This window comes from Janthinobacterium sp. JF4, assembly GCF_059617925.1.
Genome location: NZ_JCAQAV010000016.1, coordinates 1 through 57,671 on the forward strand (window position 1 = coordinate 1; position 57,671 = coordinate 57,671).

Annotated in this window: 47 protein-coding genes and 1 pseudogene (1 of these 48 running past the window's edge); 33 read left to right on the top strand and 15 right to left on the bottom strand. The window is 64.3% G+C overall.

Annotated elements, in window-relative coordinates; translation table 11 throughout:
* Window positions 1–354: 354 nt before the first annotated feature.
* From AC54AF_RS14035 to AC54AF_RS14050, 4 genes are all read left to right on the top strand, one after another.
* Complete coding sequence (locus AC54AF_RS14035) at window positions 355–1,608, top strand: ABC transporter substrate-binding protein (RefSeq protein WP_496637017.1); 1,254 nt, start codon at window positions 355–357, stop codon at window positions 1,606–1,608.
* 112 nt (window positions 1,609–1,720) lie between these two features.
* Window positions 1,721–2,605 (top strand): carbohydrate ABC transporter permease, encoded by an 885-nt coding sequence (locus AC54AF_RS14040; protein ID WP_496637018.1) that lies wholly within the window; start codon window positions 1,721–1,723, stop codon window positions 2,603–2,605.
* On the top strand, window positions 2,602–3,477 hold the full coding sequence (locus AC54AF_RS14045; RefSeq protein WP_034757607.1) for a carbohydrate ABC transporter permease: 876 nt from the start codon (window positions 2,602–2,604) through the stop codon (window positions 3,475–3,477). Before AC54AF_RS14040 ends, AC54AF_RS14045 begins: the two co-directional genes overlap by 4 nt.
* Before the next feature lie 9 nt (window positions 3,478–3,486).
* Window positions 3,487–4,596, top strand: coding sequence for an ABC transporter ATP-binding protein (locus AC54AF_RS14050; RefSeq protein ID WP_436473103.1), 1,110 nt, complete (start codon window positions 3,487–3,489; stop codon window positions 4,594–4,596).
* Between the two features lie 71 nt (window positions 4,597–4,667).
* Here the strand turns inward: AC54AF_RS14050 and AC54AF_RS14055 are convergent, their stop codons facing one another.
* Window positions 4,668–5,699, bottom strand: a complete 1,032-nt coding sequence (locus AC54AF_RS14055) for a ParB/Srx family N-terminal domain-containing protein (RefSeq protein ID WP_496637019.1) — start codon at window positions 5,697–5,699, stop codon at window positions 4,668–4,670.
* 25 nt (window positions 5,700–5,724) lie between these two features.
* The gene (locus AC54AF_RS14060) at window positions 5,725–6,942 is read right to left on the bottom strand and encodes a hypothetical protein (protein ID WP_496637020.1); all 1,218 of its coding nucleotides are present in this window, start codon (window positions 6,940–6,942) and stop codon (window positions 5,725–5,727) included.
* Window positions 6,943–7,181: 239 nt separating this feature from the next.
* Here AC54AF_RS14060 and AC54AF_RS14065 point away from each other — a divergent pair.
* Together AC54AF_RS14065 and AC54AF_RS14070 are read left to right on the top strand one after the other, a co-directional pair.
* Window positions 7,182–7,475 (top strand): annotated as a pseudogene (locus tag AC54AF_RS14065) (type II toxin-antitoxin system RelE/ParE family toxin); the annotation flags it as partial.
* A gap of 90 nt (window positions 7,476–7,565) precedes the next feature.
* Window positions 7,566–7,862, top strand: coding sequence for a helix-turn-helix domain-containing transcriptional regulator (locus tag AC54AF_RS14070; protein ID WP_496637086.1), 297 nt, complete (start codon window positions 7,566–7,568; stop codon window positions 7,860–7,862).
* A 15-nt stretch (window positions 7,863–7,877) separates the two neighbouring features.
* Here the strand turns inward: AC54AF_RS14070 and AC54AF_RS14075 are convergent, their stop codons facing one another.
* From AC54AF_RS14075 to AC54AF_RS14085, 3 genes are read right to left on the bottom strand one after another with little or no spacing between them, the layout of a single operon-like run.
* On the bottom strand, window positions 7,878–8,900 hold the full coding sequence (locus AC54AF_RS14075; protein WP_496637021.1) for a Gfo/Idh/MocA family oxidoreductase: 1,023 nt from the start codon (window positions 8,898–8,900) through the stop codon (window positions 7,878–7,880).
* Between the two features lie 37 nt (window positions 8,901–8,937).
* Window positions 8,938–9,930 (bottom strand): inositol 2-dehydrogenase, encoded by a 993-nt coding sequence (gene iolG / locus AC54AF_RS14080; protein ID WP_496637087.1) that lies wholly within the window; start codon window positions 9,928–9,930, stop codon window positions 8,938–8,940.
* The gene (locus tag AC54AF_RS14085) at window positions 9,923–10,789 is read right to left on the bottom strand and encodes a MurR/RpiR family transcriptional regulator (protein WP_034757651.1); all 867 of its coding nucleotides are present in this window, start codon (window positions 10,787–10,789) and stop codon (window positions 9,923–9,925) included. The genes iolG and AC54AF_RS14085 overlap by 8 nt, the downstream gene beginning before the upstream one ends.
* Window positions 10,790–11,007: 218 nt before the next feature.
* Here AC54AF_RS14085 and AC54AF_RS14090 point away from each other — a divergent pair, with 218 nt between their 5' ends.
* The 11 genes from AC54AF_RS14090 to cobA all read left to right on the top strand — a co-directional run bounded on the left by AC54AF_RS14090 (window position 11,008) and on the right by cobA (window position 23,970).
* Complete coding sequence (locus tag AC54AF_RS14090) at window positions 11,008–12,054, top strand: sugar ABC transporter substrate-binding protein (RefSeq protein ID WP_496637022.1); 1,047 nt, start codon at window positions 11,008–11,010, stop codon at window positions 12,052–12,054.
* Window positions 12,055–12,188: 134 nt separating this feature from the next.
* Window positions 12,189–13,346, top strand: a complete 1,158-nt coding sequence (locus AC54AF_RS14095) for an ABC transporter permease (protein ID WP_496637023.1) — start codon at window positions 12,189–12,191, stop codon at window positions 13,344–13,346.
* Between the two features lie 3 nt (window positions 13,347–13,349).
* Window positions 13,350–14,135 (top strand): ATP-binding cassette domain-containing protein, encoded by a 786-nt coding sequence (locus tag AC54AF_RS14100; protein ID WP_496637024.1) that lies wholly within the window; start codon window positions 13,350–13,352, stop codon window positions 14,133–14,135.
* A gap of 8 nt (window positions 14,136–14,143) precedes the next feature.
* Complete coding sequence (locus AC54AF_RS14105; RefSeq protein ID WP_496637025.1) at window positions 14,144–16,090, top strand: bifunctional 5-dehydro-2-deoxygluconokinase/5-dehydro-2-deoxyphosphogluconate aldolase; 1,947 nt, start codon at window positions 14,144–14,146, stop codon at window positions 16,088–16,090.
* Window positions 16,087–17,916 carry a 3D-(3,5/4)-trihydroxycyclohexane-1,2-dione acylhydrolase (decyclizing) gene (gene iolD / locus AC54AF_RS14110; RefSeq protein ID WP_496637026.1) on the top strand — a complete coding sequence of 610 codons (1,830 nt, stop codon included), beginning with the start codon at window positions 16,087–16,089 and terminating at the stop codon, window positions 17,914–17,916. Before AC54AF_RS14105 ends, iolD begins: the two co-directional genes overlap by 4 nt.
* Window positions 17,913–18,833 carry a myo-inosose-2 dehydratase gene (gene iolE / locus AC54AF_RS14115; RefSeq protein ID WP_496637027.1) on the top strand — a complete coding sequence of 307 codons (921 nt, stop codon included), beginning with the start codon at window positions 17,913–17,915 and terminating at the stop codon, window positions 18,831–18,833. Before iolD ends, iolE begins: the two co-directional genes overlap by 4 nt.
* Window positions 18,830–19,630: a 5-deoxy-glucuronate isomerase gene (gene iolB, locus AC54AF_RS14120; RefSeq protein ID WP_496637028.1), complete on the top strand. Its 801-nt coding sequence runs from the start codon at window positions 18,830–18,832 to the stop codon at window positions 19,628–19,630. Before iolE ends, iolB begins: the two co-directional genes overlap by 4 nt.
* 13 nt (window positions 19,631–19,643) lie before the next feature.
* Window positions 19,644–21,143, top strand: coding sequence for a CoA-acylating methylmalonate-semialdehyde dehydrogenase (locus AC54AF_RS14125; protein WP_496637029.1), 1,500 nt, complete (start codon window positions 19,644–19,646; stop codon window positions 21,141–21,143).
* Between the two features lie 61 nt (window positions 21,144–21,204).
* Window positions 21,205–21,843, top strand: a complete 639-nt coding sequence (locus tag AC54AF_RS14130; protein ID WP_131685887.1) for an ANTAR domain-containing protein — start codon at window positions 21,205–21,207, stop codon at window positions 21,841–21,843.
* 157 nt (window positions 21,844–22,000) lie between these two features.
* Entirely contained in the window at window positions 22,001–23,191 is a 1,191-nt protein-coding gene (locus AC54AF_RS14135; protein ID WP_496637030.1) for a CmpA/NrtA family ABC transporter substrate-binding protein, read from the top strand.
* 14 nt (window positions 23,192–23,205) lie between these two features.
* A complete protein-coding gene (gene cobA, locus AC54AF_RS14140; protein ID WP_496637031.1) occupies window positions 23,206–23,970 on the top strand; it encodes a uroporphyrinogen-III C-methyltransferase in 765 nt (254 codons plus the stop codon).
* An 11-nt stretch (window positions 23,971–23,981) separates the two neighbouring features.
* On the opposite strand, the gene AC54AF_RS14145 is transcribed toward cobA, so the two are convergent.
* Complete coding sequence (locus tag AC54AF_RS14145; RefSeq protein ID WP_496637032.1) at window positions 23,982–24,974, bottom strand: cyclase family protein; 993 nt, start codon at window positions 24,972–24,974, stop codon at window positions 23,982–23,984.
* Between the two features lie 107 nt (window positions 24,975–25,081).
* Between AC54AF_RS14145 and AC54AF_RS14150 the strand changes: the two genes are divergently transcribed.
* From AC54AF_RS14150 to AC54AF_RS14175, 6 genes are all read left to right on the top strand, one after another.
* Complete coding sequence (locus AC54AF_RS14150; protein WP_496637033.1) at window positions 25,082–25,972, top strand: LysR family transcriptional regulator; 891 nt, start codon at window positions 25,082–25,084, stop codon at window positions 25,970–25,972.
* A 141-nt stretch (window positions 25,973–26,113) separates the two neighbouring features.
* Window positions 26,114–29,152, top strand: coding sequence for a CHASE domain-containing hybrid sensor histidine kinase/response regulator family protein (locus tag AC54AF_RS14155; RefSeq protein WP_496637034.1), 3,039 nt, complete (start codon window positions 26,114–26,116; stop codon window positions 29,150–29,152).
* A 75-nt stretch (window positions 29,153–29,227) separates the two neighbouring features.
* Window positions 29,228–32,647, top strand: a complete 3,420-nt coding sequence (gene recC, locus AC54AF_RS14160; RefSeq protein WP_496637035.1) for an exodeoxyribonuclease V subunit gamma — start codon at window positions 29,228–29,230, stop codon at window positions 32,645–32,647.
* Window positions 32,644–36,315 carry an exodeoxyribonuclease V subunit beta gene (gene recB, locus AC54AF_RS14165; RefSeq protein WP_496637036.1) on the top strand — a complete coding sequence of 1,224 codons (3,672 nt, stop codon included), beginning with the start codon at window positions 32,644–32,646 and terminating at the stop codon, window positions 36,313–36,315. Before recC ends, recB begins: the two co-directional genes overlap by 4 nt.
* Window positions 36,305–38,263, top strand: a complete 1,959-nt coding sequence (recD, locus tag AC54AF_RS14170; protein WP_496637037.1) for an exodeoxyribonuclease V subunit alpha — start codon at window positions 36,305–36,307, stop codon at window positions 38,261–38,263. The genes recB and recD overlap by 11 nt, the downstream gene beginning before the upstream one ends.
* 156 nt (window positions 38,264–38,419) lie before the next feature.
* Entirely contained in the window at window positions 38,420–40,354 is a 1,935-nt protein-coding gene (locus tag AC54AF_RS14175) for a methyl-accepting chemotaxis protein (RefSeq protein ID WP_496637038.1), read from the top strand.
* 6 nt (window positions 40,355–40,360) lie between these two features.
* On the opposite strand, the gene AC54AF_RS14180 is transcribed toward AC54AF_RS14175, so the two are convergent.
* A complete protein-coding gene (locus AC54AF_RS14180; RefSeq protein ID WP_496637039.1) occupies window positions 40,361–41,260 on the bottom strand; it encodes a LysR family transcriptional regulator in 900 nt (299 codons plus the stop codon).
* A 109-nt stretch (window positions 41,261–41,369) separates the two neighbouring features.
* On the opposite strand from AC54AF_RS14180, the gene AC54AF_RS14185 reads away from it, so the two are divergent.
* On the top strand, window positions 41,370–42,302 hold the full coding sequence (locus AC54AF_RS14185) for a DMT family transporter (RefSeq protein ID WP_496637040.1): 933 nt from the start codon (window positions 41,370–41,372) through the stop codon (window positions 42,300–42,302).
* On the opposite strand, the gene AC54AF_RS14190 is transcribed toward AC54AF_RS14185, so the two are convergent.
* Complete coding sequence (locus AC54AF_RS14190; RefSeq protein WP_035826880.1) at window positions 42,303–43,181, bottom strand: serine hydrolase; 879 nt, start codon at window positions 43,179–43,181, stop codon at window positions 42,303–42,305.
* 416 nt (window positions 43,182–43,597) lie between these two features.
* Between AC54AF_RS14190 and AC54AF_RS14195 the strand changes: the two genes are divergently transcribed.
* Genes AC54AF_RS14195 through AC54AF_RS14205 form a run of 3 tightly spaced genes read left to right on the top strand, consistent with a single transcriptional unit; the run spans window position 43,598 to window position 46,066 of the window.
* Window positions 43,598–44,848: a sensor histidine kinase gene (locus AC54AF_RS14195; RefSeq protein WP_496637041.1), complete on the top strand. Its 1,251-nt coding sequence runs from the start codon at window positions 43,598–43,600 to the stop codon at window positions 44,846–44,848.
* Complete coding sequence (locus tag AC54AF_RS14200) at window positions 44,845–45,594, top strand: LytR/AlgR family response regulator transcription factor (protein WP_496637042.1); 750 nt, start codon at window positions 44,845–44,847, stop codon at window positions 45,592–45,594. The genes AC54AF_RS14195 and AC54AF_RS14200 overlap by 4 nt, the downstream gene beginning before the upstream one ends.
* A gap of 43 nt (window positions 45,595–45,637) precedes the next feature.
* A complete protein-coding gene (locus tag AC54AF_RS14205) occupies window positions 45,638–46,066 on the top strand; it encodes a DsrE family protein (RefSeq protein WP_496637043.1) in 429 nt (142 codons plus the stop codon).
* Window positions 46,067–46,131: 65 nt separating this feature from the next.
* Here the strand turns inward: AC54AF_RS14205 and AC54AF_RS14210 are convergent, their stop codons facing one another.
* On the bottom strand, window positions 46,132–46,350 hold the full coding sequence (locus tag AC54AF_RS14210; protein ID WP_496637044.1) for a TOBE domain-containing protein: 219 nt from the start codon (window positions 46,348–46,350) through the stop codon (window positions 46,132–46,134).
* A 162-nt stretch (window positions 46,351–46,512) separates the two neighbouring features.
* Entirely contained in the window at window positions 46,513–47,568 is a 1,056-nt protein-coding gene (locus tag AC54AF_RS14215) for a sulfate ABC transporter substrate-binding protein (protein ID WP_496637045.1), read from the bottom strand.
* A gap of 301 nt (window positions 47,569–47,869) precedes the next feature.
* Here AC54AF_RS14215 and AC54AF_RS14220 point away from each other — a divergent pair, with 301 nt between their 5' ends.
* Window positions 47,870–48,400 (top strand): GNAT family N-acetyltransferase, encoded by a 531-nt coding sequence (locus tag AC54AF_RS14220; RefSeq protein ID WP_496637046.1) that lies wholly within the window; start codon window positions 47,870–47,872, stop codon window positions 48,398–48,400.
* Window positions 48,401–48,466: 66 nt separating this feature from the next.
* Here the strand turns inward: AC54AF_RS14220 and AC54AF_RS14225 are convergent, their stop codons facing one another.
* The gene (locus AC54AF_RS14225) at window positions 48,467–49,279 is read right to left on the bottom strand and encodes a class II glutamine amidotransferase (RefSeq protein ID WP_496637047.1); all 813 of its coding nucleotides are present in this window, start codon (window positions 49,277–49,279) and stop codon (window positions 48,467–48,469) included.
* Window positions 49,280–49,513: 234 nt separating this feature from the next.
* Between AC54AF_RS14225 and AC54AF_RS14230 the strand changes: the two genes are divergently transcribed.
* Both AC54AF_RS14230 and AC54AF_RS14235 read left to right on the top strand, forming a co-directional pair.
* Window positions 49,514–50,353, top strand: coding sequence for an EAL domain-containing protein (locus AC54AF_RS14230; protein WP_496637048.1), 840 nt, complete (start codon window positions 49,514–49,516; stop codon window positions 50,351–50,353).
* An 84-nt stretch (window positions 50,354–50,437) separates the two neighbouring features.
* Entirely contained in the window at window positions 50,438–51,187 is a 750-nt protein-coding gene (locus AC54AF_RS14235) for a YcbK family protein (protein WP_496637049.1), read from the top strand.
* A 16-nt stretch (window positions 51,188–51,203) separates the two neighbouring features.
* Here AC54AF_RS14235 and AC54AF_RS14240 read toward each other — a convergent pair whose 3' ends face one another.
* Window positions 51,204–51,407 (bottom strand): DUF3460 family protein, encoded by a 204-nt coding sequence (locus AC54AF_RS14240; RefSeq protein WP_496637050.1) that lies wholly within the window; start codon window positions 51,405–51,407, stop codon window positions 51,204–51,206.
* Between the two features lie 87 nt (window positions 51,408–51,494).
* Here AC54AF_RS14240 and AC54AF_RS14245 point away from each other — a divergent pair, with 87 nt between their 5' ends.
* Window positions 51,495–52,376, top strand: a complete 882-nt coding sequence (locus AC54AF_RS14245; protein WP_131685907.1) for a LysR substrate-binding domain-containing protein — start codon at window positions 51,495–51,497, stop codon at window positions 52,374–52,376.
* On the opposite strand, the gene AC54AF_RS14250 is transcribed toward AC54AF_RS14245, so the two are convergent.
* Window positions 52,352–52,819 (bottom strand): PACE efflux transporter, encoded by a 468-nt coding sequence (locus AC54AF_RS14250; protein ID WP_496637051.1) that lies wholly within the window; start codon window positions 52,817–52,819, stop codon window positions 52,352–52,354. The two genes, AC54AF_RS14245 and AC54AF_RS14250, sit on opposite strands and share 25 nt — an antisense overlap.
* 182 nt (window positions 52,820–53,001) lie before the next feature.
* Between AC54AF_RS14250 and AC54AF_RS14255 the strand changes: the two genes are divergently transcribed.
* Complete coding sequence (locus AC54AF_RS14255; protein WP_496637052.1) at window positions 53,002–53,460, top strand: hypothetical protein; 459 nt, start codon at window positions 53,002–53,004, stop codon at window positions 53,458–53,460.
* A gap of 117 nt (window positions 53,461–53,577) precedes the next feature.
* Entirely contained in the window at window positions 53,578–55,743 is a 2,166-nt protein-coding gene (locus AC54AF_RS14260) for a putative bifunctional diguanylate cyclase/phosphodiesterase (RefSeq protein ID WP_496637053.1), read from the top strand.
* Here AC54AF_RS14260 and AC54AF_RS14265 read toward each other — a convergent pair.
* Entirely contained in the window at window positions 55,728–56,828 is a 1,101-nt protein-coding gene (locus AC54AF_RS14265) for a glycosyltransferase family 9 protein (RefSeq protein ID WP_496637054.1), read from the bottom strand. The genes AC54AF_RS14260 and AC54AF_RS14265 overlap by 16 nt on opposite strands.
* A 148-nt stretch (window positions 56,829–56,976) precedes the next feature.
* Window positions 56,977–57,671 carry the 3' portion of a hypothetical protein gene (locus AC54AF_RS14270; protein ID WP_496637055.1) on the bottom strand. Its footprint extends 352 nt past the window's final position, so 695 of the gene's 1,047 nt are visible here — the last part of the coding sequence; the start codon falls outside the window, past its right edge; its stop codon occupies window positions 56,977–56,979.

A 57,671-nucleotide genomic window follows, 5' to 3' on the forward strand; every position in this document is an offset into this window, starting at 1 on the left:
GGAACGATGCGGCGACCGCCTCGGTCAATGCGTCGAACAACGGCGGCCCGATCTATAACAACAATACCAGCGGCACGTCTTATGGTTTCCAGGTAGAAACCTGGTTCTAAGTTAGCAGGCGTTGTAAGTCTAAATCAACCTGGCGCATCCTTCGCGGATGCGTTTTTGGCGCCGTCCCGTGATATAAATGCAATGTAGTCGTTTCATGGATCACGGCGCCGTCTTTACACCAAGATGATGCCCGTTTGCAAGCGGGTCTGAGTATAAGAGCGCCGGTACAGGCGCAGATTTCACCTTTTTCGGCCCCCGTATGCCGAAGCCCCCTAAAAGCTTGATCAAAAAAGGAATGTGGAGATGAAACTGAAATTCAAGATTACCCAACTGGCCGCGTTGACCACCCTGGCATTCGCCGGCAGCGCCTTTGCGACCGACGTGGAAGTGTTGCACTACTGGACCTCCGGCGGCGAAGCGAAGTCCGTGGGCCAGTTGCAGCAAATCGTGAAGGAAAGCGGCTTCGGCTGGAAAGACTTCGCCGTGGCCGGTGGCGCTGGCGAAAACGCCGCGACCGCGCTGAAAACGCGCGTCATTTCCGGCAATCCGCCAACGGCCGCCCAGATCAAGGGTCCGTCGATCCAGGAGTGGGGCGCGGAAGGCGTGCTGGCCAATATCGACGATGCCGCCATTCCAGGCAAATGGGATACCGTGCTGCCGAAAGTGGTCGCCGACATCATGAAATACAAGGGTCACTACGTTGCCGCTCCCGTCAACGTCCACCGCGTCAACTGGATGTGGGTCAATCCGGAAGTGCTGAAAAAAGCCGGCGTGGCCACCACCCCGACCACCTGGGATGCGTTCTTCGTCGCGGCCGAGAAAATCAAGAAATCGGGCGGCGTCGCGATCGCCCACGGCGGCCAGCCTTGGCAGGATGCCACCGTGTTTGAATCCGTCGCGCTGGGCGTAGGCGGCACGGAATTCTACAAGAAGGCCATTCTCAAGCTGGATCAGAAGGAATTGACCGGCCCGACCATGCTCAAGGTGTTCGACACCCTGGGCAAGGTGAAGACCTACATCGACAAGGATGCGGCAGGGCGCGACTGGAACCTGGCCACCGCCATGGTCATCAACAACAAGGCCGGCTTCCAGTTCATGGGCGACTGGGCCAAGGGCGAGTTCACGGCTGCAGGCAAGGTGCCGGGCAAGGACTACCTGTGCGTGGCAGCGCCTGGCACGGACAAGGCCTACACCTTCAACATCGATTCGTTTGCCATGTTCACGCAAAAGGATGCGAATGCGAAGAAAGGGCAGATCGCCCTGGCCAACGCCATCATGAATCCGAAGTTCCAGTCGATCTTCAACCTGAACAAGGGTTCCATCCCCGTGCGTTCCGGCGTATCGAAGGACAAGTTTGACGCTTGCGCCCTGAAATCGATGGAAGACATGGACGCCACCAACAAGACCGGCGGCCTGGTGCCATCGTTCGCGCACGGCATGGCGCTGGCATCGGCCACGCAAGGCGCCGTGACCGACGTCATCGCCAAGTTCATGAACACCAACATGAGCTCGAAAGACGCGGTTGCAGCATTGGCCAAAGCGGCAAAAGTGAAGTAATCACGACGGCGCCGGCACTCCCGCCGGCGCCCGCTGCATCGCATGCACCGCAGGCCTGCGCCCTGGCATCCGCCCAGCACAGGCCACACGCAGTTCTCTCTACGGCTCTCCTATGTCCATACGCAAGCAATTCGACCGATGGATACCGCAGATGGTGCTGGGCCCCACGCTCATCGCCAGTCTGCTATTCGTCTATGGTTTTATCTTTTTGACCGGTTGGCTGTCGCTGACCGAATCGCGGCTGATGCCGAACTACGAGTTCGCCGGCCTGGTGCAATACTACGAGCTGTTCGACAACGAGCGCTGGTGGACCTCGCTCAAGAACCTCGGCATCTTCGGTGTCCTGTTCATCGGTTGCAGCATCGCCATCGGCCTGTTCCTGGCCATCCTGCTGGACCAGAAAATCCGCGCCGAAGGCGCGCTGCGCGCCATCTACCTGTATCCGATGGCGCTGTCCTTCATCGTCACCGGCACGGCCTGGAAATGGATGCTCAATCCCAGCCTGGGCCTGGAAAAGGTCATGCACGACTGGGGCTGGACGTCGTTTACCTTCGACTGGCTGGTGAACTCCGACATGGCCATCTACACGGTGGTGATCGCCGGCGTATGGCAATCGTCGGGCTTTGTCATGGCCCTGTTCCTGGCCGGCCTGCGCGGCATCGATGATGAAATCATCAAGGCGGCCCAAGTCGATGGCGCGTCGCTGCCGACGATCTACTGGCGCATCGTGATTCCCGCCATGCGACCCGTGTTCTTCAGCGTGCTGCTGATCCTCGCGCATATCGCCATCAAGAGCTTCGACCTGGTCATCGCATTGACGGCTGGCGGACCTGGCAACTCGTCGTCCGTGCCGGCCATCTTCATGTACCAGTTTTCCTTCACCCGAGGCCAGCTGGGCCTGGGCTCGGCATCGGCAATGATGATGCTGGCCACCATCGTGGCCGTGCTCGTGCCGCTGATGTACCTGGAAACGCGCAGCGCAAAGGCGATGAGATGACACACACTCCTACACGTAACAACAAACTCACCCTGGGACGGGTGGTGTTGTACCTGCTGCTGATCCTGTTCGCGGTGTACTACATCGTGCCCCTGTACGTGACCCTGTCGACGTCGTTCAAGTCGCTCGACGAGATCCGCAGCGGCAACCTGCTGGCCTTGCCGCACGTATGGCAGTTCGATTCCTGGTCCAAGGCCTGGTCGTCGGCCTGCACGGGCGTCACCTGCGACGGCATGCAGCCGTTCTTCTGGAACTCGATCAAGATGGTGATTCCCGCCGTGCTGATCTCGACCTTCCTGGGCGCGTTCAACGGCTATGTCTTCGCGCACTGGCGCTTCCGCGGTTCGGAAATCCTGTTTGCCGCCTTGCTGGTGGGCTGCTTCATTCCGTTCCAGGTGGTGATCCTGCCGATGGCGCGTCTGCTGGGCGAATTCGGCCTGGCCAATACCACCACGGGCCTCGTCTTCGTGCACGTGGTGTATGGCACGGCCTTCACGACCCTGTTCTTCCGCAACTACTATATCGGCGTGCCGGAAGAGCTGATCAAGGCGGCGCGCATCGACGGCGCCGGCTTCTTCCTGATCTTCCGCAAGATCGTGCTGCCGATTTCGGGTCCGATTTTCGTCGTCTGCATCATCTGGCAATTCACGCAGATATGGAACGACTTCCTGTTCGGCATCGTTTTCGCCAGCGGCGATTCGCAGCCGATCACGGTGGGCTTGAACAACCTGGTCAACACGTCCACGGGCGTGAAGGAATACAACGTCAACATGGCCGCCGCGGTGATTGCCGCGCTGCCGACCCTGCTGGTCTACCTGGTCGCAGGCCGATATTTTGTGCGCGGTCTGACCGCAGGCGCAGTCAAAGGTTAAGGAAAGAATATGTCCAGTTTATCGATACGCAGCATCCGCAAGGTGTACACGAATGGCGTCGAAGTCTTGAAAGGCATCGACATCGAGATCAAGGATGGCCAGTTCCTGATCCTCGTCGGCGGCTCCGGCTCCGGCAAGTCGACCTTGCTCAACATGGTGGCCGGCCTGGAAAGCGTCACCTCGGGCGAAATCCTCATCGACGGCAAGGTCGTCAACGACCTGCCGCCGAAGGACCGCGACATCGCCATGGTGTTCCAGTCCTACGCGCTGTACCCGTCGATGACGGTGCGCGAAAACATCGCGTTCGGCTTGAACGTGAAAAAAGTGCCGAAGGCGGAGCAGGAAGAAATCGTCGCCCGCGTCGCCGAAACCCTGCAGATCACGCACTTGCTGGACCGCCGTCCGGCGCAGCTGTCGGGCGGCCAGCGTCAGCGCGTGGCCATGGGCCGCGCCATCTCGCGCAAGCCGTCGCTGTTCCTGTTCGACGAACCGCTGTCGAACCTGGACGCCAAGCTGCGCGTGGAAATGCGCGCCGAGATCAAGCTGCTGCACCAGCGCCTGAAGGCGACCATCGTCTACGTCACGCATGACCAGATCGAGGCGATGACCATGGGTGACCTGATCGCCGTCATGAAGGACGGGGTGGTGCAGCAACTGGGCACGCCGCAGGAAATTTACGACAACCCGGCCAACCTGTTCGTGGCCGGCTTCATCGGCTCGCCATCGATGAACTTCATCACCGTCAAGCCTGTCATCGAGGGCAGCGAGGTATTTGTCGCCATCGAGAACGCGGGCAAGAGCATGCGTCTTGCCTTGCCGTTCGCGGCCGACAAGCTGCGCAGCTATGCGGGCCGCGAGGTGATCCTGGGCGTGCGCCCGGAACAGATCACGGACATGAGCAGCGCGCACGGCGACGTGGGCCAGGAACTCGGCTGCCTGATCGACCTGGTCGAGCCGACCGGCCCGGATACCCTGCTGACGACGCGCCTGAACGGCGCCGCTGTTACCTGCCGCACGCATCCGCGCGAAGCCGTGCTGCCGGGGCAGACCATGCAGCTGTCGTTCAACCTGTCGAAAGCGGCCCTGTTTGATCCGGCCAACGGCGAACGCATCGCGTAAGCGGCATCTGCAGTAGAAAACGGCCCGCCTATCGGCTGACAGGCGGGCCGTTGTTGTTTACACCGCGGCGCTTATTGTGCCAGCGATTTTTTATAGGCGATGGCGTGACGCAGCTTGCCCTCGTCGTCGATCAGCTCATCGAACGCTTCCCGGTTGACTTCCCGCAGGGCGCCCAGCTCGTGGGCACGCTTGCCGCCGCTGACGATATCGCCGGGTTCCCGCGCCACCATCGCCTGCGCGGTTAGCAGGATCACATTGGCATACGCGGCGGGATCGCGCAGGTCGACCTGCACCAGGTCCAGCGCGGGAATGCCGCGCAGCCAGTCGGCCCAGTAAAACTCGAGAAATTCCGTGGCCTTGTCGGGCGGCTCGTAGCCGATCCCGCGCGTAAAGTAGACGAGTGAGCGGTACGGGTCGTCGCCCAAGGACTTCAGGCCGATGGCGGGCGGCAGCTGCTGCGGCGTGATGGCCTGGTTGCGGCCGTTTTTCAGCCATACCTTGTTTTCTGCGCGCATGCGGGCCCAGAAGGCCGTTTCACCCAGCGCGCTGAAATTGTCGCTGACCTTGACCCAGACCTTCAATTGATGATTGCGCCCGCCATCGGCATCCCGGAAGGTGGAAAACGTGTGGTGGCCGTCCGTCAGGTACAGGGTGCCGTTCGGGCCGATGACGACGCTTTTCATGTCGCCCGGGCGGCTGCCCACGGCCGCCTTGCAGCGGTAGCTGGCCGGTGGCGCGGCCAGGGTGGCACCAGGCACATTGGCCGTGCCGGGCAAGACGTCGCCCTGGCCATTGGCCTCGCACAGGTCGGCAAATTTCTTTGGCTTGGCGATGTCGGCGATGTGTTTTTCTTCGGCCGCATAGCGTCCCAGCTTGTAGTACACCTGGTCGTAGCCGATGGCCGGCTGGGTCGGATGCAGTTCATCGAGGCGCACCTGCAGGATGCGCGGATGGGCGGCGCTGCCGACGACGGTGGCCATCAGCGCCTGCTGGCGCGCGCTGAGTGCCGGCGCCGCTGTGACGGCGGCATCTTTGGCCCACGCCGCATGGCTGATGGACAGGGCCAGCAGCAGCAGGGCGCTGGCAGTGGGCGTGGCGTGCATGCGACTCTCCTTTAGCGCTGGCGCCTCATGCCAGCAGCGCGCTGGGCACGCGCGGCGAGGACATTAGATCGCGGAAGGCGGCCCAGTGGGCGGCGCGCGTATCGCCCTGGCGCTCGACATAGGCTTTCGCCATGTCCTGGCCCAGGTTGTAATTGATGACGTACGCGCCCATGGCGTCGTAGAACTGCAGGCGCTGCGCGGATTTCTCGGCCGGGTACAGGCGCACGTTGACCAGCCATTCCAGCGCTGCTTCCCGGCTCAGGCCGCCTTCGAGGTACTGGCGCGCGATATCGTTGTCTGCATAGCTCAGTTTGGCCAGCAGCGCGTTGAGTTGCGCATAGCGGGGCGCCAGCTTTGGCTCGAGGCCGGCCAGCGGGTACAGCACCTGCCGTTCGAAGTCCAGCCGCTCTTCATCCGTGAAACTCAGTTCGATGCCGTAATTGGCCGTGCCTTCGGCGATCAAGGATTGCGGCGAATACAGCGGATAAATACAGTATTCCATCCAGCCCTTGCCGCGCACCAGGTCGCGTTCGAGCAGCACGTTGTAGACGTGGTGGCCCGGATACGCTTCATGGCAACCGAGGTCGACGGCGCGATCGATGTACACGGGCAAGTCCGTATTGATCTGGATCACGCTCTGGTAGTTGCCCTTGTACCAGTTGTAGCCGCTCCACGGCTTGCCGGTGACGAATTCCAGCACAAAATCCTCGCCTTCGGGCAAGGCGATGTAGCGCAAGGTGCGCTCGCGGCCCGCGCCGATGGCTGCCTCCATGACGGCGTGCAGTTTGTCGGCGGGAATGACGAGTTGCGCGCGCAAGGCATTCACGCGTTCGCTGACCATACCGTCGCCCGGCAGCAGGGCGTCGATCTGCGCCACCAGTGCTTCGTAGTACGGACGGCTGTGATGAGGCGAGACGGCGTCGTACAGGCGCGCGCTCTCCGTATCGAAATCGAAGCGCTTACCTTGCAGCATCTCCGTGCGCGCCAGCACGGCTTGCAGTTGCTTGCGCAAGTTGACGGCGCGCAGGCAGGCAGCGTCGGCCAGCAGGGCCAGCGCCGCGTTCGCGCCATCCTTGATGCCGCTCAAACCCTGTTGCTGTTGTGCCGCTGCTGCCTGCCATTCTGGCGGGCCGTAATACGCGTCCACATACGAGGCGTCGTGCTGGCCCATGGCCAGGACCAGCTTGACGTAGCGTTCGGCCACGTCGGCGAGTAAAGGGGAGTTGCTGTCGGTGTGCGTCATGGCGGCCTGGTTTTTGCGGTTGGGCAGATGCTTATTGTATAGCGCAATCGGATGCGCGTGAGGCGTGTAGGCGCCACATCATTTCTTTACAGTAACTGGGGAAACGCATCTTGATGTAGCTCAGTGAACCCGGCATTCGCGGCCTGCGTGCGCGGCTTTGGTAGCAAGATGGGTGGTCTTCTTTTTTTCGTCTGCGCGTGATTTTCCCCTTGATCTTTCTTCGTTTATGGACGAATATGATGTACGAGATCCGGCACTACCTGACATCATCGGGCAGGGATTTATATACGGAATGGCTGAAGCGCCAGCGCGACAATACGGCCAGGGTGGCCATCGTCCGGAGCGTGCTGCGTATGATGCCCGGCAATTTTGGCGACCATAAATTTTGCCACGATGGCGTGTGGGAATTGCGCATCGATGTGGGTGCCGGCTACCGTATTTACTATGCCATTGCCGGCGAGCAGATCATTTTATTGCTGTGTGGCGGCGACAAGCGCACCCAGCCGAAAGATATCGAATACGCCTGTGCCTGCTGGCACGACTGGAAGGAGAGAGAGGACATGAAAGAGGACGTGAAACAGGTCACGAGCAGACCACCAAGAGACCGCTCGCATGACGAAGCGATGGCTGAGCTGTACCGCGACGATCCCGATCTCGCCCTGGAATTGATCAACAATATCCTTGCCGACGGCGACCATGGCGAACTGCTGGCCGTGCTGCGTCAATTGACGCGTGCCTTTGGCGGCGTGCCTGCCGTGGCGCAGGCGGCCAGGCTCAATCCTACCCAGCTGTACCGCACCTTGTCGCCCGAGGGCAATCCCTCCCTGAGCACCTTGACGGCCATCCTCGACGCCATGGGCTTGCGGCTGGCCGTGGAACCCAGGCAGCCCGAACGTCCATTTCCTGCGCCGGCTGCCTGAGTCCCTGCCTGTGGCTTAAAACTCCACGGGCCGCGCCTCGCGCATCGCTTGCGTCATGGCCAGGCCGATGCGTGTCGCTTCCGTCGCGTCGTGCAAGGTCAGCGACAAGGTGCGCCGGCCCAGGGCCGCATCCGTAAACTCCTGCGCCTCGATCAAAAAGGCGTCGGCGAAGCGGGCATAGAAGTCCGGCGTGCATTCATTACGCACGCCATGCGCATCCGAAATTTCCACCCGGTTCAGGCGCGGATTGCTGCCCACGGCCAGGCGGCCGCCCGTGCCGAACACTTCCGTCAGGGTTTCATGGCCGTGCGCCATGGTGCGCGAGGCCATGAAGCTGGCCATGCTGCCATCGCTAAACTCGACTGTTGCCAGGCCGTTGTCGACGTCGCTGAACGCCTGCAATCCCGTGTGGATGGCGTTGGTGCCGCTCGCATACACGCGCCTGGGCACGGGGTTGCCCAGCAGCCAGCGCGCCAGGTCGATGTCGTGCACGCTGCAATCGAGGAAGATGCCGCCGCTGGTGGGGGCGAAGCGCATGAAAGCGCCGCTGGGGTCGTTCTGGTCGCAGGTTTGCGAACGCACCAAATACGGCTTGCCGATCAGACCTTGGGCGATCTTTTGCTGCGCGTCATGGTAGCTGGCATCGAAACGCCGCACGAAGCCGATCATGATGGTCAGATGCGGGTGGCGCGCCGCTTCCGCTTCCACCTTCAGGCAGTCGGCCAGGTCCAGCGACAGCGGCTTTTCGCAAAACACGTGCTTGCCGGCGCGCAAGGCGGCGATGATCTGCTCCGCATGCAGCGAGGTGGGCGTGACGAGGAAGACGGCGTCCAGGCCAGGGTGGGCCAGCAGGGCGTCGTAATCGGCATAGCCGGTGGTGATGCCCAGCTGGCTGGCGGCCCAGTCCAGTTCGGCTGGCACGGGGCTGCACGCGGCCACCACTTCGGCATTCGGCACGCGCTGCGCCAGGTTGATGGCGTGGCGCTGGCCCAGCCGGCCCAGGCCGACGATGCCGACTTTTAATGTTGGGGATGACATCTGGTCTCCAGTATCTTGTTATTGTGTTTTTACAGGCTCACGACGCGAGGTTCACAACACGACCTTCGTGCCATGACAAGGTGGCCGCTTCGGCCAGTTCCAGTGCCTTCAAACCATCGTGGACGGTGGTGCGCAGCGGCGTGCCGTGGCTGAGGGCGTCGAAGAAATGCGCCATTTCCTGCGCGTAGGCGACGCGGTAACGTTCCAGGAAGAAATCTTCTGGCTTGTCCACGCTGACGTTCACCGCGCCATACGCCGTCACTTCCGTCGGCTTGTGGTTGCCCGCTTGCAGCATGCCGGCGCTGCCCAGCACTTCGAAGCGCTGGTCGTAGCCGTAGGCGGCGCGGCGCGAGGCATTGATCTGGCACAAGCGGCCTTTTGCCGTGCGGATGGTGACGACGGCCGTGTCCAGGTCGCCCGCCTCGCCGATGGCCGGGTCCACCAGGCAGCTGCCCGTGGCGTGCACGCTGACGGCATCATCGTCGAGTATCCAGCGGAAGATGTCGAAATCGTGGATCAGCATATCCTTGAAGATGCCGCCCGAGACCTTGATGTAGCTGACGGGTGGCGGGCCCGGGTCGCGGCTGGTGACGATGAGTACTTCCGGCGTGCCGATCTCGCCCGCTTCGATCCGTGTCTTGACGGCGTTGAAAGTCGGGTCGTAACGGCGCTGGAAACCCAGCATGCACATGACCTTGGCTTCCTTGACGGCGGCGGCGCAGGCGCGCGCGCGGTCGAGGGTCAGGTCGACGGGCTTTTCGCAAAAGATGGCCTTGCCGGCGGCGGCCGAGCGCAGGATCAGGTCCGCGTGCGTGTCCGTGCTGGAGGCGATGACGACGGCCTTGATGGCCGGGTCGGCCAGCGCCGCTTCCACGGTGGCGCTGCTGCCGCCATGCAAGCCAGCCAAGGCGGCAGCCGCTTCCTGGTTGACGTCGACCACGTACTTGAACTGTACGCCGGGTTGCGCGGCCAGGTTGGCCGCGTGGATTTTGCCGATGCGTCCGGCGCCGAACAACGCTACTTCAATCATCATGTTCTCCTGGTGTGTGGATTTCTTCGATGTCGAGCTCTAATTTGTATGCCAGCGCGATGAACAGCGCCTGGCACAGGCAGATGGTGCTGGTCAGCGAGCGGAAGGCGAAGGCGCTGCCCTCGGTGACGGTGAGCAGCGCGTCGGCGGCCCGCGCGAGCGGGGCCAGCTTGCTGTCGGTAATCACGAGGACCTTGGCGCCCTTGTCCTGCGCCGCCTTGATGCACTGCTGTGTTTCCTTGCCGTAAGGCGAGAAACTGATGGCGATCGCCACATCGCGTTCGCGCACGCTGCGCATCTGTTCGCGGTGCATGCCGCCCAGTCCGCTAATCAGGTGCACGCGCTTGTCCGTGTGTTCCAGCGCGTAGGCGATGTAGGAGGCGATCGGAAACGACCGGCGCACGCCGATCACATAGATATTTTCAGCCTTGAGCAGCAGGTTGACGGCCGCTTCCAGCTGCGCGTCGTCGAGTCCTGCCGCCAGGTCGTCCAGGCCGGCACGGCTGGCGCCGACGAATTCGCGCGTCAGGTCACCTGCGCTCAGAGCGGCGTCGCGCGTGGAAATGAGCTTGCGGATGCGCTGCTGGTAATCGGGCGTGGCGCCGGCCTGGTCCGTATAAGCCTGGCGGAACACATCTTGCATTTCGGAAAAGCCCGTGTAGCCGAAGCGCTGTGCGAAGCGCACGATGGCGGACGGCTGCACGTCGCAGGCGGCGGCGATGTCGCTGATGCGTTCGAGCATCAGGCTGGCCCGGTGCTTCTCGATGTATTGGGCGATGACTTTCAACTGGCGCGACAGATTGTCGTACTCGGCGGCGATGTGTTGCATCAGTTGTTCGATGGGGGCGGTGGCTGCCATGCTGTTTCCTTTGGGCTGGTTCTGGCAAGAATTATAGGAGTGAATGCAGAAAATAGAAATGATTTTCTATTTAAATTTATTTTGAAAATTTTATTGCATTTGTCTTTTTTGTGGCCTAAGCTGTGCGCAGTGCATCGGGTCTTGCCGGTTTTCCGGTTCCCCGCTGACACGCGACAAAAGCTGGCAACTATAAAAATTAATCCTTCAAGGAGACATTCATGCAAAGCAATAAGCGTAAGGGATTTCTGAAGCGCCTGGCCATACTGGGCCTCGGCCTGGGACTGGGTCTGGGCATGAGCGCCAGCCACGCGGCAGGCGAGAAATTCGTGCTGATCAGCCATGCGCCTGATTCCGATTCCTGGTGGAATACGATCAAAAATTCCGTCAAGCAAGCAGGCGAAGACTTCAATGTCAGCGTCGACTACCGCAATCCGCCGAATGGCGACCTGGCCGACATGGCGCGCCTGGTCGAGCAATCGGCAGCCCGCAACTACGACGGCGTGATCGTCAGCATTGCCGACTTCAGCGTGCTGCAAAAACCGCTGGGCCTCGTTGCCGCCAAGAAGATTCCGTTTGTCACGATCAATTCCGGCACGCTGGCGCAAAGCGAGCAGCTGGGCGCCGTGATGCACGTGGGCCAGCCCGAATACGAGGCAGGCAAGGGCGCCGGCGAAAAAGCCAAGGCCGCCGGCATCAAGTCCTTCGTCTGCGTCAACCATTACGCAACGAATCCGTCGTCGTTCGAGCGCTGCCGCGGCTTTGCCGAAGCCATCGGCGTCGATTTCAAGGCCGCGACACTGGATGCGGGCGAAGATCCGACCACCATCGAAAGCAAGCTGAGCGCCTTCCTGCGCAACAACCCGAAAACCCAGGCCGTGCTGGCGCTGGGACCCACCTCGGCCCACGCTTCGCTGAAGGCCTTGGAGAAAATGGGCTTGAAGGGCAAGATGTGGTTTGCCACGTTCGACCTGTCCGATGACATCTCGAAGGGCATCAAGGATGGCAGCATCCAGTTTGCCATCGACCAGCAACCCTACCTGCAAGGCTATATCCCCGTTGCCGTGCTGGCCATCATGAAGCAGGACAAGACGACGGACCTGGCCAAGGTACGCGAAAAGCTGATCAATAACGCCAAGTTCAAGGCGCGCCTGGCCGAGTACGGCCTGGCACCATCGTATGGCCCGCGCCATATCGGTTCCGGTCCTGGCTATGTCACCAAGGACAATATCGGCAAGGTAGAGAAATACGCCGGCCAGTTCCGTTAAGCACCGGCTTCTCAATTCAATCAATACTTAGTTGTTGTCCCCGCGCGCAGGCCAAGCTTGCCGGCGCGCGGGTCCTGCCGCCCTGGAATTGTTGTCGAGGCTGGCAGGTTGCTATAAAACAAGGGAGACATAGCATGAGTACCGTGAAATTAAGCGTGGAACAGGGCGGCATGGCCGCCTCGGGCGCGCCGCCGCAAAAGCAGGGCTTTGATGAGCGCGTAGGGCAGGTCAGCTGGCTCAAGCGGCTGTTCAGCCGCCCGGAATTCGCGTCGATCTCGGGCGCCATCCTGGTGTTCGGCTTCTTCGTCCTGACGGCCGGCGACTCTGGCATGTTCAACCTCGACGGCGTGATCAACTGGGCGCAAGTGGCCGCCTACCTGGGCATAATCGCCATCGGCGCCTGCGTGCTGATGATCGCCGGCGAATTCGACCTGTCGATCGGTTCCATGATCGGTTTTGCCGGCATGATGATCGCCATTCCATCCGTTTACTTCCACTGGCCCGTGTGGGCTGCCATCCTGTTCGCCTTCGCCGGTTCCATGGCGCTGGGCTGGCTCAACGGCTACCTGGTCATCAAGACGCGCTTGCCGTCGTTTATCGTCACCCTGGCCTTCCTGTTTATCTTGCGCGGCCTGACCCTGGCCCTGTCCATCATGTTTGCCAACCGCACCATCGTCAGCGGCATCGGCGCGCTGGCCGCCGAAGACTGGCTGGCCACGACCCTGTTCCATGGCGAAGTGGGCACCTCGCTGTTCGCCTGGATGGCCAAGGCGGGCTGGATCACGGCGCTCGACAATGGCGCGCCGCTGGTCAAGGGCATCCCCAAGGTCATCGTCTGGTGGGCCGGCCTGGCGCTGGTGTCCGGCTTCGTCCTGGCCCGCACCCGCATCGGCAACTGGATCTTCGCCGTCGGCGGCGACGCCAACGCGGCCAAGAACGTGGGCGTGCCCGTGAAAACCATCAAGGTGTCGCTGTTTGTCTTCACCGCCTTCTGTGCCTGCCTGTTTGCCACCCTGCAAGTATTTGACGTGGGCTCGGCCGCCGCCGACCGCGGCATGCAAAAGGAATTCGAAGCCATCATCGCGGCCGTCATCGGCGGCGCCTTGCTGACGGGCGGCTACGGTTCCGTCGTCGGCGCCTGCTTCGGCGCGCTGATCTTCGGCGTGGTGCAGATTGGCATTACCTATACCAATATCAATTCGGACTGGTTCCGCGTCTTCCTCGGCGTCATGCTGCTGATCGCGGTACTGTTCAACAACTTTGTCCGTGCCCGTGTCACGGAAGCGAGATAAGCCATGAGCGAATACATCCTTGCGCTGGAAAACATCAGCAAACGTTTCGGCTCCGTCATCGCCCTGCAGAACGTCACCCTGCGCCTGAAACCGGGTGAAGTGCATTGCCTGCTGGGCGACAATGGCGCCGGCAAGTCGACCCTGATCAAGACGCTGGCCGGCGTACACCGGCCCACCAGCGGGCAATACCTGGTCGATGGCCAGCCCGTCAGCTTCAATTCGCCGAAGGAAGCGCTCGACCTGGGCGTGGCTACCGTCTACCAGGACCTGGCGCTGGTGCCCTTGCTGTCCGTGGCGCGCAATTTCTTCATGGGCCGCGAGCCGATCAGGAAAATGTTCGGCGTGCTGCCCGTGATGGATATGGACTACGCGGCCACCACGGCGCGCGACAAGCTGGCCGAAATGGGCATCATGGTGCGCGACCCGCACCAGGCCGTGGGTACCATGTCGGGCGGTGAGCGGCAATGCCTGGCTATTGCCCGGGCCATCCACTTCGGCGCGCGCGTGCTGATCCTCGACGAGCCGACGGCCGCGCTGGGCGTGAAACAGTCGTTCAATGTGCTGAAACTGATCTACAAGGCGCGCGAACGGGGCTTGTCCGTGATCTTTATTACCCACAATGTGCACCATGCCTACCCGGTGGGCGACTCGTTCACCCTCTTGAACCGGGGCAAGTCGCTGGGTACCTACACCAAGGAAACCGTTTCCAAGGATGAAGTACTCGACATGATGGCGGGCGGTGCGGAAATGCAAACGCTGATGAGTGAACTCGACGGTGTCACGATTTAAGGATAGCCATGAATAATTCCACACAATTTGCCCAGGGCCGCGCGCTGGACGTCATCTGCCTGGGCCGTCTGGCGGTGGACCTGTATGCGCAGCAGATCGGCAGCACGCTGGAAGACGCGACCAGTTTCGCCAAATACCTGGGCGGCTCGTCGGCGAACATCGCCTTCGGCACGGCCCGCCTGGGTCTCAAATCGGCCATGCTGTCGAAGGTGGGCGACGACCACATGGGCCGCTTCTTGACGGAGACCTTGTCGAAGGAGGGCTGCGACGTCAGCCACGTCGGCATCGACCGCGACCGCCTGACGGCCCTCGTCATGCTGGGCATCAAGGATAAAGACACGTTTCCGCTGATTTTTTACCGTGAAAATTGCGCCGACATGGCCATCGACGCGTCGTCGGTGGATGCGGCCTTCATTGCGTCGAGCAAAGCCTTGCTCATTACCGGCACGCATTTTTCTACCAGTGCCATGCACGCCGTCAGCACGCAGGCATTGAAACTGGCCCGCGCCAACAACGTGCGCACGGTGCTCGACATCGATTACCGGCCCGTGCTGTGGGGCTTGTCGGGCAAGGCCGATGGCGAAACGCGTTTCGTCTCGAACGACGGCGTGACCAGCCATTTGCAGGCGATCCTGCCGCAATTCGACTTGATCGTCGGCACGGAAGAGGAATTCATGATCGCCGGCGGCGGCGCTGACATCATGGCCAGCTTGCGCGCCGTGCGGGCCGCCACCCTGGCGACCCTGGTCGTCAAGCGGGGGCCGCTGGGCAGCGCCGTCATCGACAATGTGGTGCCGGCCAGTTTGGATGACGCGTATAACTACCGTGGCGTGCGCGTGGAAGTGCTGAACGTGCTGGGCGCGGGCGACGCGTTTCTCTCCGGCTTTTTGAAAGGCTGGCTGCGCGGCGAGGATTACGCAGCGTGCTGCCGCTACGCGAATGGCTGCGGCGCCCTGGTCGTGTCGCGCCACGGCTGCGCACCGGCCATGCCGTCGCCCGTCGAGCTCGACTATTTCCTGGCCAACGCGGCCAAGCTGACGCAGCCGGACCAGGACGCGACCTTGTCCCGCCTGCACCGCACGACGGTCGCGCGCCAGCAATGGGACGAGCTGTGCGTGTTCGCGTTTGACCACCGCACGCAATTCTTTGAGCTGGCGCAACAGACGGGCGCGCCCGAGTCCGCCATTGCGGCCCTGAAGCAATTGATGGTGCAAGCCGTGGCGCAGACGGAAACGGCCTTGAACCTGGCCGGCAAGACGGGCGTGCTGATCGATGGCCGCTATGGTGTCGACGCCCTCAACGATGCGACAGGGCGGGGCTGGTGGATAGGCCGTCCCGTCGAATTGCCGGGCTCGAACCCGCTGCAATTCGACTGGGGCCGCTCCGTCGGCTCGCACCTGCTCAGCTGGCCGAAGGAGCACGTGATCAAGTGCCTGGTGCAGCTGCACCCGGACGATGCCGTGGAAAACCGGCTGGAACAGGAAGCGCAGATCAAGGCCCTGTACGACGCGGCGCAAGTGAGCGGTCACGAACTGCTGTTGGAGGTGATACCGTCGGAAGCCCTGCCGCACGGTGACGATACGGTCTTGCGCGCCGTCAAGCGCCTGTACAACCTGGGCATTTATCCGGAATGGTGGAAGCTGGAAAGCATGTCTGCCCAGCAATGGCAAGCCATCGATGCCCTCGTGCACGAGCGCGATCCGTATTGCCGTGGCGTCGTATTACTTGGCTTGAACGCGCCCATTGCCGCCCTGGCCGACAGTTTTGAACAGGCCAGTGCCAGCACCACCTGCCGCGGCTTCATGGTGGGACGCACCATCTTTCAGGAACCGAGTCGCCGCTGGCTGGCGGGCGAGCTCGACGATGCGGGCCTGATCGCCGCCGTGCGCGCCAACTTCGAGCAGCTGATTTCCTTGTGGCAGCGCACGCGCAACCGCCTGGAGCGTGCAGCATGAGCGCCACGATCAGATTGACGATGGCGCAGGCGCTGGTGCGCTATCTGTCGGCATTGCGCACCGAAGAAGGTGAATCCCTGTTCGGCGGCGCCTTCGCCATCTTTGGCCACGGCAACGTGGCGGGCCTGGGCGAGGCGCTGTACCAGTACAAGGATGTGTTTCCCACCTACCGCGCCCACAATGAACAGGCGATGGCGCACTCGGCAATTGCCTATGCGAAAGCGCACATGCGCCGGCGCATGATGGCCGTTACCAGTTCCATCGGCCCGGGCGCCACCAACTTGCTGACGGCCGCCGCGTTGGCGCACGTGAACCGCTTGCCCGTACTGCTGTTGCCCGGCGACGTGTTCGTCTCGCGCGCGCCGGACCCGGTGCTGCAGCAGCTGGAAGACCCAGCCGACGGCGGCGTCTCCGTCAACGATGCGTTCAAGCCGCTGTCGCGCTATTTCGACCGCATCGTCTATCCGGAGCAGTTGCTCACCGCCTTGCCACGGGCGATTGCCGCCTTGACGGACCCGGCCGCCTGCGGCCCCGTCACCTTGTCCTTGCCGCAAGACGTGCAAACGATGGCGTATGACTATCCGGCCGATTTCTTCGAACCGCGCATCGTGCGTTTCCGCGCCGTGCCAGCCGTCGAACAGGCGCTGGAAGAGGCGGCCGCCATGCTGAAAAACGCGAAGCAGCCGCTGATCGTGGCCGGTGGCGGCGTGCTGTACGGCCAGGCCAGCGCCGCCCTGCAGGCGTTTGCCGAGCGCCATGGCATCCCCGTGGCGGAAACCCAGGCCGGGAAAAGTGCCTTGCCATGGGACCATCCTTTGCAGCTGGGCGCCATCGGCGTGACGGGCTCGCCAGCCGCCAACGCGCTGGCGGCGGAAGCGGACGTGGTGCTGGCCATCGGCACGCGCCTGCAGGATTTCACGACGGGATCGAATTCCCTGTTTGCGCAGGCGCAGCTGGTCAGCCTGAACGTCAACAGTTTTGATGCGCTGAAACGCCGCGGCCTGGGTGTGCAGGCGGACGCGACACTCGGCTTGCAGGGATTGTCGCGGCTGCTGGGCAACTGGCACTGCGCGGGCCAGTGGCAGGAGCGTGCGCAGCAGGAGGCGAATGCCTGGCGCGACACCGTGCTGGCGATCACTGGCAAACGGGAAGTCGTCGGCTTGCCGTACGACGGCGAAGTCATCGGCGCCGTGCAGCGTTCCGCAGCGGATTCTACTGTGCGCGACATCGTTGTCTGCGCGGCAGGCACCTTGCCGGCCGAGCTGCACAAGCTGTGGCGCACCAGCGTACCGGGCGGCTACCACATGGAATACGGCTATTCGTGCATGGGCTATGAAATCGCCGGCGGCCTCGGCGTCAAGATGGCCAAACCCGATGCCGAAGTCATCGTCATGGTGGGCGACGGCAGCTACCTGATGATGAATTCGGAAATCGCCACCTCCGTCATGCTCGACAAAAAGCTCATCATCGTCGTGCTCGACAACCGCGGTTATGGCTGCATCAACCGCTTGCAGCAGGCCTGCGGCAACGCCTCGTTCAACAATATGTTGCCCGACAGCGCACCCCGTATCGACTTCGCCCTGCATGCGCAATCCTTGGGCGCGCTGTCGGAGCACGTGGCCAACATTGCCGAACTGGAACAGGCCATGCTGCGCGCCCGCGCCGCCGCGCGCACTTACCTGATCTGCATCGACACGGACGACACGCGCACGACCGCAGAGGGGGGATGCTGGTGGGAAGTGGCCGTGCCGGAAGTGTCCACCCAGCCCGGCGTGCAGCTTGCGCGCGCCCGTTATGAACTCGACCGCCAAGGACAACAACAATGAACGCACCAACATGGAATGTGAAGATCGGCATCAACCCGATCTCGTGGATGAACGACGATTTGCCATCGCTGGGGGGAGAAACCCCGCTGGAAACGGCCCTGAAGGAAGGCGCCGAGATCGGCTACGTGGGGTTTGAGCTGGGCAACAAGTTTCCGAAAGACGCCCCGTCCCTGAACGCCGTGCTGGGCAAGTATGGCCTGGCGTGTGTGTCCGGCTGGTATTCGGGCCGCCTGGCGCACCGCTCCGTGGAAGAAGAAATCGCCGCCGTTGGCCCGCATCTGCGCCTGCTGGCCGACAGCGGCGCCACCGTCATGGTGTACGGCGAAGTGGCCGACGCCATCCAGGGCGAAGCGCGCCCTTTGTATAAACGTCCGCGTTTCCAGTCGCTGCAGCAATGGCAGTACTACGCGGACAAACTGACGGCGTTTGCGAAGCACTTGCTCGACAACGGCGTGCGGCTGGCGTACCACCATCACATGGGCGCCTACGTGGAAACGCCGGCCGACGTGGATCAGCTGATGGCTTTGACGGGGCCGGAAGTGGGCTTGCTGTTCGACACGGGCCACATCACCTTTGCCGGCGGCGACGCGCTGGCGGTGTTAAGCCAGCACATCGATCGCATCTGCCATGTGCATTGCAAGGACGTGCGCGCCAACGTGGTGAAACTGGCCCGCAATGGCCACTGGAGTTTTTTGCAGGCCGTCATCAATGGCGCCTTCAGCGTGCCGGGCGACGGCAGCATCGATTTCCCGGCCATTCTGACGCGCCTGTACCTGCACGGCTATGCGGGCTGGCTGGTGGTGGAAGCGGAGCAAGACCCGGCCGTCGCGCCCAGCTACGAATACGCGAAGATGGGCCACGATTACCTGGCCAACCTCGTCGAGGCCATTCCCCGCCTGAGCCGGGAGGCGGCATGAGCCCGCTATTAGTCAAAGCGGAGAAGGCCGGCGGCAAGATCGTGGAAGTCACGCCCGCGTCCGCCGGCTGGACGCACGTGGGTTTCGCCGCGCACCGGTTGCAAGCAGGCGAGAGCATTAGCCTGGGGACGGGCAGCCGCGAACTGTGCATCGTCGTGCTGACGGGCACGGTCACGGTGCAGGCCGGTGATGACGTGTGGCGTGAGATCGGCAATCGCCAGAGCGTGTTTGAAGCCGTCTCGCCTTACGCCGTGTATGTCCCGTTGGAAACAGCGGTCACCATCACGGCTGCAAGCGCTGCGGAAGTGGCGCTGTGCAGCGCACCGGCCACCACCCACCGCCCGGCGCGCCTGATCGAGCCTGCTGCCATGACGCGCTCCGTGCGCGGCAAGGGCGCGAATACCCGCTATGTGTGCGACATCCTGCCGCAGACGGCCGAAGCGGACGGCTTGCTGGTGGTCGAGGTGGTCACGCCGTCCGGCCACTCGTCCAGTTATCCGCCGCACAAGCACGATAGCGACAATATCCCGCTGGAAAGTTCGCTCGAGGAAACGTACTACCACCGCCTCAATCCGGAACAGGGCTTTGCCTTTCAAAGAGTCTACACGGATGACCGTTCCATCGACGAGGCCATGGCCGTGGAAAACCACGACGTGGTGATGGTGCCCAGGGGCTACCACCCCGTCACCGTGCCGTATGGCTACGACGGCTATTACCTGAACGTGATGGCCGGCCCGCAACGCGTGTGGCACTTTAAAAACGACCCGGCCCATGAGTGGCTGATGCATGCCAAATAACCAAGGACAAGAGATGACTACCCCGATGATCGGCCACTTTATTGGTGGCAACCCGATGGCGTCGCGCTCGGAGCGCACGAGCGACGTCTTCAATCCCGCCACGGGCGCCGTGACGGCGAAAGTGGCGCTGGCGACCGCCGCCGAGCTGAACGCGGCCGTGGCCGCCGCCCATGCGGCATTTCCCGCCTGGTCGCAGACCTCGCCGCTGCGCCGTGCCCGCGTGATGTTCAAGTTCAAGGAGTTGCTGGAGGAACACTCGGATCAATTGGCGGCCCTGATCACAGCCGAGCACGGCAAAGTCTTCACGGACGCGAAAGGGGAGGTGACGCGCGGCATCGAAGTGGTGGAGTTTGCCTGCGGCATCCCGCAAATGATGAAAGGTGAATACTCGGAGCAAGTGGCCGGCGGTATCGATGCCTGGTCCATCCGCCAGGCGCTCGGCGTCTGCGTCGGCATCACGCCCTTCAACTTTCCCGTGATGGTGCCGATGTGGATGTTTCCGATGGCCATTGCCTGCGGCAATACCTTCGTCTTGAAACCGTCCGAGCGCGACCCGTCGGCCAGCCTGCTCCTGGCGCAACTGTTGACGGACGCGGGCTTGCCCGACGGCGTCTTCAACGTGGTGCAGGGCGATAAAGAGGCCGTGGATGGCTTGCTGCGCCACCCGGACGTGCGCGCCGTCAGCTTTGTCGGTTCCACGCCGATTGCCGAGTATATCTATGCCACCGGCTGCGCGCAGGGCAAGCGCGTGCAAGCCCTGGGTGGCGCGAAGAACCACATGGTCGTCATGCCGGACGCGGATATTCCCCAGACGGTCGATGCCCTGATGGGCGCCGCGTTTGGGTCGGCCGGCGAGCGCTGCATGGCCATTTCCGTCGTCGTGGCGGTGGGCAATGTGGCGGATCAACTGGTCGAGGCGCTGGTGCCGCGCATTGCCGCCCTCAAGATCACGCAGGGCATGGATTTAACAGCGGAAATGGGTCCCGTGGTGACGCAGGTGCACAAGGACAAGATCGCCGGCTACATCGCCACAGGCGTGAAAGAGGGCGCCAAGCTGGTCAGTGACGGGCGCGGTTTCGTGCTGCCCGGCCACGAAAACGGCTTTTTCCTCGGCGGCAGCCTGTTCGACCATGTCACGCCCGAGATGACGATCTACAAGGAAGAAATCTTCGGCCCCGTGCTGTGCATCGTGCGCGTGCCTGATTTCACCACGGCGCTGGACCTGGTCAACGCCCACGAATACGGCAATGGCACGGCGATCTACACGCGCGATGGCAACACGGCGCGCGAATACACGCACCGGGTGCAGGTGGGGATGGTCGGGGTCAACGTGCCGATCCCCGTGCCGATGGCCTTCCACAGCTTCGGCGGCTGGAAGCGCAGCCTGTTCGGCGACCACCACGCGCACGGCCCGGAATCCGTGCGTTTCTATACGAAGCAGAAGGCCGTCACGCAGCGCTGGCCCGCATCGACGGCTGCCGGCGCCGAGTTTGCCATGCCGACCCTGAAGTAAAACATCTGGTTCGCTTCTTGCTTACTGCAATGGTTGTGTTTAGCCATTGCAGATCGCTCCCATGACGTCCAGCCGTACCCAGCCTTTGCGCATCGTTGTCGTCAACACCATTGTCGAGCACGGCGTGCACGAGAATGCGGCCTTGGCTGCCCAAGTGCAGCGCGGCAATGCCTTGCGCATCGGCTTGCTGGAATCGGGCTTCGACATCGTTGCCTCGCTGCCAGCCGACCTCTACCTTCCCGAGCGCATCGCGCAACTGCAGCCTGACCTCATCATCATCGATGCCGAATCGGACGCGCGCGACGTGCTCGAGCACATCGTCATCGCCACGCGCGACGAGCGCCGACCCATCGTCCTGTTTACCGAAGATGGCGCCACGGCCAGCATCGACGCGGCCATGGCGGCCGGCGTATCCGCCTATATCGTGGCCGGCTTGCAGGCCGAGCGGATCTTGCCCGTGCTGAATGTGGCGCTGGCGCGCTTTCGCCAGGAAGAAAAATTGCGCGCCGAATTGCTCGATACGCGGCACAAGCTGCTGGAGCGCAAGGTGATTGAACGGGCCAAGGGCCTGTTGATGACGCATCACGGCTTGACGGAAGAGCAGGCTTACCAGCGCTTGCGCAGCATGGCCATGAACAAGAAACTCAAACTGGCGGACATTGCCCAGCGTATCCTCGACGTGGAGGACTTGCTGGGATGAATCGTCCATTGCCTGATACATGCTGGTGCAGTGCACCATTGCGGTGCGTTTCCAGCCTCCCTGGGCCGGGCATGCACAGGCACGGTCCTTGCTGCTGGTCGGGGAGAGCCTTGCCCATGGTGGCGCGGAAAAACAGTACTTATCAGCAAGGAATAGCATGACAGAGCAAACGGGCAATGCGGCAGGACAGGGCGCCCAGGCGAAGCGCACCCTGCAGCCGGAAAAACAGACGATACGCATCGGTTACCTGCCGCTGACTGATTGCGCCTCGCTGGTGATGGCGTCAAAGCTGGGCCTGGATGAAAAATACGGCATCAAGATTGAACTGAGCCGGGAGATGTCGTGGGCAGGCGTGCGCGACAAATTGAATAACGGCGAACTCGACGCTGCCCACGTGTTGTACGGTCTCGTGTATGGCGTGCAGATGGGCATAGGCGGGCAGCAGCACGACATGGCCGTGTTGATGAATCTCAATCACAGCGGCCAGGCCGTCACCCTGTCGGCGGCGCTGGCGCGCGAGGGGGCCCACGATGGCCCCACCTTGGCACGGCACATGCGCGCCGCGGCGCGGCCGTTTGCGTTCGCGCACACTTTCCCGACTGGCAACCACGCGATGCTGCTGCAATACTGGCTGGCCGCGCACGGCATCGATCCGCTGCGCGATGCGCGCGTGATGACGGTGCCGCCGTCGCAGATGGTGGCGGCCTTGCGCGCGGGCCAGATGGATGGCTTTTGCGCGGGCGAACCTTGGGGCTACAAGGCCATCGTCGATGGCGTGGGCGTGACGGTCACCACCAGCGGCGCCATCTGGCCCGACCATCCGGGCAAGGTGCTGGGCACCCGCGCCGCGTTTGCGCACGCGCATCCAAACAGCTGCCGCGCCCTGATCGCCGCCGTGCTCGAAGCGGGCCGCTGGATAGACGCCAGCGACGCCAACCGGCTGGCCATGGCGGCCACCCTGGCCGAGCCCGATTACCTGAATACGCCGCAGGAAACGCTGGCGCCGCGCATTCTCGGCCACTACCAGGATGGCCTTGGCAAGACCTGGGACGAGGCGCACGGTTTGAAGTTTTATGGCGCCGGCAGCGTGAATTTCCCCTACCTGTCCGACGGCATGTGGTTCATGACCCAGCACCGGCGCTGGGGCTTGCTGCGCGACGAACCCGATTACCAGGCGGTGGCAAGGCAGGTCAACCGCATCGACCTGTACCGCCAGGCGGCGGAAATGACGGCCACGCCTTTGCCCGCATCACCGCTGCGTAGTTCCACCCTGTGCGACGGCGTCGTGTGGGACGGCAGCGCGCCGGAAGCCTACGCGGCATCGTTTGCCATCGGCCATTTTTTCTGATTGGAGAGTGCATCATGGCGCAACTTGGAAGCGTGACCCTGGTCGGCGCCGGTCCCGGCGACCCGGACCTGTTGACCATCAAGGCAGTAAAGGCCATCGCGCGGGCCGACGTGGTGCTGATCGACGACCTCGTCAACCCGGCCATCCTCGCGCATGCTGGGCCCGGCGTGCGCGTGGTCGAGGTGGGCAAGCGGGGCGGCTGCGCGTCCACGCCGCAAGCCTTCATCGAACGCCTGATGCTGGCCGAAGCCCGTGCCGGGTTGCACGTGGTGCGCCTGAAAGGGGGCGACCCCTACCTGTTCGGGCGCGGCGGCGAAGAGCGCGCCTACCTGCGCAGCCACGGCGTGGCCGTCGAGGTGATCCCCGGCATCAGCAGCGGCCTGGCCGCGCCGTCCGGCATCGGCGTGCCGCTGACGCACCGCGGCTGGAGCCAGGGCGCCATCTTCGTCACGGGCCACGGCAAGGATAGCGCGTCGGAACCGAACTGGGCGGCGCTGGCGCAGAGCAAGCTCACCCTCGTCATCTACATGGGCGTGGCCCGGGTGGCGGCCATCCAGGCGGGCTTGCTGGCCGGCGGCATGGCGCCGGGCACGCCCGTGGCCGTGGTGCAATCGGCCAGCTTGCCGGCGCAGCGCCAGTTGCTGAGCACCTTGCAGCGCTTGCCGGACGATTTGCAGGCCAGCGGCCTGGGCAGTCCCAGCATCATCGTCGTGGGCGAGGTGGTGCGCTGCGCCGATGCCTGGGATGACCATGGTGCCTTGTTGACAGCGACCGTGTGATCTAGCGGAATTTAGCGGATCGGCAGGGCCACGGGACGGATGGGCGCCGCGTCGCCGCCGCGGAATTTCAATGAGGCGCCGATGAAGGCGAACTGGTAGACCTTGTCGCGTGACAGCGCTTCCAGGTCGACCAGTTCCAGGATGGGCGCGCCCTGCTGCGCCAGCAGATAGGTGTGCACGGGCAGGTAGTTGCCCGCCACTTCGGACGGAAACGCCTCGAAACTGAGGTTGTCCGCGCCCACCACCATGGCGCCGTCATCTTCCACGAGGAATTTCGCCGCGTCCAGCGACTGGCCGGGGGGATTGGCCATGTACGCTTGCGCCTGCTCATAGTGCTGCATGCGGCCCGTGCGTATCAGCACCACGTCGCCTTTCTCCAGCGTCACCTTCTGTTGTGCCAGCGCGGCGCGCAAGTCTTGCCGCGTGACGCGGTAATTGTCGGGTAGTTGCGACAGGCCCTTGAACGCGGCCACGTCGATCAGCACGCCGCGCGCGACGATGGGCGGCAGTTTTTCCGCGCCCGTCACGGTCCAGCCCCGGTCGCCCAGGTATTGCTCTTCCGTAAAACCATTCCAGATCTTGCCGTTCAAGCCAAAGTGATTGAGGGCGTCGATATGCGTGCCCATGTGCGCATACATGGACACGGCCGAGCCCGTGTAACTGACGTGGCGGTTCATCTGTTCACCCACGTTCATCGAGTCGGCCACCACGTTGCCCTTCGGCGTGTGCGTCATCCACATCTGGTAGGGCGGATCGCCTGCCGCCTGCCAGCTGGGCATGCCGACATAGAAATCGACGGCCAGGTCGTAGCTCTTGCCGCCGTCGATGCGCGCCAGGATGGCGGCGCGCGAGGCTGGCGTCATCAGGTTCAGGCGGCCGATTTCATCTTTCGGCCCCCAGGGGCTGATGCCCACTTCGGGCAGGGCGGCGGCCGGGGTGGCCTGCACTGTGCCTGCCAGCAGGGCCAGCAGCAGGGTGCTCAGGGCGGCGGATGGTGTGAACATGGGTACTCCTTGCGTGACATGAATGAAGAAGCCACCATCATATTATTTTCCAATTCAATGATAATCGGCGATAAAATAATAAGATATTTAACTGCATGGAAAGAATGATGGATGTCTTGGCACATATGCGCGTGTTTCGCAAGGTGGTCGAGCGCGACAGCTTCAGCAAGGCGGCGCTGGACCTGAACCAGTCGGCGGCGGCCATCAGCAAGCAGGTGCGCCAGCTGGAGGCGCATCTGGCGACGGTGCTGCTGGTGCGCACGACGCGGCGCATGAGCTTGTCGGACGGCGGGCGCGCCTATTATCTGGAATGCTGCCGCCTGCTCGATGAAATCGACGCGCTGGAACTGGCCACGCGCGGCTGCGCCGGCAAGGTGGCGGGGCGGCTGCGCGTGAATGCGCCGCTGTCGTTCGGCTTGAAAGTGCTGTCGCCGCTGCTGCCGGACTTCATGGCCCGCCATCCGGAAGTCAGAATCGAAATGACCCTGGACGACCGCCTGCGCGACGTGGTGGGCGAGGGCTATGACGTGTCGCTGCGCATCCGCGCCGCGCTGGCCGATTCGACCCTGGTGGCGCGCCGCCTGGGCGATGTCGAGCAGATGATCTGCGCATCGCCCGCCTATCTGGCGCGGCGCGGCACGCCCAGCCAGGCGCAGGATTTGCACGGCCACGACTGCCTGGCTTACCGCCTGGCCGACAGTCCCGGCGTCTGGCAACTGGCCGGCCCGGAAGGGAGCAGCAGCATCGTGTTGCCCGTGCGCTTTTCCGCCGACAGCAGCGTGCTGCTGGCCGACATGCTGGTGGCGGGCATCGGCGTGGGCGCGCTGCCGTCGTTCGTCGCCGCGCCCCTGCTGGCCAGCGGCGCCCTGGTGCGCGTGCTGCCGACGCACGGCATGGCCAGGCGCGGCGTGTATGCCTTGACGCCCGATGGACGCCACGTGCAGGAAAAGGTGCGCGCCTTTTGCGACTTCCTGGCCGGGGCGCTGCGGACGACCTAGACGCCAGGTGTTTTCCAGGGCAACCATGGCGCGCGCTTTTTTTCATGTGCGGACGCGTCGGGCGGGGGCTTTGATAGTATCCTCGTACTTGCTGGGCGGCGCAGCGCCGCCCATTCGAGGAACCGGAATAAGCGATTGACAATGCACACTTTGAGCAAGGGCGGGGCGGGACCAGGCATCAGGATATGGGCGGGTGGCCTGCTGCTGGCATTGGCGGTGGGCGGCGCCCTGTACGCGGGCGCGGCGCGCACGGTCAATGACGACGCCGAACAGCGTTTCGACAATCTCACGCATGGCGCCCAGCATAGCCTGGCCACGCGCGTAAAAAGCTATTCCGACCTGTTGCGCGGACTCGAAGCCCTGTTCCGCACCAGCGAGCAGCTGACGCGCCGCCAGTTTCACGATTATGTGGCCGGCCTCGATATTGCGCGCCAGTTCCCGGCCATCGAATCGGTCAACTACGCGGTGGCCGTCCCGTCGGCGCAGCGCGCCGCCTTCATCGAGGCGGTGCGCCAGGATACCAGCCTGGCGCCGCGCGGGTATCCCGCTTTCACCATCCGCCCGCCCGGCGAGCGGCCGGAATACGCGGTGCTCACCTACCTGGAACCCGATTCCCTGCTGGCCGAACGCATGGGCGTCGATATCGGCGCCAACCCGCTGGTGGCGCAGTCCCTGGCGCAGGCGCGCGACAGCGGCCAGGTCAGCGCCTCGGGCCAGGTGATCATGATCAAGGGACCGCCCGCGCACGTGGGGCTGGGCATGCGCCTGCCCGTGTACCGCAATGGCATGCCGCAGGGCAGCGTGGCCGAGCGCCGCGCCGCTTATCAAGGGTCCGTCGGCATCGGCTTTGGCGTGGCGCAGCTGGTGCACAGCGCGCTCGAACGCAGCGCCCTGGAACCGTTGCACCTGACCCTGTACAGCGCGGGCGAAGCGCCGCCTGCCGATGGCGTCTGGCGTATCACGCCGCAGGACCGCCTGCTGTTCAATGACGATGGCGACCTGGCGGCGGTGCCGCCGCAACCGGGCAGCGATGCCGACTATTTCGACCAGGTGCTGCCGGTGGCTTACCAGGGCGGCCTGTGGAAAGCCCATTTCCGCGTGCGCAAGGCGGAGCTGTACAGTTCCTTCGACCGCTATTTTCCATGGCTGGCGCTGGCCGTCGGCGTGGCCGGCACCCTGCTCATTTATGGCTATATCTTTACCCTGTACCGGTCGCGCCGCAACGCCGTGGCGCAGCGCACCCTGCTCGATACGGTGCTCGACAGCGTCGACGCCTATGTCTACATGAAGGATGCCGACCTGCGCTACCGCTACGTGAATGCGCGCACGGCGAAGATACTGGGCCGTTCGGCGGAGCAGCTGATCGGCCGCCAGGATGGCGAATTGATGCTCGGCGATGCGGCGGCGTCCGCGCAGCTGACGGAGCGCCAGGTGTTCGACAGCGGCGCCAAGTTCGTCGGCGAAGAGCGCTTCGTCGATGCGCAGGGGCAGGTGCACCACCTGTGGAGCGTGAAGGTGCCGCTGGGCTTGCCCGGTCCCGTCACGGGTCTGATCGGCCTGTCCACCGACGTGACGGAGCTGCACCGCCTGAAGGAGCAGGCCGACGCGGCCAGCCAGGCCAAGAGCGACTTCCTGTCGAACATGAGCCATGAAATCCGCACGCCGATGAACAGCATCATCGGCATGGCGCACCTGGCGCTGAAATCGGTGGCCGACGCGCGCCAGCGCGACTATCTGCAAAAAATCTTCCATTCAGGCCAGCATTTGCTGGGCCTGATCAATGACATCCTCGATTTTTCCAAGATCGAGGCGGGCAAGCTGGAACTGGAAGTGCTGGACTTCCGTCTCGACACCCTGCTGGCGAACGTCGCCAGCCAGCTCGGCGACGCGGCCGCCGTCAAGGGCCTGGCCCTGCAGTTCGATATCGCGCCGGAGCTGCCGCAGCGCTGGCGTGGCGACCCGCTGCGCCTGGAGCAGGTCTTGCTGAACCTGGCCAGCAACGCCATCAAGTTTTCCGACAATGGCAGCATCTTCGTGCGCGTGCGCCAGTCCGAGGAGCGCGGCAGCCACGGCATGCTGCGCTTCGAGGTGCAGGACCGGGGCATCGGCATGACGCAGGACGAGGTGGCGCAGCTGTTCCGTTCCTTCCACCAGGCCGACCCGTCGACCACGCGCAAGTATGGCGGCAGCGGGCTGGGGCTGGTGATCAGCAAGCAGCTGGTGGAACTCATGGGCGGCAAGGTGGGCGTGTACAGCCAGCCGGGCCTGGGCAGCACCTTCTGGTTCACGGCGCGCCTGGAGAAAAGCGCGCAAGCGGGCGACGAGCGCATCGCCGAGGTGGAGCCGGAAGTGCTGGGGGTGATCCGCGGCGCATCGATCCTGCTGGTGGAAGATAACGTCTTTAGCCAGCAGGTGGGCTGCGAATTGCTGGAAGACGCGGGCGCCACCGTCTGCGTCGCCGGCAACGGCCGCGAAGCGCTGGCATTGCTGGCCCGCCAGCGCTACGACTGCGTGCTGATGGACGTGCAGATGCCGGAAATGGACGGCTTCGAGGCGACGCGCCGCATCCGCGCCGACCCGCAGCTTGCCGGCCTGCTGGTGATTGCCATGACGGCCAATGCGGGCAGCGAAGACCGCGCCCGCTGCCTGGCGGCGGGCATGGATGAGTTCGTGACCAAGCCGATCGCCCCGAATCTGCTGTTTCACCTGCTGGCGAAATGGTTTCGCCTGCGTGGCGGTATTGGCGGCACAGGCCATGCGCGCGCGGGCGACAGGCTGGTGGCAGTGCCGAAAGCGCCGCCATCGGGCGCCTCGCTGGAATTGCGCGACACGGCCATCCTCGACCTGGCCACCCTGGCGCTCACGTTCAGCAATGACGCCGTGAAGATGCGCAAGTATACGCAGCTGTTCCTCGACACGGCGCGCGACGGCATCGCTGAAATGGAGCAGGCCATGGCGCTGGAAGACCTGGGGCGCCTGGCCGACCTGGGCCACCGCAGCAAATCGTCCGCGCTGGCCGTGGGCGCCCATGCCTTTGCCGGCCTGTGCACGTCGATCGAAGGCTTGCGCCTGGGCGGCGACCTGGCGCAGGCGCGCGCCTTGCTGACGGCCCTGGGGCCGGCGCTGGCACAGGTGGCAGAACAAATTTCCATGGAATTTTCCGCCAGCGACGCCCCCTGACGCAGGCAGCGGCGATAATATGCCTTTGACGTCTCCGGCCACCCGGCCCGAGGCGCGGCAACCCATCGGATCAGCATGCATACTCCCGTCACGCCCGGCCTCCTCATCCTGCACGGCAACCAGCTGGAACAGCTGCGCGCCGCCGTCTTCCAGTGGCTGCGCCAGCATCCGCTGGCCCCCCTGGAAACGGACATCTTCCTGGTGCAGTCGAACGGCGTGGCCGAGTGGCTGAAGATCGCCCTGGCCGAGGAGATGGGGGTGTGCGCCGCCACGCGCATCGCGCTGCCGGCGCGCCTGCTGTGGGAAAGCTACCGCGGCATGCTGGGGCGCGAGCGCGTCCCGCGCGTGTCGCCGTTCGATAAATCCCCGCTGACCTGGCGTTTGATGCGCCTGTTGCCGTCCCTGCTGGCCGACCCCGTCTTTGCGCCGCTGCGCTACTTCCTTGCCGATGGCGATTGCGAACGCCGGCTGCAGCTGGCCGAGCGCCTGGCCGACCTGTTCGACCAGTACCAGGTCTACCGCGCCGACTGGCTGGCCGACTGGGCGGCCGGGCGCGACCAGCTGCGCACGGCGCGCAATGAAGCTATCGTCTTGAAGGAAGACCAGCGCTGGCAGGCGCAGTTGTGGCGCGCCGTGGCTGCCGACGTGGAACCGTTCGAGCGCGACACGGGCCGCGCCGACATCCACGACGCCTTCCTGGCGGCGATCGCCGCCGGCGAGGCGCCGGTGGGCAAGCTGCCGCGCCGCGTGGTGCTGTTTGGCGTGTCGGCCCTGCCGTACCAGACCTTGCAGGCGCTGGCCGCGCTGGCGCGCCACACGCAGGTGGTGCTGGCCGTACCCAACCCGTGCCAGTTCTACTGGGGCGACATCATCGACGGGCGCGACTTGCTGCGCGCGCAAAACAAGCGCCAGCGGCAGCGCAACGGCACCGACCTGGCGCAGATTCCGCTGGAAGAACTGCATGCGCACAGCCACCCGCTGCTGGCCAGCTGGGGCAGGCAAGGGCGCGATTTCATCCGCATGCTCGACGAGTTCGACGAACACGCGCAAGCCGAGGGGCACGACGACAGCCTGCGCGTCGACCTGTTTGGCGAGGAAACGGGCGAGACCCTGCTGCAGCAGGTGCAGGTGGCCATCCGCGAACTGCGTCCGCTCGCCGAACACGAACAAACGCCGCCGGATACGGCCGACCGCTCGATCGAATTTCACGTGGCGCACAGCGTGCAGCGCGAAGTGGAAGTGCTGCATGACCAGCTGCTGGCCATGTTCGCGCACAGCGCCGAGACGGGATTGCGTCCGCGCGACGTGGTGGTGATGGTGCCCGACATCGACACGTTTACGGCCGCCATCCACGCCGTCTTCGGCCAGTACCGGCGCAACGACGAGCGCTTCATCCCGTTCGAGATCGGCGACGTGAAGGACCGCAGCGTCAATCCGCTGCTCGTCGCGCTCGAGTGGCTGCTGCAGTTGCCGCAGCAGCGCTGCCGCCAGAGCGAAGTGCGCGACCTGCTTGACGTGCCGGCGCTGGCGGCCCGCTTCGGCTTGCAGCCGGACGACCTGGCCACCCTGGGCGCCTGGATCGAAGGGGCCGGCGTGCGCTGGGGCCTGGACCAGCAGCACCGCGCCGGCCTGGGCCTGGGCGCCGCCGGCGAGCAGAATGCGTGGATCTTCGGCGTGCGGCGCATGCTGCTCGGCTATGCCAGCGGCAGTGGCGCCAGCTTTGGCGGCATCGAGCCGTATGCGGAAGTGGGCGGCCTCGATGCGGCGCTGGCGGGCTCGCTGGCGCAGCTGGTCGAGGCGCTGCTGCACTGGCGCGACGTGCTGGCCGGCGCGCGCGCGCCCGCCGAATGGGGCGTGCAGGCGCGCGCGCTGCTGGCCGCTTTTTTTGACGCCGACGACGAGGGCGACCGCCTGACCCTGGCGCAGCTGGAAGGCGCCTTGCAAGGCTGGCTGGAAACCTGCGAGCATGCGGGCTTTGTCGAACCGATGCCGCTGTCGGTGCTGCGCGTGGCGTGGCTGGGTGCGCTGGACGAGCCGACCCTGAACCACCAGTTTGTCTCCGGCGGCGTGACCTTCTGCACCCTGATGCCGATGCGCGCCGTGCCGTTCCGCGTCGTGTGCCTGCTGGGCATGAACGATGGCGACTTCCCGCGCCGCGCGCAAAAGGCCGATTTCGACTTGCTGGCGCTGCCCGGCATGGCGCGTCCGGGCGACCGCTCGCGCCGCGACGATGACCGCTACCTGATGCTCGAAGCATTGCTGGCCGCGCGCGACAAGCTGTACGTGAGCTGGGTGGGGCGCAATGTGCGCGACAATTCCGAGCAGCCGCCGTCCGTGCTGGTGTCGCAGCTGCGCGACTACCTGGCCGCAGGCTGGTCGCTGGACCGGCATTTGGCAAGCCTGACGACCGAGCACGCGCTGCAGCCGTTCAGCCGCCGCTATTTCGAGGCCGATGGCTTGCTGACCTATGCACGCGAATGGCGCGTGGCGCATGCGGAAGCGGAGGCGCAGACTGCCGTGCCGCCGCTGGGCCCCTACGAGCTCGATCCCGGCACGCGATTGACACTGGGCGAACTGGCCAGCTTTTTGCGCCAGCCCGTCAAATATTTCTTCCGCCGCCGCTTGAGCGTGTATTTTTCCGACGCGGCCATGCTGGGCGAGGATGAAGAGCCGTTCGGCCTGAATGCGCTCGAGCGCTATCTGCTGGAAGACACCATGCTCGATGACGGCGGCGCCGTCGAAGCGGCGGGCGACGTGCGCGCCAGCCTGGAAGCGCGCGCAGGGAAGCTGGCGCGCGAAGGCGTGCTGCCCATCGGCCTGATCGGCCAGCAAGTGCAGGCGCAGCTGGTCGAGGCGCTGGTGCCCGTGCGCAGCGCGTGGCTGTCACTGCGCGCCTCGTTCCCGCAGGCGGCCGACAAGCGCGCCATCAACTTGCCGTATGGCGAGCTGCAGATCGACGACTGGCTCGACAGATTGCGCAGCAACGGGCAGGAGACGGCCTGGCTGATGCAGATTTCCTCGAAGGTGACGGACAAGGGCGGCCTGGCGCGCGGCGACAAGCTGATGCTGATGTGGCTGCGCCAGCTGGCCGCCGCCGCCCTCGGCTTTCCCGTCACCGGCTATCTGGTGGCGCGCGACGCCATCGTTAGCATGGCGCCGCTCGATCCGGCCACGTCGCGCGCGGCGCTGGCCACCTTGCTGGCGCTGTGGCGCGAAGGCATGAACCATCCGCTGCCCACGGCGTGCAAGACGGGCCTGGCGCTGGTGCAGCAGGGCGACCCGCGCGCCGTCTACGATGGCGGCTTTGAACTGTCTGGCGAGCGCGAGGAACTGTGCCTGGCGCGCCTGTGGCCCGAGTTTTCCGCCTTGGCCGCCGAGGAGGCATGGGAAGACTGCACGCGCGAGCTGTATGGCCCGCTGGCCGACTGGCTGCAACAGCACATCACGATCGACCCTATCAGCGCGCCGGCAGATGGCGCGGGAGAAGAACCATGACGAGCCATCTGCTCAACCCTCTGGCGTTCCCGCTGCACGGCTCGCGCCTGATCGAAGCCTCGGCCGGCACGGGTAAAACCTGGACCATCGCCGCGCTGTACGTGCGCCTCGTGCTGGGACACGGCGACGGCGACAGCCGCTTTGCACGGCCGCTGCTGCCGGCCGACATTTTGGTGATGACGTTTACGCGCGCCGCCACTCGCGAATTGTCGAACCGCGTGCGCGAGCGCCTGATCGAGGCGGCCGCGTATTTTCGTCACGAGTCTGGCATGGAATCCGGCGGCAGCGATCCGTTTCTCGACGCCTTGCTGGAATCCTATCCGGACGAGAGCGAGCGGCAAAAGGCCGCGCACCGGCTGATGCTGGCCGCCGAGACGATGGATGAAGCGGCCATTTTCACCATCGACGCCTGGTGCCAGCGCATGCTGCGCGAGCACGCGTTCGACAGCGGCAGCCTGTTCGACGAAGAACTGGTCAGCGACGAGCAAGCCCTGTTCGAGGATGCGGCCCACGATTACTGGCGCCAGCAAGTCTATCCCTTGCCGCCGCAGGCGCTCGACGTGCTGCTGGCCTGCTGGCCCGACGTCGACGCGCTGAAGAAAGGCGCACGCGAGCTGGCGCGCCGCGCGGACATCATGGGCATGGCGCACGAAGAACCGTTGTCCGCGCTGATCGCGCGCGAACAGCGGGCGCTGGCCGCGCAGCTGGCCACGCTGAAGGCGGGCTGGGTCGAGCGCGTGGACCGGATGGCCGCGTGGATCAACGACCACCGCGCCGCCAATCCCAAGTGTTTTAACGGCGTCAAGATGAAACCGGAGAACCTGGCGAAGTGGTTCGACGGCTTGCGCCGCTGGGCGCAGGACCCGCTGTTGCTGCAGCCTGCGATTACTGCCAAGGCGTGGGAGAGATTGACGCCGTTCGGCATTGAGGATGCGTTTGCCAAGAGTTTCACGGCGCAGGTGCCCGAGTGCTTCGAGCATACGGAGGCGCTGGGGATCGCCCTGGCGGCATTGACGCCGCTGGCGCACAAGCTGCACCTGCATGCGGCGGCGGCCATCGCGCGGCGCATGGATCAATTGAAGCGCCAGTCGCGCCAGTTCGGCTTTGCCGACATGCTGCAGCGCCTGCACGACGCGCTGGCGGGCGAAAACGGCGCAGCGCTGCGCCAGCGCATCATCGATCAATACCCGCTGGCGATGGTCGACGAATTCCAGGATACGGCGCCAGCCCAGTACCGGATCTTCAACCTGCTGTACCGCATCGCCGACAACGATCCGGCGCTGGGCCTGTTTTTGATCGGCGACCCGAAACAGTCGATCTACGGCTTTCGCGGCGCCGACATCCAGAGCTACCTGGCGGCGCGGCGCGCCACCACGGGCCGTCACTACCAGCTGGGCACCAACTACCGCTCGACGGCGCCGCTGGTGGCGGCCGTCAACCAGCTGTTCCTGCACGCCGAGCGCGACGAGGTGCCGTCTGGCGCCTTCCGCTACCGGAAGAACGGCGAGAATCCGCTGCCGTTCGAGGCCGTCGCCGCCAAGGGCCGCGCCGAACAGCTGGTGAACGCCAGCGGCCCGCTGCCGGCGCTGCTGGCCGCCTGCGCCAGCGATGACGGACTGCGCGGCGACAGCTACCGCGAGTATTTCGCGCAGCACTGCGCCGAACACATCGTCGCCATGCTGGGCGATGCGCAAGCCGGTTTCGCTGGCCCCGACGGTTTCACGCGCCTGCAGCCGGCCGATGTCGCCATCCTTGTGCGCGACCGCAAGGAAGCGGCGGCCATCCGCCGCGCGCTGGCGCGCCGCCGGGTCGCCAGCGTCTACCTGTCCGACAAGGATTCCGTCGTCGACAGCGAGGAAGCGCAAGACGTGCTGCGCTGGCTGGCGGCGCTGGCCAATCCGCTCGACGGGGGGCTGGCGCGCGCCGCGTTTGCCACGCGCACCATCGGCCTGTCGCTGGGCGAGCTGGCGCGCCTGTCGAGCGACGAACTGGAATGGGAACGCCGCGTCGAGCAACTGAAGGCCCTGCATTTGATCTGGCAGCGCCAGGGCGTGCTGGCCATGCTGCGCCGCTTCATCCACGAACTGCAATTGCCGGCCATGCTGCTGCAGCAGACGGGCGGCGAGCGTCGGCTGACGAATCTGCTGCACCTGGCCGAACTGCTGCAATCGGCCAGCCGCCAGCTCGATGGCGAGCAGGCGCTGATACGCTGGCTGGCCGAGCAGATCGCCGGCGAAGGCGAGGGCGGCGACGAACGCGTGCTGCGCCTGGAAAGCGATGCTGAACTGGTCAAGGTCATCACCGTGCACAAGTCGAAAGGACTCGAATACCCGCTCGTGTATTTGCCGTTCGCCGTCACGGCGCGCAAGGTGGACAAGCGCAACCGCAGCTTCTTCGACTATGCGGATGAAAAAGGCGAGCGCCGCCTCGACCTGTCCTTGTCCGACGAGGCCATGGCGGCGGTCGAAGAGGCGCGCATCGAGGAAGACTTGCGCCTGCTGTACGTGGCGCTGACGCGCGCGCGCCACTTCCTGTGGCTGGGCGTGGCCGCCCAGGCGGCGCGCAAGGCGGGCGAGAATACCTTGCATGAATCGGCGCTCGGCTACCTGCTGACGGGCGGCGACAAGCTGCCGGCGGAGCAGTTGCTGCTGCGCTGGCAGCAGGTGGCGGGCAGCTGCGACGCCATCTATGTGGGCTCTCTGGCGCAGCCCGATGCCTGCACGGTGCTCGACCGCATCGAGCGCCGCCCCGAGCTGCGTCCCGCGCCCGTGTTCTCGGGCGAGTTCGAGCGCGACTGGTCGGTGGGCAGCTTTACCTCGCTGACGCGCCAGATCGGCGCCGTGGCGGCCGCGCACGTGCCGCAGCGGGCGCTGGAAGAGACCCTGCTGGAAGACGGTACGGCTGTCGCCGTGACCTCGCCGACGCACATGGGCGACGCGCCATGGCACCGTTTCCCGCGCGGCTCCGTGCCCGGTAATTTCCTGCACGAGCAGCTTGAGTGGATGGGCAGCGAAGGCTTTGACAGCGTCCACGACGACAATTTCACTACGCGTCTGGCCGTGCGCTGCGAGCGGGCGGGCTGGGGCCACCGCCAGGAAGACGCCATCGCCTGGCTGCGGGAAATCGCTATCACGCCGCTGCCGCTGCTCGATGCGCCGCTGTCGCAGTTGGACAGCACCCTGTCGGAGATGGAGTTCTGGTTCCCCAGCGAGCATTTGTCCACCGGCGCGCTCGATCAGCTGTGCACGCGTCTGCTGCTCGATGGCGCGCCGCGCCCCGTGCTGCCGCGGCGCCAGCTGCACGGCATGCTGAAAGGCTTTGCCGACCTGGTCATCGAACAGGATGGCCGCTACTGGGTGCTCGACTACAAGTCGAATGCGCTGGGCGCCAACGACGCCGCCTATCACACGCAAGCGCTGGCGGCCGGCATGGCGCAGCACCGCTACGATATCCAGGGCGCCATCTACATGCTGGCCCTGCACCGGCTGCTGAAAAGCCGGCTCGGTGATGCGTATGACCCGGCCGAACACCTGGGCGGCGCCATCTTCCTGTTCCTGCGCGGCATTGCGAATGCGGATACGCATGGCTGCTACTGGCTGGCGCCGCAGCTGGAACTGCTGGACGGCCTCGATCAACTGTTAGAAGAAACGGAACACCATGCAGCATGACGCACAGATGAACGCCTTGTTTACCCATGTCGACGGGCTCGCCGAGGATGGCCATCTGCGCCGTCTGAGCGCCGCCTTTGCCCGCTTCATCGCCAGCCTGGACGAGCAGGCGCCGCATGCGCCCGCCGTCGCCGTGGCGTGCGTGGTGCTGTCCGAGCTGGAAGGGCGGGGGCACAGCTGTTTGATGCTGTTTGAACTGGCCAGCGAACCGTCGCAGCTGCTGGGCTGGAGCGAGGAGCTGTGGCATGCCGTGCTGGCCGTTGCCGGTCCGCTGCCCGACAGCGCCGATGGCTGGCGCGCGCTGCTGGCCGGCGCGCCGCAGGTGTGGCAGGTGGATGCGCCGGATGTGCGCCAGCCGCTGGTGCTTGACGGCGACCGTCTGTATTTGCGCCGCTACTGGCGCGACGAGACCCTGGTGGGCCGGAAAATCGCCGTGCGCGCGCAGGATCTGACGAATCCGCCGCTGGCGCAGGTGCGGCAATGGCTCGATATCCTGTTCGACCAGCCGACCAGGGACGGTGGCCCGGACTGGCAAAAGGTGGCGTGCGCCACCGCCCTGCGCGGCAAGGTGGCCATCATCACGGGCGGCCCGGGGACGGGCAAGACGTACACGGTGGCCAGTTTGCTGACCTTGCTGTTTGCCGTCTCGCCGCAGCCGGAGCAGCTGCGCATCGCGCTGGCCGCGCCCACGGGCAAGGCGGCCGCGCGGCTGAAACAGTCGATCGACAAGGCCTTGAGCGGCTTGGCGGAAAAGGTCGGGGAAGCCTTGCCCCTGCTGGAATTGGCGCGGCGCATGGGCGCCGCGCGCACCCTGCACAGCTTGCTGGGTGCGCGGCCCGATACGCGCGCCTTTGCCCACCACGCGGGCAATCCGCTCGACGTCGACGTGCTGATCGTCGATGAAGCGTCGATGGTGCACCTGGAGATGATGGCGTCCGTGCTCGATGCCTTGCCGCCGGCGGCCATCCTGATCCTGCTGGGCGACAAGGATCAGCTGGCGTCGGTGGAGGCGGGCGCCGTGCTGGGCGACTTGTGCCACGATGCGCAGGCGGGCGGCTACACGGAGGCCACCATCGCGTATGCGCAGGCGGCCAGCGGCGTGGCCATTCCGCCCGCCTTCGCGGGAGCGGCCGGCGCGCTGGCGCAGCAGACGGTGATGCTGCGCCACAGCCACCGTTTCAGCGGCCCGATCGGCGAATTGGCGCTGGCCGTGAATGGCGGCAGGCCGGATCTGGCCAAGGCCTGCTTCGCCAGCGATAGCGGCGGCCAGCTGGCGTGGAGCGTGCCGGCGCAGCAGGAGGACGTGCTGCGCCTGGCCTTGCGCGGCCGTGCGGAAGCGCCGGGCGGTTATCAGCCCTACCTGGAACTGGTGAATGCCGGTGAAGCAGCGTATGCGCAGCATGACGACTGGGTGCGCGCCGTGCTGCACAGGTTTGAATCGTTCCGCATCCTGTGCGCCGTGCGCGAGGGAGAATGGGGCGTGGCCGGCTTGAACACGGCCATCGAGCTGCGGCTGGAAAAGGAAGGCTTGATACGCCGCAGCGAATGGTATGTGGGGCGTCCCGTGATGGTCACGCGTAACGACTACGGTACGAGCGTGTTCAACGGCGACATCGGCCTGACCTTGCGCGATCCGGCGCGTCCTGGTTCGCTGCGCGTGTACTTTCTGGAGGGCGAGAACGTGCGCAGCGTGCTGGCCACGCGTTTGCGCCACGTGGAGACGGCGTTCGCCATGACGGTGCATAAATCGCAGGGCTCGGAATTTCGCCACACGGTGCTGGTGCTGCCGCAGGAAGGCGGCGCCATGCTGGCGCGCGAACTGGTCTACACAGGCATCACGCGCGCGCGCGACTTCTTTACCCTCGTCTCGCCCACGCAGGCCGTGCTGTTCGACGCGATCCTGCGCCGCACGCAGCGGGCCAGCGGGCTGCGGGGCTTGATCGGCTGATCCATTTATCGCGGCGATCAGTTTCCATAAAGAAATATATGTGTTGTATTCCGAATATTTGGTGATAATGTTCCATTTTTTGTGTGAGAATACACTTCAGGGTAGTTGGTGCAGAAGCACTGTTCTCGTCGTCAAAATCAGAACCAGGAGTCCATCATGTTGTCTTCTCTTCGCACGCGGCTGGTGCTCATTTGCGTGGCCATCGTCGTACTGTCCATGCTGGCCTTGTCGGTCGCCAATTACATCACCACGCGCAGCAGCATGCTGGCGTCGTCGGACCAGCAGATGCAGCAGCTGCTGCAAAGCCAGTCGGCCGTGCTGGCGCAATGGGTCGATGGCAAGAAAAAGGTCATGGCGTCCGTTGTCATGTCGGCCGAGACGCCCGATCCGCTGCGCGCCTTCCAGATCGCGGAAAAGGCCGGCGATTTCGCGGAAGTGTTCATCGGCTATGCCGACAAGCGCTCCGTGTTTACCCATCCGGGCCGTCCTGCCGATTTCGATCCCACGGCGCGCGCCTGGTACACGGACACCGTGAAGGCCGGCGTGCCGATGCTCACGCCGCCGTATGTGGACGCGGCCAGCCACAAGCTGGTGGTGTCGTTCACGGCGCCCGTCGGCCCGAAAGAGGCGCTGGTCGGCGTGGCGGGCGCGGACGTGCTGCTCGATACGGTGATCGCCAACGTGGTGGCGATCAAGCCGACGCCGCACAGCTTTGCCTTCCTCGTCGACCAGGCCGGCACCATCATCGCGCACGCGAACAAGGACCTGAGCCTGCAGCCGGTGGGCAAGATCGATGCGGCGCTGTCGGCCGCGCAGGTCAACCGGCTGGAAAGCACGCGCACGAGCGACGCCGTGCGCCTGAATGAACGCGACGGCATGCTGTACGTCACGCGCGTGGCCGGCACCGACTGGCTGCTGGCCGTCGTGCTGGACCAGCAGGAAGCCATGCAAGCCTTGCAGACGATGCTGACGACGGCCACCGTCACGGCCGCGCTGCTGACCGGGCTGGCGGCGCTGCTGCTGTCGCTGCTGGTGTTCAAGATGCTCAAGCGCCTGGAACTGGTGCGCGACGCGCTCGACGACATCGCCTCGGGCGAAGGCGACCTGACGCGCCGCCTCGACGCTTCCGGCGTGGATGAACTGGCGCAGATCGCCGGCGCCTTCAACCGCTTCATCGACAAGATCGCCGCCGTTCTCGTGAAAATCCGCACGGCCAGCGAATCGGTCAAGGTATCGTCGTCGGAAATCGCCGCCGGCAACCAGGACCTGTCGTCGCGCACGGAACAGCAAGCCAGTTCGCTGGAAGAGACGGCCGCCTCGATGGAAGAGCTGACCAGCACCGTGAAACAGAACGCGGACAATGCGCGCCAGGCCAACCAGATGGCGCAATCGGCATCCGGCGTGGCCAGCAAGGGTGGGCAAGTGGTGGCGCAGGTGGTCGATACCATGGCGTCGATCAACGATTCGTCGAAGAAGATCGTCGACATCATCAGCGTCATCGACGGCATCGCCTTCCAGACGAATATCCTGGCCTTGAATGCGGCCGTGGAAGCGGCACGCGCGGGCGAGCAGGGACGCGGCTTTGCCGTCGTGGCGACGGAAGTGCGCAGCCTGGCGCAACGCTCCGCCGGCGCGGCCAAGGAAATCAAGCTGCTGATCGACGATTCGGTGGGCAAGGTCGATTCGGGCGCGCGCCTGGTCGACGAGGCCGGCGCGACGATGCAGGAAATCGTCGACAGCGTGCGCCGCGTCACCGACATCATGGGCGAGATCACGGCCGCCAGCGTCGAGCAAAGCTCGGGCATCGAGCAGGTGAATCAGGCTATCGCGCAGATGGATCAGGTGACGCAGCAGAACGCGGCCCTGGTGGAAGAGGCGGCAGCGGCGGCGGAAAGCCTGCAAGACCAGGCCAGCACCCTGGCGCAGGTGGTGGGCGTGTTCAAGCTCGATGAAGGGCAGGCGCCGCCGCAGCAGCAGCCAGTCCGGCCCGTGGCGCGCGCAGCCATCGCGCCGCGCCTCGCCAGCCGCCCGGTTCCCAAGCCGGTCAGCCGCAAGACTGCGGAACAGAGCGACGAGTGGGAAACGTTCTAGCAGTTGCTAGTCGCGCCGGGGCGCCAGGGTCGGTGCCATCTGCTTGGCCACCTCAAAAAAAGCGTTGGTGGCCGGCGTGTTCTGGCGCCGGTCGCGCACGGCCAGACCCACCTTGCGGCTGACGGGCGGATTGAGCGGCAGGGCCACCAGTTCCGGATATTGTTCCCGCAGCCGCTGCGGCAGGGCCAGTTCGGCGACGATGGACAGGCCATCGCCGCGGCTGACCATGTCGAGGATGGTGATCACCTGGCTGATGCGGTAGGGCACCTGCGGCTGCAAGCCCGCGTTGGCGAACAGCGGTTCGATCAGGCAGGCGCAGCCCGCCTCGGACATGATGAACGGCCCTTCGCACAATTGCGCCAGGGTGATGGCCGTTTCGCCGGACAGCGCATGGCTGCGCGGCACCAGCGCCATCATCTGGTCTTCCACCAGCGGCGCCGTATCGAAGCGCTCGTCGGGCAGCACGACGAAGCCGACATCCACGCGGCGTTCGCGTATCCATTGCACCACTTCATGGTCGGCGCCTTCATCGATGCGCAGGGCTATGCCCGGATAGCGCTGGCGGAATTGCGCCGTGATGGCCGGCAGCAGGTTCAACGACGACGTCGGGCCGAAGGAGCCGATGCGCAGGCTGCCCTGGCGCTGGCCCAGCACGTCGGCCGCTTCCTGCCGCATGGCCTCGGACAGGCCGAGGATTTCGCGCGCGCGCACCAGCAACTGGCGGCCCACGTCAGTCAGCTCGGCCGACGCCTGGTGGCGCACGATCAGATCCACGCCCATCTCCTTTTCCAGCGCCTTCAAGGCATGCGAGACGGCCGACTGGCTGATGCCCAGCTGCGCGGCGGCGGCGGAAAAGCCGTGCAGTTCGGCCACCAGGGTAAAAATTTCCAGTTGCGTGAAGGTCATGGTGTGGCTTCTTTTGGATATGAGTATTTACTCATTATTTCATGAGTTGATATTAGTATTAATATATATCTACACCACCCGCCGCGCAAGCGGTCAAACAGGATATCCCATGTCTTCTTCCTCCATGCCATCAGCCGCCTTGCCGACCATGCAATCGCCGCTCGTCTATCTGAAACTGATTTTCGTCGCCCTGTTCTGGGGCGGCACCTTTATCGCGGGGCGCGTGCTGGCGCAACAGATGCCGCCCATGACGGCGGCCAGCGGGCGCTTCGGCGTGGCCGTGCTGCTGCTCGTCGTGCTGGCTTGGAAACTCGAAGGCGGCTTGCCGCGCCTGGACCGCAAGCAATTGATGACGACGGCGGCGCTGGGCCTGACGGGCATCTTTCTGTACAACCTGTGCTTCCTGGCGGCCCTGTCGCGCATGCCGGCGGGGCGCACGGCCCTGTTCGTGGCCCTGAATCCCATCGTCACGGCGCTGGCTTCGGCCATGCTGTTTCGCGAACGGCTCGGTTCCTTCAAGTGGCTGGGCATCATGCTGGCGTTTTGCGGCACGGCCGTCGTCATCACGCGCGGCGATCTGGCCGGCGTGCTGCACGGCACGGGCGGCGGCATCGGCATGGGCGAGGTGTTCATGTTCTGCGGCATTTCCAGCTGGGCCGCCTATACCCTGATCGGCCGGGTGGCGCTGAAGGGCTTGAGCCCGATCGCCGCCACCACGTATGCGGCGATGTGGGGCCTGGCCTTTTTGCTGGTGGGGGCGGTGGTGGAATTTCCCACCGTGCCGTGGCACAGCTTCGGCTGGCAAGTGTGGGCCGCCATCGGCTATCTGGGCGTGTTCGGCACGGTGATCGGCTTTGTCTGGTATTACGAGGGCGTGAAAGCGCTGGGCCCGTCGCGCACGGCCGTGTTCAACAACCTCGTGCCCGTGTTCGGCATCGTGCTGGCGGCGGCGCTGCTGGGCGAGCCGGTGCTCGTCTCGATGCTGGTGGGCGGCGCCGTGACGATAGCCGGTGTCATCATGACCAACCGGCAAGCGAAATAATTACTTTGCGCGGCGGCGTTTGGATGGCTTGGCCGGCGCCTTCTTGTGCCGGCTGACGGAGGCGCGCATCACTTTCGGCTCTTCGATGCCGTTCTCGGCCGCCAGCATGCGGCGGATGTTGACGGCGTCCATGGCGCGCACGGAATTGGCGCGCGCGTTGAGCAGGATCATGGTGGCGAACTTGCCGGCCGACTTGATGCGCATGATCAGGCAACGGCCCGCTTCATTCGTGTAGCCCGTCTTCGACAGGCCGATGTCCCAGCCCTTGGCGCCCACCAGGCGGTTCGTGTTGTGGTATTCCACGTCGCGCCCCTTGATCTGGATCACGTCCTTCGAATCGGTGGTGATGCGGCTGATTTCCGGGTAGCGCGAGGCGGCCACGGCCATCTTGACGAGGTCCGCCGCCGTCGACTGGTTATTCGGCGACAGGCCCGTCGGCTCTTCGATGACGGTCTGGCGCATGCCCAGGGCCTTGATCTTGGCGTTGACGGCCACGGCAAACGCCGTCGGGCCGCCGGGGAAGGTGCGCGCCAGCGAGGCGGCGGCGCGGTTGTCGGACGACATCAGCGCCAGTTGCAGCACGTCGTGGCGGCTCAGGGTGGCGCCCACGGGCACGCGCGAAGTGCTGTGCTTCAAGGTATCGACATCCTCGCGGTCGATGCTGATCTCTTCCTGCATGTTCGCCTTCGAGTCGAGCACGACCATGGCCGTCATGAGTTTGGTCAGCGAGGCGATGGGCACCACCACGTTGGAATTTTTTTCAAGCAAGACTTTACCTGTGCCGTCTTCGACTACCAGTATCGACTGGGAACCGAAGGGCACGGCGATGGCCGCTGTCGAAAGCGTCATCAGCACCGCGGCGAACATTTTTTTGAGCATGGGATCGTATGTGGGAAAGCAGTTTTGGGGCGCCATCGAGGGCGCTGCGCGCAAATCCGGGACAGGCCTGCGCGGGGGCGCGGCGTGTATCTCGGAGGCAATATTTGCCAAGCTTAAACAATACCATTAAAGATCAAGCGATGTCTACGGTACAGGCCCGCAACAAGCGGTGTTGCGGCCGATTTGGCAAATAAAAATGGCTAATCTTGCCGTAGTGAAAATTGTTGGGCGATTATTGATTTCGTCTTGGAAACTTCGTATTATTTCAGCAAGATTGGCAGCACGGGGCCGGCAGACGCCGCGCCCTTCGTCGTTGGTGCCTGCCCCTTCGTGCTTCGTCGCCCCGCGCTATGCCCTGCAACAGGGGCGCCGTAGACTGCGTTCATGCCTGAATCACAGACCACGGAGAACGCATCGTGTTAAAAAAATATACGGACTGGTACCGCAGCATCGATGAGGAATCGCTGCTGGTGCTGAAACACCCCGAGATGGCGGCCCAGGTCCGGGGGCGGGCGCGCCGCTACATCGCCTTGAAGCTGGCCAGGCTGACGCCGATCGAACGCCAGCAACTGCACGCTTTCCTGCTCAAGTACCGTGGCGCCGGTTTTTACATCGCCGCGTTCAAGCTGATGCTGTTGTTCAGCGCCATCGGCGTCGCCCTGCACCTGCTGCTGCCGGACCGGTTCGAATTGCTCAAGGCTCTCGTCTTCAGCAACGGCCTGGGTTTTGCGCTGGCGTGGGGCCTGGTGGGCGTATGGTTCAATTACCGCAGTTCCGTGCGCTACAAGTTCAAGAAACTCTTGCTGATCGTGTCGACCTGCGCGGCAGGGGTGGCGGCCGGCGTGCTGCTGGCCGGCTTGAGCGATACCGGCTCCATTGGCATGGCCTTCGAGCGCTTGCTGCGCGTGGGCGGCATCGCCTTGCTGGTGGCTGGTTTGTTTTACATGGTGCCGCTGGCGATCGTGACCACATGGCGCAACCGGCAATACGAAGCGCTGACCCTGCAACTGCAGCAGGATGCCGAGCGCGACCGCCTGGCGTGCGAGCTGAGCGAATCGCAGCTGCGCCTGCTGCGGGCGCAGATCGAGCCGCATTTCCTGTTCAATACCCTGGGCGCGGTGCAGCAGCTGGCCGAGCAGGGAGCGCCCAGGGCCGCAGCGCTAACGGCCGACCTGATCGCCTTCCTGCGCGCCAGCCTGGCGGAGATGCGCTGCGAGCAAGTGCCGCTGCAAAGCGAGTTCGACATGGTGGCCGCGTACTTGCGCGTGATGCAGGCGCGCATGGGCTCGCGCCTGCGCTATGCGCTGGACTTGCCGGCCGAACTTGCACACGCGACGATTCCCAGCATGATCTTGCTGACCCTGGCGGAAAATGCCATCAAGCACGGTATTGAACCATCGTTGCGCGGCGGCGAGATCAGCCTGTCTGCGCTGCGGGTGGACGGCATGCTGCGCCTGCGCGTGCAGGACACGGGCATGGGATTGCCGGCAAGCGGCGCGGGCAGCGCGCAGGGCGGCTGCCTGGGCCTGGAAAACGTGCGCAGCCGGCTGGCGCTGTCCGATCCGTCCGCCAGCTTGAGCCTGCGCGACGGCGACGAAGGTGGCGTGATCGCTGAAATAGTGCTACCCATCAAAATTGCATCCAGCCTGAAAGAGCCTGCCGCATGAATTCCACCATCCTGATCGCCGAAGACGAACCGCTGATGCGCGAACGCCTGCAGACGATGCTGGCGCTGGCCTGGCCCGAGGCGCGCATCGTGCTGGTGGCGGAAAACGGCAACGACGCCTGGGACGGCTTCCTCGAGCATGAGCCGGACGTGGTGTTCCTCGACATCCGCATGCCTGGCCTGTCGGGCCTGGAAGTGGCCGAGCGCATCGGCACGCGGGCGCACGTGGTGTTTGTCACCGCGTATGACCAGTATGCCGTCGATGCCTTCGACGCGGGCGCCGTCGATTATCTGTTGAAACCCGTGCAGGCCGAGCGCCTGCAGCGCGCGCTGGCCCGCCTGCATGGCAAACTGGGCGCGCAGCCGGCCGACATGGCCCATTTGCTGCAGTCGCTGCGCGCTGCGCTGCCGGCGCCGCCGCGCGAAAAACTGAAGTGGATCAGGGCCAGCGTGGGCAGGCAGATCCGTCTGATCGACATCGATGACGTGCTGTTCTTTCAGGCCGACACCAAGTACACGCGCGTGGTGCTGGCCGGTTCGGAAGCGCTGGTACGCACGCCGCTCAAGGATTTGCTGGGCGGCCTGGATCCCGACCAATTCTGGCAAATCCACCGCGGCACCATGGTCAACGTCAAAGCCATCGATGCGGCCGAGCGCATCGACGCCGAGCGCATGCAGGTGCTGCTGCGCGGCAGCCCGGAAAAGCTGCCCGTCAGCCGCACGTTTACCTATTTGTTCAGGGATTGATATAATAGCAATATTTTCAATCTGCCACTGAAGTGGACATCTCATGACAATCTTGCGCCGTTGGTTCGCCGCCATCCTTCTTTCCTTGCTCGCTTGCACTGCCGCCACGGCAGCGCAGAAGGAGGAAAAGGTGGTGTATCACGTCAATGACGCCAGCAATGCCGCCGCTGCGCTGAAAAATATCCGCAATCACCTGGACGCCAGCCCCCAAGCCACCATCGTGCTCGTCGCGCATGGCCTCGGCATCGATTTCCTGCTCGACGGCGCCATCGACAAGAATGGTTCTCCGTATGACGTGGTGGTGCGTGAGCTGGCCAAGCGCGGCGTAAGCTTTCGCGTCTGCAATAACACTTTGCAAGGACGCAACATCGACCGCCAGCGCGTGCTGCCCGAAGCCGTCATCGTGCCCTCGGGCGTGGCCGAGCTGAGCCGATTGCAGTGGCAGGAAGGGTATGTATATATCAAGCCCTGACATCAAGCCCTGACGCACGCGCCGCTGCCGGATGGCAAGGGTGCGGCGCATGGGAAGCGGGGGGCTTACTGGATCTTGGCGATCGACACTTCCGTCGATTTCACCAGCGCGATGACTTCGCTGCCCACTTTCAGGTCCAGGTCCTTGATCGAGCGCGAGGTGATCACCGAGGTGACGATGCCGTGCGGCGTTTCCACGTCCACTTCCGACACCACGGGGCCAAAGATGATTTCCTTGATTGTGCCGCGAAACTGGTTGCGTACATTCACTTCCGAGATGGCCATGATGTTTCCTTTCTGCCCGTAATGCGCCATGCGGCGCGACAAGGCCAGAGTACGGCGCGCGCGGGATTTTGACCACGAATCGATGCGCATATCGATATGCGCAAACAGGCGCGGACATAAAAAAACCGGGACACGTCCCGGTTCGTGTTGATGCGGCGAAGATTACTTCTGATAAATCTTGTCGAACTCGCCACCGTCGTCAAAGTGTTTCTTTTGCGCCTGTTTCCAGCCGCCAAAGACGTCATCGATGGTGAACAGCTTGATCTGCTTGAAGCTGGCCGCGTATTTCTTCGCGACGGCCGCCGAGCGGGGGCGCAAATAGTGCTTGGCGACCAGTTCCTGGCCTGCTTCCGAGTACAGGTATTGCAGGTAGGCCGTGGCTTCCTTGCGCACGCCGCGGCGGTCGACTACCTTGTCGACGACGGCCACTGGCGACTCGGCCAGGATGGAGATGCTCGGGTAGACCACTTCGAAGTTGTCGCCGAATTCCGCGCGCACCAGCTGCACTTCATTTTCAAACGTCACCAGCACGTCGCCGATTTCACGCTGGGTAAACGTGGTGGTGGCGCCGCGGCCGCCGCCGTCGAGCACGGGCACGTTCTTGAACAGCTTGCTCACCAGCTCGCGCGCCTGCGCTTCGCTGCCGCCTTTTTTCACGGCATAGCCCCACGCCGCCAGGTAGGTGTAGCGGCCATTGCCCGAGGTTTTCGGATTCGGTACGATGACCTTGATGCCGGGCTTGGCCAGGTCGTTCCAATCCTTGATGTGTTTCGGGTTGCCTTTGCGCACCAGATACACCATGGTCGAGTAAAACGGCGCCGCGTTGTTCGGGAATTTCTTGGCCCAGTCGGCCACCACCAGGCCGCGGTCGACGAGGATGTCGATGTCATTGGCCTGGTTCATGGTCACGACGGACGCTTCCAGGCCGTCGGCGACGGAGCGGGCCTGCTTGCTGGAGCCGCCGTGCGATTGCTTGATGGTGATGGTTTCGCCCGTTTTGGCTTTCCAATCTGCAATAAATGCGGGATTCACATCCTTGAACAGTTCGCGCATCACGTCGTAGGACGCGTTCAGCAAGACCACCGGTTCTGCGGCGCTGGCGGCCATCGGCAGGCCCATGGCGGCAGCGGAAGCGGCCAGGGCGCTGGCCAGGAACCAGCGGCGCGAGCGTTGGGTGAACGTTGCTGCGGCAGTCGTTACGGCGTTGGAATGGGGCATGTTGAACTCTTGTTGTGAGAATAGACAGTCATAGTCTAAAATTCTGGCCGGAAAAGAAACGAATTTTTCGTAATATGCTTAGATTCGATTCCCGTTGGCGCTGAAAAACAGATATCGATTTTTGAAATGATTCGTGGGCAAGATGACAGTCAAGGCTTAGCCTGCAAGGGTTCCGCCATAGGCAAATCCATCCTGTGGCGTGGCGCGAAAAAACCCGATCGCGCCGCTTGGTGTATAGTCGAATCGCACGACACAGGGCGAAAGCGCCTGCATCGGCAACTGGAATATTTTGTGAGCGTACATGAGTCTTGAAATTCGTATTGCAACATCGACCGACGCTTTCGAGGCGTGCAACGTATTACGACGCTCCATCGTCGAATGCTGCAGCCTTGATCATCGGGACGATCCGGCCATCCTGGAAGCCTGGCTGGGCAATAAAACACCGCAGATGGTGGCGTGCTGGTTTGCGTCGCCGACCAATTTTTCGCTCGTCGCAGTCGAGGCGGGCGCCGTCGTCGGCGTCGGCTTGCTGACGCGCGCCGGCAAGCTGGCCCTGTGCTACCTGCTGCCCGAGGCGCAAGGCCGCGGCGCCGGCAAGGCGCTGGTGGCGCAGCTGGAAGCGCAGGCGCGCGAGTGGGGCATCAAGGCCCTGCAACTGCACAGCACGGCCAGCAGCCAGACCTTTTTCGTCAAGCAGGGCTATATCGAGGCGGGCAATGTGCGTTCGCCGTATGGCGTGGAAACGATTTTTTGCTGGAAACAGATCGATCCCGCAGGTATGGCTAGCGGCGACCCCAAGCGCAAGCGCTTTTGCAACTGCAATTCGGCCTGACAGCGCGCCAGCACCTGAGCCCGCCCATTCGGCGGCGGGCCTTTCCCTCTCTTTGAATATTTCTCTTCAGTAACTGATCTGGATATACACGCCTGGCGTCGCCATATCGTTTTCCGGCAGCAAGGTGCCGCCCGTAAACAGTTTCAGTTCGCCGGGAGCGAATGCCAGCCAGTCCTCGTTTTGCGTCAAGGGATGCGTGGCGATGACGGCGATGCGGTCGTCCAGGTGATTGTGCTGGCGAAAGTCGATGCTGCGCTCGCAGTCGATCAGCTGCGCCACGGAAAACGGGTACTCGCGGATCACATAGTGCAAATGCGTGGAACAGTGGGCAAACAGCAGCTCGCCGTCCGACAGGATGAAATTGAAGCTGCCGTGCGCGGCTATCTCGCGCGCCACGTGGCCGATGGCGGCGCGCAGCGCGGCGCGCGTGGGTTCACCCAGGGGAAACTGCGTGTGCAAGGTGGCCAGCAGGTGGCAGAACGCCTGTTCGCTGTCCGTGTCGCCGCTGGCGCGGTAGTGCGCATTGGCGGGCGGGCGCCACGTTTTCAGGTCGCCATTGTGGGCGAAGGACCAGGTCTTGCCCCACAGCTCGCGGGCGAACGGGTGGGTGTTTTCCGGCGCGATGCGGCCCTGCGTGGCCTTGCGGATGTGCGCGACGATGTTTTTCGCCTTCACGGGATGCCGTTGCACCTGCGCCGCCAGCGGCGAATCGATGGCGGCCAGGTGATCCGTCAACAAGGTGCAGCCGCTACTGGAATGATAGGCGATGCCCCAGCCGTCGCGGTGCTCGTCCGTGCGTCCGCCCCGCTCGGCAAAGCCGGCAAAGGAAAATCCCAGCGCGGCCGGCTTGCTGCTGTTCATTGCGAGTAACTGGCACATGGCGGCCCTTCCTGATGGTATCGGTACCTGCCCACAGTAAAGGCCGGGGCAGGTCGCTGGAACGAATGTTTCCGACTATCGTTATGCGCTGTCCGTTGTTGCGTCCATATGTGCTGGGCGCATATCAAATGGCGAAACCATTCGTTCTCCTTTGGCTGGCGCCGCCTTACTCTGCACGCTTTGGCGCCGTCTTCCCCATGCGGACAGCTGGCGCAGCCCGATGAAGGAGCACGTATGCCATTTCCCGTCCTGAAAAACTACCTGGCCCGCCTGTCGCACCAAACCCAGGCCGGCACCAGCGTCTGGCTCGACGGGGAGGGCAGGGCGCTGGGGCGCTTTTTCAATTGCACCATGACCAGCGCCTTCCAGCCGCTGCGCGAACTGGACAGCGGCAAGCTGCTGGCGTTCGAGGGGCTGGCGCGCAGCGTGTCGAAGGCGGACGAGGGCTTGTCGCTGTGGCGCTTGCTCGATCACGCGGCCAGCGACGACGAATCCGTGGAGCTGGACCGCTTGTGCCGCATGCTGCATGCGATTAATTTTTTCCGGCAGGCGGAAGCGGAGCAGGCCGACCTGTACCTGAACGTGCATGACCGCCTGCTGAGCGCCGTCAGCAGTAATCACGGCCACGCCTTCCAGCGCATCCTCGACGCGCTGGGCTTGCCCATCGAGCGCATCGTGCTGCAATTGCCGGCGGTGACGCCGAAGCAGGGCTGGCTGCTCAACTACGTGGCCGACAATTACCGGCGCAATGGTTTTCGCCTGGCCATTCATGTGGCCAGCGTACATGAGGCCACGGGCATGCTGGAGCGCCTGCACCCGCATGCGTTCAAGCTCGACGCGGGCAACCTCAGCGACGAGCAGGCCGTTGCCAGCTTCGTCACCGTGTGCCATGCGGCAAAAATTCGCGTCGTCTTCAAGCGCCTCGACACGCCGGCCGCGCTGGCCGCGCTGCGGCGCGTCGCCGCCGCCACGGGCTTGCCCATCGTGGTCCAGGGGTATTTATTGGACAAGCCCCTGACGGCGCTGGCGCAAGCAAAGCGCGATGTCGCGGCCAGCGCAACCGCCGCATGTTGAAATGAGGGCGGCACGATAGGCATTGAGGGTTTTTCTTCGCGGCACAATACGCTATAGTATTCCCATCGTTAAATTGGACTGACTATGGCATCGCGCAGAAACTTTCTACATCACGGTATGGGCCTGGCCGCGCTGGGCCTGGTTGCCACCCCGCTCATCGGCTGCGCCTCGCGCACGGCCGCTCCCGCCTCGGCTTCGGCCGGCGCCAGGCCGCGCGCGCCGCGCACGGCCGTGCCGCCCCAGCCGACGCAACTGGCCAGCATCGACCGCTCGATCACCTCGCAGTCGCGCCAGGCCATCACGGAACTGGAACCGCCACCCGACATTTTTGATGCACAGGCGCTAGACCTGGAATTCTGGCTCAAGCCACGTACCCTGGAAGTGGTGCGCCCGGCCAGCAATGAAAAGGCGAAACTGCTGTACTGGAAGGATGGCGAAGTCATCGATTCGGCCTACCAGGAACTGTGCCACCTGCTGCGCGACGTGAACGGCAAGAAGACGGCGCCCATCGACCCGAAACTGCTGGAAACCCTGTGGGGCACGCAGGCGTTCGTCGCCCGCTACGGCATCGAGCAGCCGCTGGAGATCCTGTCGGGCTACCGCACGGCCGAGTCGAACGGCAAGCTGCGCGAAGCGGGCGTGCCGGCCGCGCGCCAGTCGCTGCACATCTCGGGCCGCGCCGCCGACATCCGCGTGGCGAACCTGAACGCGGAAGTGCTCGGTTCGCTGGTGCGCAGCTTCAAGCAGGGCGGCGTGGGCTTCTATTACCGCAACGGCCCGCGTGGCGGCTGGATCCATGCGGATACGGGATTGCAGCGGGTCTGGAAGGGGTAAACCTTAGTACTGAGCGCTAGTCATAGTGATACGGCGGCTCCGGCACGCTATCGTTGCCGGCACGCCGCCACGCGTCGAAATTCACGGGGCGTTCCCAGTAAATGCGCCAGCCCAGGCGCTGGCTCGTTTGCGCCTCGGGATGGTCGCGCAGATAGGCGTCGATGAAGCGCGTGAATTCCGAGACATAGCCGCCGCGGCGGTAGGGAAGTGGACGAGTCATGGCTCCTCCTGCTGTTGACATTTCTTTCATTCTATCGCCAGCGGCGGAAAAGCGCCGCCCGTTTCCCGCTTCCCACTCCAGCTTCCCATGAAACTCTCCAGCCATAACATCGAACTGTTCCTGGCCGTCGTCGATGGCGGCTCGTTCTCGGCCGCCGCGCGCGCCTTGCGGCGGGCACCGTCGGCCGTCAGCATGGCGATGGCCAACATCGAGGCGGAACTGGGCATCACCCTGTTCGACCGCGGCGCGCGCGAAGCCGTGCCCACGCCGGCCGCGATGGCGCTGATGCCGCATGCGCGCCTGATCGCCGAGCAGTTGAAACAGTTGCACCTGCACGTGCAGGAATTGTCGCAGGGACTGGAAAGCCGTATTTCGCTGGGCATCGCAGCCGAGCTCGACCATACGCCTTTCCTGGCCGCCGTGCGCGCGCTGTCGCAGCGTCATCCGCTGCTCGACATCGAGGTGCTGACGGCGCCGCAGGACGATGTGCTCGACATGCTGCACCGGGGCCGCATCAGCGCCTGCATGGCTTTCGCTGGCGGGCGCATCAATCACGAGGAACAGTTCCAGCTGGTGGGCAGCGATGCCTTGCTGGCGATTATCTCCACCCAGCATCCGCCCAGCGCGGCGGGCCAGCCCTTGTATATCGAGGAATTGGTGAATCTGCGCCAGATCATCGTCGCCAGCCGTGAACTCGACCTGGCCGATGCGCGCCCCGTGGTGGGCTTGTCTTACTGGCGCACGGACAGCTTGCCGATGGCGCTGGCCATGGTGGAAGCGGGTCTGGGCTGGGGCAACTTCGCCGCCTCGGCCATCCAGGACTCGCTGGCGGCGGGGCGGGTGCGCTGCGTGGCGTTCAAGAATACGGGCAATGGCCTGGTCGTGCCCATCCACCTGGTGTGGATGAAGGACCGGCCGCTGGGCATGGCGGCGCGGACCTTTCTTCAGTTGCTCAGTGAAGCGGCCTGAACGTCGGGCGCCTCTTCCTTCGGCTGCTGGGCCGACAGGGGCACGCCGAACAGGCCGTCGAAGAAATAGTTGAAGATGAAGCTGTAGCACGGGATGATCAGCATCAGCGCGAAGTCCAGCACGAAGGCATCCCACAGGCTGATATTGAGCCACCAGGCGATCAGCGGGATCAGGTAGATGACCAGCGTGATCTGGAAACCGATCGCGTGCAGGATGCGGCGCCAGACCGTGCGCGTGCGCGACACTTGCCGGATTTCCCAGTATTCGAAGGCCGTGTTGTAGAGCAGGTTCCAGATCACGGCGATGGTGGTGATCATGATCGCCAGCGGCCCCGTGCTGGTGGGCGATTCGCCCGAAAGCAGGGTCAGCCAGGCCGTGGAAATGGCCATGCCGATGATTTCAAAGGCGGTGACGTAGACGATTTTGCGTTTGATGCCTTGCATGTAAAGCCTGTAAAGAAGAGATGGCGGCTATTTTAAGTCAGGTATGCTGATGTTAAAAGTTGATAGCTGTCAGTTTGTCTGATGAATATGCGCCAGCAATACCATGCCGGCCGTGAACGGTGGATAATGGCGGCTGGCAGGCAACCGGTCCCGCCGCATCACCGCAGAAAAGGTCAACCAGCATGCAAGGCGCAGCAGACAGCAATATCCCCGATTCCCCAGATTCCCCCGCCAGCCCGGACGAGCGTCCCCGTTTTCGTCCCCGTCCGTGGGAGCACCTGGAAACGCCGTACGACGTGGAAGTGTGGATCGAGGAACATAATCGCAGCATGCAGGACAATATCCGCGCCACGGAAACGGGCGTGGGCATCTGCTTTACCTTGGCCGAAGGGGGCGATATCTATATGCAGACGAGCGCCGATGGCGCCGTCGTGCTCGACGTGACGCCGGACGCGGCCTGGGTTTCCCCCCTGATCAGCGCGGCCACGGGCTGCGAGGCGCCGGACTCGTCGCTGTGGATCTTGCCTGACGACAAATTGATCCAGTTGATCGTGGGGCTATCGAGCCTGGTGGCCAGCACCTTGCTGGTGGTGGGGCATGATTTCGGCTTGCGCCGGCGCCGTACGGGGCTGGGGCGCTGATCGGCCTTGTTGCAGAAATGGCATCCGTGACAGGCTTGGCTCGACACTGCGCGTGGCGCGTGCTAGTCTCGCAACTGCACCCACCCGTTTGCCAGGGCGGCGGTGCCAAGGACAGCCATGGACACACCACCGCTAGCGGTACCTGCTCCGGATCCCCCCCCGTGCGGCCACGACGGCATGGCGCCGCATGTCGCGCCCCTGCTTGACGATGGCGTCTTCAGCCCGGAACGGGTGAAGGCCGAACGCGAGCAAGCCTACTTCAACGATTTATACCTGCTGGCGCCCGTCGCCTATTTCGTGCTCGGTCTCGATGGCGTGATCGTGCAGGTCAACCTGGTGGCGGCCGAATTGTTCGGTCTGGTGCGCGAACGCCTCGGCCATGTGCTGTTCCGTTCCTACGTGCACGAGGCGTTTCGCCACGATTTCGAGCAGTTCGTGCAGCGCGTGCTCAATAGCAGCGAGCCCGAGCGCATCCAGTTGCAGGTACGGCTGCGTCCCGGCGCGCGCGAGGCCGGCTTGCCCGTCAGCCTGCTGGGCAGCGCCGATCCGAACGGCCAGGCGCTGCGCCTGGTGCTGGAGCAGGCCGAGGGCAAGCTGGCCGCGCTCGAACGCAGCGAAGAGCGTTTCCGGCGCATCGTGCACAGCGCCGAGGAGGGCATCTGGGAAATCGATGCGCAGGCGCTGACGAGCTTTGTCAATCCGAAGATGGCGCGCATGCTCGGTTGCCAGATCGAGGATATGCTGGGCCAGCCGCTGGCGGCCTTCATGGACGATGAAGGACGCGCCATCCTGGAGCGCAATATTGCGCGGCGCCAGGATGGCATTGCCGAGCGCCACGAATTCAAGTTCCTGCGGCGTGACGGCAGCACCTTGTGGGCCACCCTGGCCACCAATCCCATCTTCGATTCCGGCGGCACCTACCTGGGCGCGCTGGCGCTGGTCAGCGACATCACGGCCCAGCGCGCCGCGTCCGAACGCATCTGGCGGCAAGCCAATTTCGATCCTTTGACGGGCTTGCCGAACCGCCACATGTTCCTCGACCGCTTGCAGCATGAGGCGCGCCACGCCAGCCGCGAAGGCGGTTGCCTGGCCCTGCTGTTCATCGACCTCGACCATTTCAAGCAGGTGAATGACCGCCTCGGCCATGAGAAGGGCGACATGCTGCTGCGCCAGGCGGCGCTGCGCATCAGCGAGCGCGTGCGTGCCACCGATACGGTAGCGCGCCTGGGCGGCGACGAGTTCACCGTCATCCTGGCCGGCGTGGGGCAGCTCGGCGGCATCGAGCGCGTGCTGCAGGAATTGACGACGGCGCTGGCCTTGCCTTTCGTGCTCGACGGCGACACGGTGCAAGTGTCGGCCAGCGTGGGCGTTGCGCTGTATCCGGCCGATGCCGAGGCGCCGGACACCCTGCTGCGGCATGCCGACCAGGCCATGTATGCGGCCAAGAGCGCGGGGCGCAACGGCCACAGCTATTTCACGCCGGCCTTGCAGCAGGCGGCCGATTTGCGCCGCAGCACGGTGCGCGAGATGCGCCTGGCGCTGGCGCAGGAGCAGTTCGAAGTGCATTACCAGCCCATCATCCGCCTGTGCGATGGCACGATCGAGCGGGCCGAGGCGCTGCTGCGCTGGCGCCATCCGCTGCGCGGCTTGCTCATGCCCGCCGATTTCATCGCTTTTGCCGAGGCAAACGGCCTGATCATCGATATCGGCGAGTGGGTCTTTCGCCAGGTCGTGCGCCAGGCGCGCCAGTGGCAGGACGCGCATGGCGCCATGTTCCAGATCTGTATCAACAAGTCGCCCGTGGAATTTCGCTGCGATGCCGCGCTGTACCAGGACTGGGGCAACGCCCTGGTGCGGGCGGGCCTGGCGCCGGGCGCCATCGTCATCGAAACCACGGAAGCCGTGCTGCTCGACGAGGCGCGCCAGGTGGGCGACCGGCTGCGCCAGTTCCGCGCCATGGGCCTGGTGCTGGCGCTCGACGATTTCGGCTGCGGTCAGGTGTCGCTCGGGTGCATCAAGAAGGCCGACATCGACTTTCTCAAGATCGACCGTTCGCTGGTTGGCGCACTGGGACGCGACGATGCCGGATTGGGCCTGTGCGAGGCGATCATTGCCCTGGCGCAGCGGCTGGGAGTGAAAGTCGTGGCCGAAGGCGTCGAGACGGCGTCGCAGCGCGATTTGCTGCGCGCGGCCGGCTGCGACTATGCGCAAGGGTATTTCTTTTCCCGCGTATTGCTGGCAGGACAGATGGATGGCCTGCTGGCGGCTCAGCCGGCTGCCTGAACCGTCTCCTGTGCCTGCCCGCCGCCCTCCATCAACTGCTCCACGGCGGCCAGGGTCTCGGCGGCGCTGATTGTGGCCAGGGTCAGGCCAGGCGCCAGGATCACGCGGTAGTGACGGCTGGCCGGATAAAACCAGCGGTAGTTATCGGTGCGGATGTAGTAGCCGACGATTTTCCTGTCATACGCCGAAGCGAGGTGGATCACCGACGTGTCGGGCGAGAGCACCAGGTCGCAGCGGCGGATCAGGGCCGCCAGCTCCAGGATGTGGCCGGTGGGCGGCGCGGCCATTACGTTGGCATGGCCGGCGCCGCGCACGATCTCGGCGGCGCGCGCTTCGGTGCCCGGCGCGGCGATCACCAGCAGCGCATGGCGCGGATAGCGTGCCGCCAGGGCGGCGCAGCAGCGCTGGGCATCGGCCACGCTGACCGTGCGTTGCGCATTGCTGCCCTGGAAATTCAGGCAGAACAAGCCTTCATGCGTGCGCAGCAGGGTGTCGCAGGCGGCGTCGACCTGCGCCGCGTGCGCGTCCACGCCGAACAGTTCATAGCGCGTATCGATGTCGCGCAGGCCAAATTGCCCGAACGTGGCGAAATAGCTGTGCAGGATGTGGCGGTTGCGGTCGCAGGGCACCGTATGGTCGAACATGCCCAGATTCGCCGTCGAGGTGCCGTACTTGGGAATGGCAAAGCCTGTCAAATAGCGCGCACCGAGCCATTTGATGCGCAGCAGCAAGGGAATCGAAAAGCGGTTGTAGGGGTTGAAGATGACGTCGTAGCGGCGCCGGCGCAGGTCGGCGATGGTGGTGCGCAAGTCGCGCAGCAGCGGCTGCTTATCCCACACGATGATCTCGCTGACATGCGGATTATCGGCGAGCACGGCCCGGTTGGCGCTGCTGGCGGCCACGTCGATCTGCCAGTGCGGATAGTTTTTCTTCAGCTCGCGCAGCAGGGCCGTGGTGACGATCATGTCGCCGATCTTATCATTGCGCAAAATCAATACCTTGCGCACCTTGGCGATATCGAGGGGCTGCTTGCCGGATTTGCCCAGCAGGGCGTAGCTGATCAGCCGGGCGGCGGTCTTTATCAAGGGAACTCCGGAAGTGGATGACGGGAGGCGCTGGCGTACGGGAATAATGCCAGCGACAGCAGCATCTTACGGATTTTCGCCGTCCTGAGCCAGGGGCGTGCCCCACTATTGCCGTGTGCGCCAGAGCAGCGCACGCGAAAGGGGAGATTTATTCCAGGCCCAGCAGCGCGACGACGCGCTCGCGGCTGATGCCGACCAGCGCCGAGCTGATCGCCAGCAGCGATTCATAGCCGGGCTGGCTGGCTTTTTGCGTGAAGTTTTCCGCCAGCGTATCCATGCTGACGCTGACTTGCAGCACCGGCTGGGCGCGGGCGACCCGTCCCGTCGCTTGCGCCAGGGCCAGGCTGACGGAGCTGCGCGCCGCCTGCAGCTGCGCCAGCGCCTGCACCACCTGCTGCAAGGTGGCGCGCAGGGCTTCCACGTCGCCGGTATGCCATTCTTCCGGGGCGATGGCGGCCGGTTCCGCATCCGTGCGCACGCGGCTCATCTGGCCGGTCGGGTAGCGGATGCCGCTGCCGCGCACGGACAGGCTGTCGCGCACGTTGGCCCAGGCCGCTTCCGACGTGCTGAACACCAGCTCGCCATTCTCGCCCAGCTTGACGCCTATGCCTGACGGCATCAGGGCGCGGTCGAAGCGGGAGACGATTTCGTTCTCGCTCAGGCCAGGCTCGATATTGACCGAGCGCAAGGCCTGGTTCGCCCCGCCGACGGAAAAGGCCAGCACTTCCTGCGGGCCTTCCTGCAGGCTGGCCATGGTCAGGCCGCGGATGCTGAAGTTCTGCTGTGCCGCCTGCGGGCTGGTATAGCTGAGCTGTGCGTCGAGCGTGCCGCCCGAAGCGCTGG

Coding starts and splice junctions, on each gene's coding strand:
- AC54AF_RS14035 (WP_496637017.1), top strand. CDS start 355: ATGAAACTGAAATTCAAGATTACCCAACTGGCCGCGTTGACCACCCTG.
- AC54AF_RS14040 (WP_496637018.1), top strand. CDS start 1,721: ATGTCCATACGCAAGCAATTCGACCGATGGATACCGCAGATGGTGCTG.
- AC54AF_RS14045 (WP_034757607.1), top strand. CDS start 2,602: ATGACACACACTCCTACACGTAACAACAAACTCACCCTGGGACGGGTG.
- AC54AF_RS14050 (WP_436473103.1), top strand. CDS start 3,487: ATGTCCAGTTTATCGATACGCAGCATCCGCAAGGTGTACACGAATGGC.
- AC54AF_RS14055 (WP_496637019.1), bottom strand. CDS start 5,699: ATGCACGCCACGCCCACTGCCAGCGCCCTGCTGCTGCTGGCCCTGTCC.
- AC54AF_RS14060 (WP_496637020.1), bottom strand. CDS start 6,942: ATGACGCACACCGACAGCAACTCCCCTTTACTCGCCGACGTGGCCGAA.
- AC54AF_RS14070 (WP_496637086.1), top strand. CDS start 7,566: ATGGCTGAGCTGTACCGCGACGATCCCGATCTCGCCCTGGAATTGATC.
- AC54AF_RS14075 (WP_496637021.1), bottom strand. CDS start 8,900: ATGTCATCCCCAACATTAAAAGTCGGCATCGTCGGCCTGGGCCGGCTG.
- iolG (WP_496637087.1), bottom strand. CDS start 9,930: ATGATTGAAGTAGCGTTGTTCGGCGCCGGACGCATCGGCAAAATCCAC.
- AC54AF_RS14085 (WP_034757651.1), bottom strand. CDS start 10,789: ATGGCAGCCACCGCCCCCATCGAACAACTGATGCAACACATCGCCGCC.
- AC54AF_RS14090 (WP_496637022.1), top strand. CDS start 11,008: ATGCAAAGCAATAAGCGTAAGGGATTTCTGAAGCGCCTGGCCATACTG.
- AC54AF_RS14095 (WP_496637023.1), top strand. CDS start 12,189: ATGAGTACCGTGAAATTAAGCGTGGAACAGGGCGGCATGGCCGCCTCG.
- AC54AF_RS14100 (WP_496637024.1), top strand. CDS start 13,350: ATGAGCGAATACATCCTTGCGCTGGAAAACATCAGCAAACGTTTCGGC.
- AC54AF_RS14105 (WP_496637025.1), top strand. CDS start 14,144: ATGAATAATTCCACACAATTTGCCCAGGGCCGCGCGCTGGACGTCATC.
- iolD (WP_496637026.1), top strand. CDS start 16,087: ATGAGCGCCACGATCAGATTGACGATGGCGCAGGCGCTGGTGCGCTAT.
- iolE (WP_496637027.1), top strand. CDS start 17,913: ATGAACGCACCAACATGGAATGTGAAGATCGGCATCAACCCGATCTCG.
- iolB (WP_496637028.1), top strand. CDS start 18,830: ATGAGCCCGCTATTAGTCAAAGCGGAGAAGGCCGGCGGCAAGATCGTG.
- AC54AF_RS14125 (WP_496637029.1), top strand. CDS start 19,644: ATGACTACCCCGATGATCGGCCACTTTATTGGTGGCAACCCGATGGCG.
- AC54AF_RS14130 (WP_131685887.1), top strand. CDS start 21,205: ATGACGTCCAGCCGTACCCAGCCTTTGCGCATCGTTGTCGTCAACACC.
- AC54AF_RS14135 (WP_496637030.1), top strand. CDS start 22,001: ATGACAGAGCAAACGGGCAATGCGGCAGGACAGGGCGCCCAGGCGAAG.
- cobA (WP_496637031.1), top strand. CDS start 23,206: ATGGCGCAACTTGGAAGCGTGACCCTGGTCGGCGCCGGTCCCGGCGAC.
- AC54AF_RS14145 (WP_496637032.1), bottom strand. CDS start 24,974: ATGTTCACACCATCCGCCGCCCTGAGCACCCTGCTGCTGGCCCTGCTG.
- AC54AF_RS14150 (WP_496637033.1), top strand. CDS start 25,082: ATGGATGTCTTGGCACATATGCGCGTGTTTCGCAAGGTGGTCGAGCGC.
- AC54AF_RS14155 (WP_496637034.1), top strand. CDS start 26,114: ATGCACACTTTGAGCAAGGGCGGGGCGGGACCAGGCATCAGGATATGG.
- recC (WP_496637035.1), top strand. CDS start 29,228: ATGCATACTCCCGTCACGCCCGGCCTCCTCATCCTGCACGGCAACCAG.
- recB (WP_496637036.1), top strand. CDS start 32,644: ATGACGAGCCATCTGCTCAACCCTCTGGCGTTCCCGCTGCACGGCTCG.
- recD (WP_496637037.1), top strand. CDS start 36,305: ATGCAGCATGACGCACAGATGAACGCCTTGTTTACCCATGTCGACGGG.
- AC54AF_RS14175 (WP_496637038.1), top strand. CDS start 38,420: ATGTTGTCTTCTCTTCGCACGCGGCTGGTGCTCATTTGCGTGGCCATC.
- AC54AF_RS14180 (WP_496637039.1), bottom strand. CDS start 41,260: ATGACCTTCACGCAACTGGAAATTTTTACCCTGGTGGCCGAACTGCAC.
- AC54AF_RS14185 (WP_496637040.1), top strand. CDS start 41,370: ATGTCTTCTTCCTCCATGCCATCAGCCGCCTTGCCGACCATGCAATCG.
- AC54AF_RS14190 (WP_035826880.1), bottom strand. CDS start 43,181: ATGCTCAAAAAAATGTTCGCCGCGGTGCTGATGACGCTTTCGACAGCG.
- AC54AF_RS14200 (WP_496637042.1), top strand. CDS start 44,845: ATGAATTCCACCATCCTGATCGCCGAAGACGAACCGCTGATGCGCGAA.
- AC54AF_RS14205 (WP_496637043.1), top strand. CDS start 45,638: ATGACAATCTTGCGCCGTTGGTTCGCCGCCATCCTTCTTTCCTTGCTC.
- AC54AF_RS14210 (WP_496637044.1), bottom strand. CDS start 46,350: ATGGCCATCTCGGAAGTGAATGTACGCAACCAGTTTCGCGGCACAATC.
- AC54AF_RS14215 (WP_496637045.1), bottom strand. CDS start 47,568: ATGCCCCATTCCAACGCCGTAACGACTGCCGCAGCAACGTTCACCCAA.
- AC54AF_RS14220 (WP_496637046.1), top strand. CDS start 47,870: ATGAGTCTTGAAATTCGTATTGCAACATCGACCGACGCTTTCGAGGCG.
- AC54AF_RS14225 (WP_496637047.1), bottom strand. CDS start 49,279: ATGTGCCAGTTACTCGCAATGAACAGCAGCAAGCCGGCCGCGCTGGGA.
- AC54AF_RS14230 (WP_496637048.1), top strand. CDS start 49,514: ATGCCATTTCCCGTCCTGAAAAACTACCTGGCCCGCCTGTCGCACCAA.
- AC54AF_RS14235 (WP_496637049.1), top strand. CDS start 50,438: ATGGCATCGCGCAGAAACTTTCTACATCACGGTATGGGCCTGGCCGCG.
- AC54AF_RS14240 (WP_496637050.1), bottom strand. CDS start 51,407: ATGACTCGTCCACTTCCCTACCGCCGCGGCGGCTATGTCTCGGAATTC.
- AC54AF_RS14245 (WP_131685907.1), top strand. CDS start 51,495: ATGAAACTCTCCAGCCATAACATCGAACTGTTCCTGGCCGTCGTCGAT.
- AC54AF_RS14250 (WP_496637051.1), bottom strand. CDS start 52,819: ATGCAAGGCATCAAACGCAAAATCGTCTACGTCACCGCCTTTGAAATC.
- AC54AF_RS14255 (WP_496637052.1), top strand. CDS start 53,002: ATGCAAGGCGCAGCAGACAGCAATATCCCCGATTCCCCAGATTCCCCC.
- AC54AF_RS14260 (WP_496637053.1), top strand. CDS start 53,578: ATGGACACACCACCGCTAGCGGTACCTGCTCCGGATCCCCCCCCGTGC.